Origin of the sequence: Tepidibacillus sp. HK-1, assembly GCF_001748485.2 — a bacterium.
Lineage (GTDB): Bacteria > Bacillota > Bacilli > Tepidibacillales > Tepidibacillaceae > Tepidibacillus_B > Tepidibacillus_B infernus.
The window spans coordinates 115,344-171,871 of sequence record NZ_BDGM02000003.1 but is presented as its reverse complement, the minus strand read 5'-3'; the positions used below and the strand labels follow the sequence as shown (position 1 = coordinate 171,871).

Genomic DNA, 56,528 nt, shown 5'->3' with positions numbered 1-56,528 from the left:
TCGCTATCGACGAATAAGCCATTCATGGAAAAATCTAATCCTTTCCGTTGACCACGTTGGTTGTGTAGGACTGTCTCGCCTTGCGGCTTTTGAACTTAGGAAATTCAACACGACCAGAGAAGAAGTTATGGTATGCCTTCTGCAAATTCAGTTGAGCGTTTGCCAACGCTAGGCTATCGACTTCTTTGAGCCATGCAAACTCCTTTTTGTACTTGGCAGGAGTCGGGAATTTTTCTATATATTTCTTTATCACTTCAATGGGCGCATCACCCGTTGTGAGTAAGCAAAAGCTTCTCAACATCGTGATTCCATTTTACTAAGGAAATATTGTAATTTTCACCCAGTCTAATTTCATTGATATATCAGCCTTTCATTTATATAAGACTAATTATATCATAGCAAAAAAAGACAACTTTAGGCTACGCCTAACCGAAATTCATCTCCTACTTTCACTGGTACTGGCACACCTTCACGTTTAGAAGTGGGAGACTTCTTTCGGAGGAAAGTTAAAGTTAAACGGCTGCTGCCTAAGGAATTCTTGGCTACAGCCGCCTAATAGATCAGTCTCAATTACATTGCATTTTTAAAGATTTGCATGATTTCCTCTAAGGTTGCTTTTCTTGGATTGGTAAGGTGTGTGGCATCTTTTTGCGCATTCGTTGCCATAATCTCGAAATCTTCTTCTTTTACACCTAACTCCGCTAATCCTGATGGAATTCCAATCGATGTAGATAATCTCTTAATTGCCTCAATCGCTTTTTGAGCTGCTTCATTTACTGAAAGTCCATCAATATTTTCACCCATTGCTACTGCTATATCACGGAAACGTTCAGGAGCAGCAATAAGGTTAAATTGCTCAACATGTGGGAGTAGAATTGCATTACATACACCATGTGGTAAATTATAATAACCACCCAATTGATGAGCCATTGCATGAACATAGCCTAGACTTGCATTGTTAAATGCCATTCCTGCTAAGAATTGAGCATATGCCATTTTTTCACGAGCTTCCATATTGGAACCATTTGCAACAGCTTTTGGTAAGTACTCAGAAATAATTTCAATCGCCATTAACGCAGCAGAATCTGTTAATGGATTCGCATCTGTTGATACATATGCTTCAATGGCATGGGTTAATGCATCCATTCCTGTTGCAGCTGTTAGTGATGGTGGCATTCCTACCATTAACTCTGGATCGTTAATCGATACGGCAGGAGTAACTCTCCAATCGACAATAGCCATTTTTACTTTACGGCTTGTGTCAGTAATAATGCAGAAACGTGTCATTTCAGATGCAGTACCAGCGGTTGTGTTCACAGCCACGAATGGTACAAACGGATTACTGGATTTATCTACTCCCTCATAATCGTGGATTTTTCCACCATTTGCGGCTACAAGTCCAATGCCTTTCGCACAGTCATGTGATGATCCACCACCTAAGGAAACCAGTGCATCACAACCATTTTCTTTCCATACTTTAAGACCGTCTTCTACATTACGGTCGGTTGGATTAGGTTCTGCGCCATCAAAGATCACAACATCTAAACCAGCCTCTTGAATCAAGCCTTTTACTTGATCAGCCATTCCTATTTTCGCTAAAAAAGCATCTGTAACGATTAAAACCTTTTTCCCTCCTAATGTGTTAATCCGCCCCCCCACTTCTTTCACAGTTCCTACACCAAATAAATTGACTGTTGGAATAAAATAACCGCTTACTCCCATCTTTTAACACTCCCTTATTTGTTTTTGAATCGTTCTTAAAAAAGAACGATTCCTGATAAAAGAATTGTACACAACTTAAAACTTTACTTTAACCTCATTATAATTCAGCCTATTTTAGTGATCAAGAAAATTTTGTTAACAATTCCAATAATTCATAATATATATAAAAATGTGATAACTTTAATATAAAATACTTAAAGGTTTAAAATGTTAGAGATTACAGAAATTTCCGATTAGATAAGAAGTTACTTGCATTTTTTTAAAAATTGATGCATAATTTATATTTGTGAAAATTGAATCCTTCGTTGTTTAGTGGGTAAACCAACGTAAAAAATACCACCAGTTGAGATATCAAGCCCTGGTGAAGGGCTTTTTTCTTTTTCGTCACTTTTGTGGACTATCTTGTTTTCTCCACTTTAACAACATTAGGATTTCAACATTTATTTAGAAATTCTACAAGAGTAAGCGGAAGGTAGTGGAATACACATCGAAGCTTGTTACTTTTGTGGGCTTTACTAGAAGGGAGAAATCTAAAATGAATCGTCAAGAAAAGTATTTTATTGTGTTGTCTGGTTTATTTACCGGATTATTGGTTTTAGCTAATATTATTGCAACAAAGATCATTACCATTCAATTTGGACAAAATGCTTTCTTTGTTCCTGCAGCAGTTCTAGCCTATGCTCTAACTTTTACGATTACGGATGCCATATCTGAGGTATGGGGCAAAGAACGAACCAATTGGCTTGTTTTCACAGGATTTATAACATCTGTGATTTCCGCTTTATTGGTTAAGTTAGCTATTCAAATGCCATCAGCCCCTTTTTGGACTGGGCAAGAAGCATTTCAAGAGATCCTTGGATCTAATCTAAGAATCACCTTAGCAGGGATGATCGCTTATTTAGTTAGTCAATATCATGATGTTTGGGCCTTCCATTTTCTTAAGGAGAAAACAAAGGGAAGAAAGTTATGGTTACGAAACAATGTATCTACTTCTGTGTCCCAATTACTTGATACCACGATTTTTATTACAATTGCTTTTTATGGTGTGATCCCAAACTTATTCACAATGATATTGACACAATATGCAATAAAATTGATGATTGCAGTTCTTGATACTCCAGTCGTTTATGGATTAGTCTATCTTATCCGAAATGAAAGAGGGAAAACAGTAGAAGAAAAAGTTTCAACACAATCGATTGCATAAGAAGGAAACACAATATCATACACTAAGGAAAAGAGGGAATAACATGGCACAAGTAGAAATGAATCATGAGAAGTACAAAAATATTCGTTTTGATATTGAGGATGAAAGTGTAATTTTAGTAGATATTTTGGAGACTATTCCTTATGAATATGTAGGAAAAGATACCTTAGTTACGATTCCAACCACTGAATTTACATCTGTTTGTCCGTGGTCCGGTTTGCCTGATTTTGCAGATGTAAAAATCACTTATATACCCAAGGAAGAATTGATTGAGATGAAATCTCTTAAATACTACTTAACTTCATACAGAAATGTAGGGATCTATCAAGAACATGCAACCAATCGTATTCTTGAAGATTTGGTTCGCCTATGTGACCCAAAATGGATGAAGATTGAAGCGGTATGGAATGCCCGTGGGGGTTTGGGTACCACCGTCATTGTGGAATACCCTGAAAAACGATCATAACAAGATAACATTTTTGACAAAAAGGCTCTTGTGATCATTCACAAGAGCTATCTTTTAATATATGGATTTTGATCTAATACATTGACTTCTACTGGCTTCCAGCCTTCATTTGTTACCCACTCAAGTTTTACCTCATAAGGCGTTTCTTTGGTCATACTTGTGCTCACTACTCCTCTAGCAAGATTTGGGGCTCCACCATTTTCAAGTCTCCAAATAATCATTTGTTCCTCTGATAGATTCGTAGCATAAGTGATTGCCTTCACCATTTCCTGCCAATCGATAGATTCCTTTGTAAAGGTTGTGATATGAGGTTCTTCTTGTTTAGTACCTATAGGCTGCCATTGTCCATTTTCCGTAAATTCGTTTGAATTGGATTCGCTATTTGAAGGTTGATCCGTTTGTTCTTCTCCTGTTTTTTCTTTTTTATCTATTGTTTTATTTTCATCAATATTTTGATCAAGGTTTTGGTCGTTATTAGTTTTCGTTTCATCAGTTGAATCGTTGCTATTATCATTATTCTCTGCACCATTTTTTATTTCTGAATTAACTTGTTGTTGGTCTGATTGATTGATAGCGTCCACAATCATTGCGATGAGTATTCCACTAACAAAGAGAATGCTAGCAATTAATACTAGTTTGATCAAAACTCTAGGAAAATGCCCCTTTTCCCTTGCTTTGCTCTTAGATGAACGTGATGGAAATGGTTTTTCAGTATCAAAGTGATTAGCCATAATATCCTCCTCCATATGCCTGTATTGTATCATGTAAAAGATCTTAAACCAAGTATGACAAACTATGTCATAAATGGATTGCTAGATGATTAAAATGATTATAGGTAATCAGGTTAACGTGAGAGGGGTAAAAAGGATGAAAATAGGGATCCCGAGAGCGTTACTCTACTATTATTACGTTCCATTTTGGAAAAAGTTTTTCGAGGAATTGAAGATGGAAGTGATTATTTCTGAAGAGACAAACAAAGTGATTGTTGATAAGGGTGTGAAAGAATCTGTTCCAGAAATTTGTGTACCCATTAAATTATTTGTTGGCCATGCAATTCAACTATTAAAACAGAATGTGGATTATATATTTGTACCACGAATGGTATCCATTACTAAAGGGGAATACTTTTGCCCTAAGTTTATGGGATTACCTGACATGATGAAGCATGGCGTAGAAAAAATGGAAGACAAAATTCTAACTTGTTATATACAATCAAACAGCGACGATATCTCTGACTATAAAAACTACCTATCTCTAGCAAAATCTTTAGGTGTGAATGAAGAACAAATACAAAACGCTGCAAAAGTAGCAAGTGAGGAATGGCTTACCTTTAGAATGTACAATAAATTAGGGTATACAGTTCCTAAAGCAATAGAACTGACCAAAAACACTTACACAGTAAAACCTGCTAAAGAATACAAAAGCAAATCTTCTCTACGCATTGGCTTATTAGGCTATGTCTACAATATTTATGATCCATTTATCAATATGGATGTCATCGAAAAATTACGAGAATTACAAGTGGAGTTTATTACCTTTGATATGATGGATGAACAAACATTGGTTGAATCGATAGAACAAATGGAAAAAGTACTATTCTGGACTTTTAGCAATAAAGTATTAGGGGCTGGATACCATTTATTTAACCGGTCTGATCTAGATGGTATCATCCAGATTACCGCTTTTGGATGCGGTCCGGATTCTTTTCTTAGTAAATTATTTGAAATAAAATCAGATGAAACAGGGATTCCCTTTATGATGGTTCGAGTAGATGAACATACAGGTGAGAATCATTTGCAGACAAGAATTGAAGCGTTTATAGATATGTTGAAAAGAAAGAAACAGTTGGGGTAGGGGGAGAAAGATGAGAGTTACTTTTCCATATATGGGGACTGTCATCATTTATAAAAAAATATTAGAGCTTTTAGGTCATGATGTGATTGTTCCTCCCAAACCTTCACAAAAAACATTAGACTTAGGGGTTAAAAATAGCCCAGAATTTGCTTGTTTTCCATTTAAAACAATCATGGGAAGTTATCTCGAAGCTTGTGAACAAGGTGTAGAGACAATTGTCACAAGTGGCGGGCATGGTCCATGCCGAGCAGGGTTTTATAGTGAAATACATAAAAGAATACTAAAAAATATGGGGTTTCATGTGGATGTAATCGTCTTTGATTCAATCTTTAGAGATAAAAACAAGTTTATGGAAAATGTAAAAAAGCTTAAGGGAAAAAATTCCTGGATCAAAGTGGCTTGGGCCATTAAATTAACCTATGATATGATTCAAGCCATTGACCGATTTGATAAAAAAATCCATCAAATGAAACCATATGAAGTCATCCCAGGTACGGTCAATAAAGCTTGGGAGTTGATTCAAATGGAATTCGATCAAGTCTATACGAGAAAGCAATTAAGGAAAGCGATCAAAAAGAGTGAGGAAATCGTTAAAGAGGTTCAAATCAAAGAGGTAGGGGATGAGAGACGAGTCCGAATCGGAGTTGTAGGTGAAATTTACGTTGTAATGGAGCCCTCTATCAACATGGAAATTGAAAATGTTCTAGGCGAATTAGGGTGTGAAGTGGAAAGATCCCATTACTTATCAGAATGGGTAAGATATAATATGGTTCCAAACTTTTTAGGAAAATCTCATGAAGAGGAGATACTAAAAAAAGGGGAACCATTTATTGAAATCGAGATAGGAGGGCATGCTAAGCAAACGGTTGGACAGATCATCGATTTTAAAGAGAAGGGATTTGATGGTATCATTCATCTCATGCCCTTTGGCTGTTTACCTGAGCTAATCTCACAAAGTATTATCCCTAAAATCTCTAAGCTACAAGATATTCCTGTGCTAACCCTATCCTTAGATGAACAAACAGGCCAGGCAAACAGTAGAACAAGATTAGAGGCCTTTATTGATTTGATAAAAAGTAAGAAGTTAAACAGGGTTTCAGCATAAGGGGGGATTAACGTGGGAAATGCTTATGTTGGTATCGATGTAGGCTCAGTAAGTACAAATGTCGTTGCAATAGACGATGAGAATCAAGTACTTTTTGATTATTATGTGCGAACAAATGGCCAACCGATTCAATCTGTAAAAAAAGGATTAGAAGCCCTAAGGACAATTCTAGATCGCAAGGACATCGTTAGTGCAATAGGAACAACTGGTAGTGGAAGACAACTTGCGGGTGTAATGGTAGGAGCAGATGTAGTAAAAAATGAAATAACTGCTCATGCAGTAGCAACGGTTTACTATGTACCAGAAGTAAGAACGATTTTCGAAATCGGAGGCCAGGATTCGAAAATCATCATGGTAAAAGACCAGATGATTGTTGATTTTGCCATGAATACGGTTTGCGCCGCTGGAACAGGTTCGTTTCTTGACCATCAGGCTGAACGTCTTGGAATTCCGATTGAAGAGTTTGGTGAGCTTGCATTAACGGCCAAGAACAATGTTAGAATTGCTGGACGTTGTACGGTTTTTGCCGAATCAGATATGATAGCTAAACAGCAATTTGGCTTTTCCAAGGCAGAAATTATTAATGGACTTTGTCAAGCATTGGTTAGAAATTATATGAACAATCTCGCACGTGGTAAAGCATTAGAACCGCCTTTTGTCTTTCAAGGTGGAGTTGCTGCCAATGTAGGAATTAAAGCTGCGTTTGAAAAGGAGATTGGTCATGAGGTGATTATTCCCAAATATCATCATGTGATGGGGGCTATTGGGGCAGCGATTTTAGCAAAAGAAGAAGTGGCAAGGACGGGAAGTATCACTCATTTTAGAGGATTTTCTTCTTTACAAACTGAATTTGTACCAAGTAGTTTCATCTGCTCAGGATGTTCCAATATGTGTGAAGTGATAAAAGTAAAAATGGGTGGCCAAACGGTGGCAATGTGGGGAGACCGCTGCGGAATGTGGCAAGAAAAATTAAAAAAGGTACAAATTATATAATGAAAGTATTAAAGTAGTAGGTTGATTCGCGCAATTAACTATATTATAATTTAAAAATAAACGCTAAATAATGGGCGATGGAGTTCGCCCTAAACTGCCTAATCATAGGCTAATGACTCCTACCAGAACATGATATTTATGTTTTGGTAGGAGTTTTTTGGTAAATTATACCATGTATTGATTATAATATGACTTAAAATTGTCAAGAAGGTGAAAAGGATGATTTATTTTGTCGTTGGTTTAGCTGGAGTAATAGGTTCTTTACTTCGCTATTATTTAGGCTTGTCGATTCATTCATGGTGGATCACTTCTTTTCCATTAGCGACTTTAATGATCAATTATCTTGGTTCATTTATTTTAGGATGGTTTAATGAGAGAATCACCCAATCGTATTCTGTCCCAGAATGGCTTCGCTTAGGATTTGGAACTGGATTGATCGGTTCGTTTACTACTTTCTCCACTTTTAGTGTTGAAACGATGACTTTAATGAATCAGGGATTGTGGGAGATGGCCTTCGTCTATGTATTACTTAGTATGGTTGGAGGACTCTTGTTTGCCTATTTCGGTTTTCGTGTGGCCTATTTCCAACTTAGGAAAAGTAAAGAAGGGATGGAGACAGCGTGATATTAAATGGAATTTATGTTGCGATAGGTGGCTTCTTTGGAGCGATTACTCGTTATAGTATGGGAAGATGGATTTCAAAACGAGTGCAATCTTCTTTTCCTTTTGGCACTTTTATCATTAACCTATTAGGTTCATTTTTGTTGGGGCTTTTGTTTGGAACCCGTCTTGTGGGACCTACAGCTTTATTGTTAGGTACTGGGTTTATGGGAGCATTTACTACCTTTTCCACATTTAAAGTAGAAAGTATCAAGCTGAGCACTTCAAAAGAGTGGAGAACAATGATTCTTTATGTGGGATTAAGTTATACTTTAGGTGTTCTTCTGGCATTCGTTGGATATTTGATTGGGTTGAGCCTCTAATTTTGAGATTTAAGATTAGAGGTTTTTTGTTCTCATTTTACTCTTAAAAGATTGAATCTTTTCTAACAATTTGTTTATCTCTCCCCCATTTACGGTTTTATGCTTTATAATGATGGTAACCTGTGAATGGAAGGAAGATGTTGATGCGAAAACTTTTCTTCTCCCTTATGACTATCTTGTTATTTTTTTCTACCGCATGTTCAAGCCAAGAGTCACTTCCCTATGTTTCCTTATCTAACCAAAATCAACAAGGTTCTATTCAAGATCGAGAACCAGAAAATGCAATTCGGGTTGGAATAGCATCTGTCATTTCTCCACAAGCGACAAGGGTTGGATACGATGCATTGGTTGACTATATGGAAGAAAATTTAAACTTACCAATTACTTTGATTCAAGGGAAAACTTATGCAGAAATGAATCAATTGATCAAAGAGGGTAAAGTAGATATTGCCTTTATCTGTACTTTATCCTATGTGATGGGGGAAGAGGATGAATATATGGATGGCATTGCTGCACCTATGGTGGATGGAAAACCATTATATCGTTCTTACACGATTGTAAGAAAAGATAGTGGTATTTCATCCTTAGAAGATTTAAAGGGAAAAAGCTTTGCCTTTACTGATCCAAATTCGTACTCAGGTCGACTTGCTATGCTATATTTATTGAAAATGAAAGGGGAGACAGCAGAATCCTTTTTTTCTAAAACTTATTATACCTATAGCCATGATTATTCTGTAAAAGCAGTAACTAATGGTCTTGTTGATGGTGCTGCAGTGGATAGTTTAGTTTATGACCAAATGAAAGCCCTTGATCTAGAAGAGACTAAAAACATTCAGATTATTGAAAATGGTGAGTGGGTTGGTACTCCCCCTATTGTTGTTTCTAAAAAGGTATCGACTAATCTGAAGAAACAAACACAAGATCTTTTGCTAAACATGAATCAAGAGGAAAAAGGGAAACAAATCTTAAAGAGTTTAAATATAGAGCAATTTGTTCCGATCGATTATAAAAATTACCAACCGATATTAGAGATGGCGAAGGCTGTAGGTGAACAGCCATGAAAATGATCAGTTGGTATCAAAGGATAATTAAACTTCTTAAAGAGATACCGATTCAAGTAAAAATCTATGGTATGGTTTTTTTTGTGATTATTACAATTACTGCCTTAAGTTTAATAGAAATTCGCTTATCTATGATTGAAACGCTTTCTACTCAATTAGAGGAAAGGGTTAAATCTGTAGGTAGGGATGTGGCAGTAAGAAGTGGCGATCTTTTGTTGACACAAAATGTATATCTTTTGCATGAGCTGGCACAGGAAACGGTAAAAAACAATCCAGATATAGAATATGTCTTTATGCAAGACGAGAAGGGCAAAGTCATTGTTCATACGTTTGGGGAAAAAGGAATAAGTCAAGATTTGGTCTTAGCGAACCAAGTCAATCCTGATGATGAGCTTCATTTACAAAAATTTATGACAGAGCGTGGAGTAATTCGTGATGTAGCCATTCCAATTATTCAAGGGGTTGGAGGAACTGTTCGTGTAGGGATCACTGAGGAATCTTTAAATCAAGCGCTGAGACAAATTACGGCTAATCTGATCTTTACGATGATAATTGTTTTACTCTTTGCTGGCATTATTTCATTTCTATTAACAAGATTGATCACAACACCTATTACCCAATTATTAAGAATGACAAAAGAGGTTTCTAAAGGTAATCTATCCATTCGTGTAAAGCCACAAGCAAATGATGAAATTGGGTTGTTGACAAATGCCTTTAACCAGATGTTATCTGACTTAGAAGAAGCAGAAAAAGAAAAGAGAGTATATGTTCAGAAGATTACCTTTCGTAACCGAGAACTCTCTTTATTAAACGAGTTATCTGGACATATTACTTCAGTTAAACAAATGAAAGCCATGTTAGAGCATTTTGTGATGAGATTAGTAGAGGAGCTAGATTTTAATTCTTGTGTCTTAAAAGTTGAAATTCTAGATAATTGGGAGTTTTTTAAGTATTTTCGACCTGAATGCTCATGTATGAAAGAAATCCCTCTGAAAGTAAATCACCTTACTTGTTATACTCTGGATAAGCAAAAACATCACTATGAATTCACGATTAAAATCAATGAAAAAATCATTGGAAGATTTGATATTTGTAGCTGTCGGGAACTTGATGAACAATCGATTAATATCTTAGAGTCATTATCTAATCAATTAGCTGTTTCTCTTGAAAATATGCAACTATGGCATGAGCTTAAGCAAAAAGAAGAAATACGCCAAAAACTATTAGAAAAGTCGATTAAAGCACAGGAAGAAGAACGAAAACGGATTGCAAGAGAACTACATGATGAAACAAGTCAATCTCTTACCTCGATACTGCTTGGTTTAAGTATGTTAAATGAGCAAAAGGACGAACAGGAACGGGTAAATTTATTACAAAACTTAAAAACAATGATTCAACATACATTAAAAGAAGTTCATGAAATGGCTTGGCAATTAAGACCAAGTGTATTGGATAAATTTGGGTTAACCGTGGCTTTAGAGCGATATATTGAAGAATATCAACATAAATATGCCATCGATGTAGATTTGTATATGGACGGGATTAAAGAAAATCGGATGCAAGCGGAAATCGAAATTGCCATTTACCGGATTATTCAAGAGGCATTAACCAATGTTGCTAGGTATGCGCAATCACAAAATGTGAGTGTAATCATTGACCAGATTGGGAATCTATTATCCGTTATTGTCGAGGATGATGGAATCGGATTTAACGTTGATCAAGTGTTAAAAAGAGATCCTTCAAAATATAATCTAGGGTTACATGGAATGCAAGAAAGAGCATCTTTAATTGGGGGCACGATTACCATCGAATCAAAACAAGGGAAAGGAACGACGATTTTTCTAAAAGTTCCCCTTTCAAAAGGAGGTGCACTAAGCATTGGAGAAAATCAAAGTACTGCTAGCTGATGACCACCCTATGTTTCGGTCAGGCTTAAAATCAGTTATTATTTCTGATCCGCAATTAGAAGTGGTGGGTGAAGTAAGTCGTGGAGATGAAGCTGTAACACAAGCAATCATAAAAAGGCCAAATATTATCATTATGGATATCAATATGCCTGGAATAGATGGCATCGAGGCAACAAAGCAGATCAAAGAAAAAAATCGGGACACCAAGGTGATTTTATTAACGATGTATTCAGATGAGGCATATTTAAAAGAGGGATTAAAAGCCGGGGCTTCTGGATACGTCTTAAAAAAGGCGGTAGATATGGAACTTTTATCTGCGATTCGTACCGTTTTAAATGGCGAAAACTATATTTATCCTACCTTGATTCCAAGCCTTTTTACCAAGTCAGTTAATCATGACCAAGAGGAAAAAAATGATGAAGGTGTATTAGAGGAGATCTTAAGTACCAGAGAGAAAGAGGTTTTAAAATATATTGCTTTAGGTTATACTCACCAAGAAATAGCCGACACATTATTTATTAGTGCAAAAACAGTAGATACGTATAAGTCAAGAATCATGGAAAAAATCAACGTAAAGAAAAGATCTGATTTAGTTCGTTATGCATTAAAACAGGGAATCATATCCCATGAATAAATGCATTTAGGATGCAACATATACATGTAGGGAATTCCGTGTAGGGGTTTTCCTTACATGTATTTTTTTTTGCTCTATTTTCCCGACAATTTATAGTAAATCACCTGATACATCGTCAAAAAAAAATATGAGAAGATATGCACAAGGAAAATAAACTTACAAAGTAAATATGTTGTCCCCGAGCTGCATTGTCCCCCTGGGAGAATGTAGCCGCTGGGTGTAAAAAGCAATTTTTACGCCTTCCGCTTTTGAAAAGGGGGCCTTCCTAATCCAAGGGAGGTCTCTATTTTTATGTAAAATTTATGTGATATTTCTCACAATAACGAGCTAAGAAAGGGGGAGTTAAAAAACCTAATTAATAGATAGTCTAACAATGAATGAAAAAGGAGGTAAATATGATGCAGGGATATATCCCATGGGATTATCGAATTACGATTGATTTGTTTCTTGGTGGATTAGGCATTGGTGTATTTCTACTATCTATCATTTTAAGCTTCTACAACAAAGAACAATATGAGAAATTAATAAGACAAACCGCTTATCTGGCTCCTATTCTCGTTGGAGGTGGTCTACTCTTTTTAATCAGTGAACTTGGTAGACCAGAACGATTCATTACCACGATGTATCGTTTTAATCCTCATTCTGTTACTTCTTGGGGTGGAGTTATTCAGGGGATTTTTGTTCTTCTCTCGTTAATTCATGCGTTCATAATCTTTAAGAAAAATACAAAGAACCCATTTTTTAAACCAGTACAAATCGCTGGTGCTATTTTTGCAATAGGCGTAGGAATCTATCATGGGCTCCTTTTAACCTCATTAGATCGTCCGTTATGGAATGGAGGCGTGGTAACACTATTATTTTTGGTTTCCTCATTACTAGGTGGAACAGCAATTGTGATCATCCTTAAGTCTTTTTATTTTTCAGTTGCAGTTCCGAAAGATGTACGTTCACAAGTAACCTTATCTAATGAAGGTTTTGGAAAGAATTTTAACTTTACTTATCCGCTTTTCTTCTTATCTGGACTACAGATTATTTTAGTAATCATTTGGCAAGTTACCATGTACAGATCGGGACAAACAAATATTGAAGCATTTAAAGCGATGATGGATGACTACAGCTTTTTATGGTGGGGAATTGCCATTGTTGTAGGTTTGATTATTCCCTTTATTGGAGGCATTTATCAATTGGCAAAGAATCATAAAGAAGAAATGGCGAATGGTTTAGCATTGACCCTTTCTATATTTATTCTCGTAGGTAGTGCAGTGCTAAAACATATTCTACTTCAAGCTGGGCAAATAAGCATTCCTTTCTTCTTATAAGCAAGATCATTGAACGATCATGGAGGTGGAAAAATATGCAATTATCAAGAAGAAGCTTTTTAAAAGCAACTGCTGCAACTGGATTATTAGCTGCAGGAATGAAGTCGGTACAACCATCCTTAACTGCATTTGCAGATGGCAATCAAAATAACGATACCTCTTTGAAAGGGGAATGGAAAGCATCAACATGTCAAGGTTGTACATCATGGTGTCCTGTTCAGGTTTATGTGGTGAATGGCAGAGCAATCAAGGTGAGAGGGAACCCTTTTTCAAAAGCAAACCATGGGAAGATCTGCCCAAGACCTCATTTAGCACTACAACAGTTGTACGATCCCGATCGTGTTAAAGTACCGATGAAAAGAACAAATCCCAAAAAGGGTAGAAATGAAGATCCACAATTTGTACCTATTTCATGGGAAGAAGCAATCGATACCATTACTAATAAAATGATCGAATTAAGAAAAACAGGGGAAACCCATAAATTTTTGGTATTACGTGGACGTTATTCTTATCTAAATGGAACGATTTATGATGCCATGCCAAAAATTTTTGGCTCACCAAATGGAATCTCTCACAGTGCAATTTGTGCCGAGGCAGAAAAATTTGGTCCATATTTTACTGAGGCATATTGGGATTATCGCGATTATGACTTAGCAGAAACGAGATATGTATTATTATGGGGAGGAGATCCGATTGCATCAAACCGCCAAGTTCCCCATGCGATGAATGTTTGGGGAGATGTTATGGACCGGGCAAAAGTAGCCGTTGTCGATCCAAGACTATCTGCCACAGCTTCGAAGGCTGATGAGTGGTTACCTGTCATTCCAGGTGAAGATGGGGCTTTAGCAGTAGCAATCGCTCATGTGATTCTTGTAGAGGGCTTATGGAATAAAGAATTTGTTGGGGATTTTGTAGATGGTGTTAATCAATTCAAAAAAGGAGTCACCATCGCCGAAGATTCATTTGTTGAAAATTACACATATGGGCTAATCAAGTGGTGGAACTTAGAATTAAAAGATCGTACACCAGAATGGGCTGCAGAAAGGTCAGGTATTCCTGCAGAACAAATTAGAAGAGTTGCCGTAGATTTTGCTAAAGCGGCTCCTCGGGCAATTTCTTGGTTATCACCTGGCGCTTCCATGCAGGTTCGTGGTGGATATATTGCAATGGCTACACATGCATTAAATGGATTAGTTGGTTCGGTTGAAAATGTTGGTGGAACATTACGATCTGCTAGTGTTCCTGTGGATGATAAACCGCCGGCCTATGATAATTACCAGGATGAAATCGCAAAAACCAATTCTCACAAACAGAAAATTGACCAAAGGGGTTACAAAGAATTCCCAGCATTAAAGAAAGGAAAATCAGGTGGTGGTGTAGTTACCAATCGAACTGCCGATGCTATCCTAAATGAAGATCCATATGACATAAAAGTAGCCATTGGTTATTGGAACAATTTTGCTTTTTCTGCTGCAGGGGCTGATCGTTGGGAAAAAGCATTCAGTAAAATCCCATTCTTTGCACATATTACCGTAAACCCAGCAGAGACGACCCAATTTGCAGATATCGTATTACCTGCTGCTCATCAATTATTTGAAAAATTAAGCTTTATTAAAAACAAACAAAATAAATATTCGTATGCCTCTTTAACCAATCGTGTAATTGAGCCGATGTGGGATGTAAAAATCGATGAAACAGAAATCCCATGGTTAATCGCAGAATCACTAGCAAAAAAAGGGTTCCCAAATCTATTTGATTATTATAAAAATGAATTTAAAGATCCGGAAACTGGAAAATCACCAACAAATGGTTGGGAATTCACTCTATATGCAACCAAAATGAAAACCAAAGATGTCTGGGATCCAACTGTTGAGAAAAAGGGTGATTTATTAAAAGGTTGGGATGATTTTGTTGCAAAAGGGGTTTGGAATTCTGTTGAAGCTCCATATAAAAAACATTGGGAAGATTTCGAAACGAAGACGAAGAAGTTTGAATTCTATAGTGAAACTTTAAAAGAGGCACTTCAACATCATGCAGAAAAACACCAAGCAGATATTGACGATATTATGAAAACGACAAAATATTTAGCTCGTGGTGAAATAGCTTTTATTCCCCATTATGAAGAGGCGTTTCGCTGGGGAGACGAAAAAGAATATCCATTTATTTTCTTTGAACATCGTTCAAGATTAAATCGGGAGGCTCGTTCGGCTAATACCTTATGGTATCAAGAATTTAAAGATGCAGATCCTGGTGATGAATCTTGGGATGATGTAGCAAAAATTAATCCAGTTGATGGAGTAAAATTAGGAATTAAAACAGGGGATAAGATTAAAATTACTTCTCCTACAGGTTCCGTTACATGTACGGCTAAATTGTGGGAAGGGGTAAGACCAGGGACTGTAGGCAAATGTTATGGACAAGGTCACTGGGCTTATGGCCGAATTGCTGCCTTAGACTACAATAAGAAGATTGCTAGAGGTGGCAATAACAACAAGATACTTCCTGCAGACTATGAGCGATTGAGTGGAAGCACAGCACGTCACGGTGGAACAACAAGAGTAAAAATTGAAAAAGCTTAATAGAAAAAACTTGCGGAGGTGATAATAAATGGCTCGATACGCAATGGTAATCGATTTGCATAAATGCGCTGGATGTAGTGCTTGCCAAATATCATGTAAGAATGAAAATAACGTATCTGAAGGAATGTTTTGGTCTTGGCATATCACAAGAACAACAGGAACCTTCCCTAATGTCAAATATGAATATGTTCCTACTTTATGTAACCACTGTGAAAATGCTGCATGTGTGAAGGCTTGCCCGACAGGAGCGATGTATAAAGATGAAAACGGGTTAACCCTTCATGATCCAGATAAATGTATTGGTTGTAAGAGTTGTATGCAAGCTTGTCCATATGGTGTTATTAACTTTAATAAAAAAGAACCTCATGAATATTGGCGGAATAATGAAGCACTTATTAAGGGTGGAACTGCTAGTGGAAAAGAAACAGCAGAAAAATCTGGAGAGAAAATTCCCTATTATAATCCCGATCGTGCGAAAACATATGAGGGGATTCGACCCAAGGGAATCGTTGAGAAATGTACATTCTGTGATCATCGTTTAAAAGAAGGGGAGCAACCATACTGTGTCACTTCTTGTCCAGCTGATGCTAGATTAGTAGGGGACTTGGATGATCCAAATGATCCAATCCATGCAATGATAGCAAAATACAAAGTCTCTACATTAAAGCCGGAAAAGGGAACGAAACCAAAGGTATTCTATTTAAGAGAATATTAAAATGAGGGGGATCACATCATGACAATGGTTTTAGGCCAAGAAGTGCATATTACTAGAGCAAATATTTATAAAGTACTCTCTCATTTATATTATCAACCTGTAAAAGAAACAAGAGAGTTACTTCATCAATTAAGAGAAATCATGATGCAATATAATCTCTCACTTATTGGCCAAGTGGAGGAAATGACTAAGGATTTCCAAGCAAATGAAGATAATTTAATTCCTTTACAGGTTGAGCATGCCAAACTATTTATCGGACCATTTGATGTCCTAGCTTCACCCTATAGTTCTGTGTATTTAGATGGCGAGCGTAGAGTAATGGGTGATTCAACAGAAATTGCACTACATTATTATAGGGAAGCTGGATTAAGTATGGATAATCATTTTCTTGAACTCCCAGACCATATTTCTGTAGAATTTGAGTTTATGTATTATCTCATCTTTAAAGCAATTGAAAACAGTGATCCCCTTTATGATGATCTTCAAAAGAGGTTTCTACTGTCCCATCTGGGAGTATGGATTCCTCAATTTACAGATCGTATTGTGGAACGAGCAACAACAACATTTTACAAAGTACTTGGAGAGATTACAAATATCTTTATAAATCATGAGTTGCAACGAATTTCGGAAAATTAAAAAGATAGAGTATATCTTGTTCTGTTGAACGGATATACTCTCTTTTTCTAAGAGGTGGTCATCATGTGGCAATTTTTACTTGGTAGAATGATAAAAAAAGCGACAATCAGAACTAATCCTTCTGTATGCTTGCAGGTTCGTTATACTCAATCCAATTGCAAGTCTTGCCAAAACGCTTGTCCATATCAAGCGATATCAATTGATCGATCTAAGGTTGAAATAGAAAGTGAAAGATGTGATCAATGTGGAATATGTTCACATGTTTGCCCAACCCAAACTTTTCACCTTGAATCGGAAATGCTATCTGGTTATGAAAAAAAGATTCATGATAAGGAAACAGCGTGCTTTACTTGTCAAAAACAAGGAGAGGATTCAGATATCATTTTACCTTGTTTAAATGTGTTTACACCTGAATGGATAATGATGGCCACATTAAAAAAAATATCGGTACAATTGTATTGGGATGAAAAAGTTTGTAAAGATTGTCAAGTGAAATGGGATTCACAGGTTTTAATGAATTGGATAGAAACTTGGAATCAACAATTTCAGGAGCAACCTAAATTCCAAGCACAGATCATCCATGAGAAAAGTCAGAAGAAAAGCAACTATAAATCGATTTCTCGCAGAGATTTTCTTATTGTCACAAAGAAACAAGTAAAACAACAGGTCGGCTCATTTATTTTTGATTCTTTTAAAGAAACATCGACCAAAGAGAAAATACCTTTTCAGCAAAAACGAGAGGTTTTGGTACAATTTATTCAAAAAATTACTCCTGATGATAAACAAGTAGATATTAAACTATTAGAACAGCTCAATATTGCTTATATTACTGTAGAGAATTCATGTACTTTATGTCAACGTTGCTCTATGATCTGTCCTACAGGAGCTCTACAGATTGAGAAAAATACCTACCAAAAATCGCTTCTTTTTAATCCGATAAAGTGTATAAACTGTGGTATTTGCACCACCCATTGTCAACATTTAAAACAACAGACTCATACTAAAATTTCCTATAGCGACTTAGAACAAATTCATACATTGATCACGAAAAAGCAAGATACCTGTCCATCATGTGGAGAATTAAAAAATGAAGATCAAGAATGTTGTGAGGATTGTCATTTAGTAAGAAAAAGTAGGGAAGGGTTGTTACAGACTTTATTTTAAAAAAACCACAAAAGTGACGCTTTCCTTCCAAGCGTATTCCGATTACTTTTGTGGGGTCCCATGAATATGGTAAAAGAAAACTTTGCTTTCTTGTGCTTATTGGTCCTTATTATCGCTTTAGTGATTTTTGGCCCGAGTAAACTACCAGAGATTGGACGAGCATTTGGACGTACATTATCTGAATTTAAGAAGTCAGCCAAAGAATTAACAAGTGATATAGATGAGACAATTGAAACGGAAAAAAACAAGGATTAGTACCTATGGAAAAGAGCTACCCTATAGTCATATTAAAGATTAGGTTAGCTTTTTTTGTTTTAAAAATAAAGTGTCTGATGATTTCCTTTCATTGCTCAACCAATTCTTATCATCTTAAGGAGCATTTTTTTATTGTAATCATTGACATAGTAAGTGAATATGATTATATTAGTATTTAGTTATATAATTATTTAATAATCAATTCGTTTGATGGGAATGGAGGGAGAGTATGATATACCGATTTGCGGAATGGTTGGTTGTGGATCTGTTTGGATTATCCATGGATTCAAGATTAGGTCAGTCTGTTCACTTTTTTATTTACGATACAACCAAAATTATATTATTATTGGCCACCATGGTTTTCGTCATATCATACATACGCAGTTTTTTTCCGCCAGAACGAACCAAGAGGTTTTTAACTGGGAAAAACGAGTATGTCGGGAATACTTTAGCAGCACTACTCGGGGTGGTTTCGCCGTTTTGTTCTTGCTCTACTGTACCGATTTTTATCGGCTTCTTAGAAGCAGGTGTGCCACTTGGAGTTACATTTTCTTTTTTAATCTCCTCCCCAATCGTGAATGAAGTGTCGTTAGTCATGCTATTTGGTTTGTTTGGATGGAAGATTGCTTTACTTTATATGTTTAGTGGAGTGGTTATTGCAATCTTTGCTGGAATATTCATTGGAAAATTAAAATTGGAGAATCAAGTAGAAGAGTACGTATATCATATTCAGTCTATTCCAGAAGAAGCAGCAACAATAGAAATGATCACTTGGAAAGAGAGAGCAAGGGATTCGTGGGATAATGTGAAAGACATATTAAGTCGAGTTTGGATTTATGTCATGATTGGAATTGGAATAGGAGCGGTCATTCATGGGTATGCGCCAGAAGATTTGTTAGTTCGTTATGCTGGAAAGGATAACTTTTTTGCCGCTCCCATTGCCACGTTAATCGGTGTACCCTTATATTCGAATGCTGTTGGTTCAATTCCTGTTATTGAGGCACTATTAGAAAAGGGGGTAGCGATCGGTACGGCATTATCTTTTATGATGGCGATGACAGCATTATCCTTGCCAGAAGTGATTCTTTTACGAAAGGTGATTAAGCCAAAACTGATCGGTTATTTCTTGGGAATTGTATCTCTTAGTATTGTCGGTATTGGTTACCTATTTAACGCTATTTTATAAAGAGAACTTTATCTGGATTATTTTTTGAAATAATTTGTATTTAGGTTAAAAATATCAAATATGGAGGGATTTAGATGTTAGAAATAAAAATCTTAGGAATGGGTTGCAAGAATTGTGTTCGGTTACAGAAAGAAGTAGAGGCAATTATGGAGGAAAATCAATTAAAAGCTAATATTCAAAAGATTCAGGATGTACCTGGAATCATGAAATACGGCATTATGAGTACGCCTGGTTTAGTAATCAATGAAAAGGTAAAATCCTTTGGTCGAATTCCGAAAAGGGAGGAAATTCTCCAATATATTAAAGAGGAATTGTAATACATGGGTATTCGCTAGCCTTATTCAAGGTTAATCTTGAATAAGGCAGTAATATTTGATATGCTACATTATGGATAATTGTAAATATATCAGATAATACTATTAACTATATAGAAACTTCTTCGAGCATATTAGCCTAAGGTTAATCTATGGCTGGTACGCCTGAGCAGTTAGCTCACAGGGTATATCTGGAAACGGATATGCCTTCCGTTATGAAAAGAAGGGGGGATTTTTATAGATTAAACTTAATCCTACTCTGAATAGAGTAGTTTTTTTATGCTTAGAGTTTAAGATATATAATAAATATGTTAAAGAAGGAGAGAGTCATTTTGAAACGATTTACATATCTATTAACTTTCTTACTATTATCTGTGATTATTTTTTCAGGATGTATGAATCCAGAAAATACTGGATTATCATCTGATCATTCAAACCATTCTCCAGAACTAACTGTTGCAGCAGCAGCTGATTTAAAGTTTGCATTTACAGAAATAGGGAAATTATTTGAAAAAGCAACCAACAGCAAGCTGATATTTTCTTTTGGCTCTACAGGTCAATTAACAGATCAGATTGAAAATGGCGCCCCCTTCGATGTGATTGCAGCAGCTAACATTGAATATGTTGACCGTTTAAGAAGTAAAAATATGATTATTGATGATACTCAACAAATTTACGGTGTTGGAAGAATCGGATTAGCAACATTAAAAACGAATCCTATCGAAGTTCAGACTTTAAACGATCTTCTAAAACCAGAAATCAAAAAAATAGCGATTGCCAATCCTGAACATGCTCCTTATGGTATAGCAGCTAGACAGGCTCTAGAATCAGCAGGCTTATGGGAAAAGGTAAAGGAGAAACTAGTATATGGTAAAAATATTTCCGATACCTTAATATTAATTGAAACAGGCAATGCAGATGCTGGGATTATCGCATTATCCATTTCAAAAAACGAAAAAATTAATTTTTATTTAATTGATGATACACTACATACACCGATTAAACAAGCCATTGCTGTGGTTAAAGGAACCAAACAAGAAGATCTGGCTCGTTCTTTTATCAATTACGTAAATAGCAAAGAAGGTAGGGCCATTATGAAAAAATATGGTTTTATTCTTCCAGAGGAGAATTAAAAATGGATGGCATCAGTCTATTTTCATTATACCTTTCATTAAAAGTTGCATTTACGGCAACATTCTTTAGTATGTTGATTGGTATACCAATTGCTTATTATTTGAGTAGATCAACAGGAAAATTAACGGATTTTGTTGATACAATCATTACACTTCCAGTGGTATTACCACCAACTGTCTTAGGTTATTATCTATTAGTTCTATTAGGAAGGCAGAGTTTTATCGGAAAATTTCTAGAAAGTAAATTTGATATGATGATTGTTTTTACCCCGACAGGAGCAATTATTGCAGCAATGGTTGTATCCATTCCCTATATGATTAAATCTGTACGAACAGCCTTTTTAGATATTAACCCTGATCTTATAAATGCTGCAAGAGTTCTTGGCAGGACAGAATTAAATATTTTTTTTGAAATTATGATTCCAATTTCATGGAGGGGAATCGCATCGGGCATAGCACTTAGCTTTTCCCGAGCTCTAGGTGACTTTGGTACAACTTTAATGGTTGCCGGTAATATTCCATATCAAACAACAACAATGCCGATCGCTATTTATGATGCTTTAATATCTGGAAATCATGAATTAGTTAATTTATTGGTTTTCATTATGACGATGATTTCTATTACAGTTTTATTTCTTATCAATCGTTTAGAAAAAAGAATGATTAAAGGACGATTATAAATGCTGGACATTTCTTGTAAAAAACAGATGGGTGATTTTCTTCTAGATATTACATTTCAATTCAAAAATGGTGTTCTTGGTATTCTTGGGCCATCAGGAAGTGGGAAAAGTTTAACTTTACAATGTATTGCTGGATTAATCACACCTGATTCAGGCCATATCACTTTAAATGGAAGAACTTTTTTTAGTTCTAGTGAAAAGATCAATATCCCTTCGCGATTGCGGAAAGTTGGTTATATGTTTCAGAATTATGCTCTTTTCCCTCATTTAACGGTTGAAGAAAATATAGCTTTTGGTATACATCAAATTGAAAAACATCAAAGAAAAGTGCTTGTTCATGACATGTTAAAAAAAATGAAATTGATCGGATACGAGCAACATTATCCATCCCAACTTTCAGGGGGACAACAACAGAGAGTAGCCCTTGCCCGAACACTGATTACTGAACCTGAAATTCTACTTTTAGATGAGCCTTTTTCTGCTTTAGATAGCCATATAAAACATTTACTTGAACAAGAACTTTTGGAAATAATTAGAAACAACTTTTCAGGAATCATTCTTCTTGTTACTCATAATATTGAAGAAGCTTATCGTTTGGCTGATCAGATTCTTATTTTATCCCATGGCCAAACCGTTCAATTAGCGAATAAAAAGGAAATTTTTTATCATCCCGCTTCGTTAACTGCTGCTGAATTAGTTGGTTGTAAGAATATACTTGATGTTGATCGTATTGAAATAGAAAATGAGAAGTATATGATTGGGTCAGGAACTCTTCGATTAAAGGTAGAAAATGACAAATCCTATTTTTCTTCTCGATTAATAGCGGGTATTCATGCTCATGATTTATCGATAAGCAGAGAAAAATTAGCTCCAAAAGGAAATTCATATCTTTGTAACATTATAGGTTCAGTAGAAGGAGTTATTTATAACACATTAGTTGTACAGTGTGAAGGACAGATTTTTCATGTTGATATCACAAAGAATGAATATAAAAGAATAATGAAAGAAAGAGAACAGACATATTATCTTCATTTTCCTTCTGATAAGATTTTTCTAATGAAAAAAGAATTGTAATAACATAAAACATCAAAGCTCATAAGATGTAAAAGGGGTGACTAAATCGTCACTCTTTTTTATTTTCATCTAAAATTGAAATCGGAATTGTTACTATTATATTGATAACCATTGACTAATTTGTATATAATTATATAATAATATTTAGACGATATCGTCTATAGCGAAGCGGAAGAAAGGAGGAGAAATAATGAGAGTCGGAATACCAAGAGCGCTTTTATACTATTACTACATTCCATTTTGGCAACCATTTTTCGAGTCTTTGGGAGTTGAAGTAGTGATATCGGATGAAACGAACAAAGGAATATTGAATCAGGGAGTGAAAGAATCTGTTTCGGAAATCTGTGTACCTATCAAAATCTTCGTTGGTCATGCTAGAAGCCTTTTGAAAAAAGGGGTCGATTATATTTTTGTACCACGAATGGTTTCTATTTATTCTGGAGAATATTTTTGTCCTAAGTTTATGGGACTTCCTGATTTAGTTCGCCACGGGGTAAAAGAAATAGATAAGAAACTGATTTCTGTGTCCATAGACGCAAAGGATGATGACATTAGTCATTACAAACAATACTTACCTTTGGCAAAACAACTAGGAGTTAGTGAATCGCAAGTAAAAGAAGCTGCAAAAATTGCAGGGGAAAAATGGCGAGTATTCCGTACGATTAACAAAATGGGGTACATCATTCCAGAGGCAATGAAGATGGTTGATACGAAGCAACGATTAAATCTCGTTCCGAAACATGATCGGAATAAGATAAGACTAGGCCTTATGGGATACGTTTATAATATTTACGACCCATTTGTCAACATGAATATCATAGAAAAATTAAAAGAGCTTGACATCGAGTTTATCACATTCGACATGATTGAAGAAAATGAATTAAGAGAGAATATCAAACATCTGAAAAAGCCTTTGTTTTGGACCTTTAGTATGACACCGAGATTCCTTTTTTAACGGTTCGGATCGATGAACATACGGGTGAAAATCATCTTCAAACTAGAATTGAGGCCTTTGTCGATATGTTAAAACGGAAAAAGTATCGATTAGAAAGGAGGAGAAAAGTTACATGAAGGTATCATTTCCATATATGGGAACCGTCATCATTTATAAAAAACTATTGGAATTATTAGGCCATGAAGTGATCGTCCCACCACGTCCCTATATTGAAATTGAAATTGGAGGACATGCAAAACAGAGTGTTGGAAGTATTGTTGACTTTAAAGATCGTGGTTTTGATGGAATCATACATTTGATGCCGTTTGGATGTTTGCCAGAACTGGTCACTCAAAGTGTTGTTCCAAAGGTAGCCAAAGAAAATAATATTCCAATATTAACATTATCTTTAGATGAACAAACAGGTCAGGCAAATAGCCGTACTAGAATAGAGGCCTTTATAGATTTAGTAAAAAATATGAAATCTTTGAAAGTGACCGCGTAAGGAGGAGGAAATGGTGAAGGCTTATTTGGGGATTGATGTAGGATCTGTGAGTACCAATGTGGTAGCGATAGATGAGAGTAATCAAGTCTTATTTCATAAGTATCTACGTACAAATGGGCAATCAATCGATTCAATAAAAAAAGGATTAGAATCACTAAAACAAAAATTAGATGCAAAGTATGTTATTAGCGGCGTTGGGACTACGGGAAGTGGTAGACAAATTGCTGGGGTCATGGTTGGGGCTGATGTTGTGAAGAACGAAATTTCGGCGCATGCTGTAGCAGCCATTCAATTGGTACCTAATGTATGAACCATTTTTGAGATTGGTGGGCAAGATTCTAAGATTATTTTTATAAAAGATAAAATGGTTTCTGATTTTGCTATGAACACGGTATGTGCAGCAGGCACAGGATCGTTTCTTGACCATCAAGCTGAACGACTAGGAATTGAAATTGAGCAATTTGGAGAAATTGCCTTAACTTCAAGTAATGATGTGAGAATTGCTGGGCGTTGTACCGTCTTTGCAGAATCGGATATGATTGCAAAACAACAATATGGATTTTCTAAAGCAGATATTATTCATGGTCTTGCGAATGCATTAGTACGTAATTATATTAACAATTTAGCAAGAGGTAAAAAATTAGAGCCGCCATTTGTATTTCAAGGAGGGGTAGCTGCAAACATTGCCATAAAAGCTGCTTTTGAAAAAGAAGTAGGGCATGAGGTAATTGTACCTAAGTATCATCATGTGATGGGTGCGATAGGTTCTGCGATTCTCGCAAGAGAAGAAGTAGAAAAAACCGGTAAACCTACTAACTTTAAAGGGTTCCATGCATTACAAACTGATTTTACTCCTTCAAGTTTTATTTGTCATAACTGTTCTAATCTATGTGAAGTCATAAAAGTAAAGATGAATGGTGAAACGGTGCCAATGTGGGGAGATCGCTGTGGGATGTGGCAGGAAAAAGTACAAAGAAGTGTCTCGTAAAAAAAAATTTAGCTTTTTATTCCATATATGAACATATGTTCATATATCTAAAATTAAAAAGAGGTATGAGAGGGGAAAACATAAAATGACAATTGAACAATTATTAGAACACATGAAACAGGAATCAGGTGCTAATCCAGTACCTATGGAATTATTAAGTAAAATAGATGAGAGCGCAGTATTTGAACATGTAAGTAATAAGAAGTGGTTAAATAGCAAAACAGCGATCCCGAATAAGTACAAACACTTGATGAGTATTGCTGTTGCGGCTGCATTAGGACAAGAACATTGTATTAAGACATATGTTAAAGGGGCGAAGCGTCAGGGATTTTCGAAAGAAGAGATTGCAGAGGCATTGTTTGTTGACCGTTTTGTAAAAGCGACATCCGTTATTTCCGCTTCTGTTCCTGCAATGGAAGCATTATTGAGTGAAGACTAGACTGATTTATTAGGGGGTTAATCACATTTATGTTAATGGAGGAGGAGTATTAATGTATTGGATTATTTTAATTATTGTTGCGGCTATCAGTCTTTTGATTGTAAATTATCTATTTTTTATGGGCAAAAAATTTAATTATGGTGGAGTGTGGTCCTCATCACTAGCAGCACTGATAGGTGCATGGTTAGGAGATATTCTCTTAGGAGATTGGGGATGGATGGCTTTAGGATATAACATTTTAGCAGGGTTTATTGGTTCTTTAGTGATTACTTATTTATGGGATTTAATTGCAGTAAAACGAAATAAGTAGGTTGGTAGAAATAGAGACATAAGAATTAGCTTAGGTTAACCCCCTTTTTAATTTTCAAGAAGGAGTTATCGAGATGGACAATTATCTGTTATATAGTCTTACCGTTCTCTTATTCATTTTATCCTTCTATAAGGATAAAACAAAAACAAAAAAAGCATTAAAAAAGGCATGGAAATCTTTTGAGGGGATTTTACCACAATTACTTACAATCAATTTATTCGTAGGAATTATTATTTCTGCATTAAATCCACAACTTATTTCACAATTGATTGGTGCGAAATCAGGGTGGTTAGGAGTAATTCTTTCAGCGGTGATTGGGTCCATCTCGTTAATTCCAGGATTCGTTGCGTTTCCAATGGCAGCTACTTTGTTGCAAAATGGTGCCGGTTATATGCAGATAGGAGCATTTATTTCTACCTTGATGATGGTGGGTATTATAACATTACCTGTTGAAATTCAATACTTTGGAAAAAAACTATCTTTTTTGCGAAACTCTTTTGCATTTCTATTTTCGTTTCTCGTAGCTTTTGTTCTTTCAAAGGTGGTGGGCTAGAATGACAAGTTTATGGAAAAGATATCGATTTTTTGTTCTCACAATCGTAGTTTTTGGGCTCATTCTCATTTTTTACCCGAACTATGGATATCGATCATTAAAAATCACAGGAAATGGCTTTAAGGAGATGGCCGTTTTATTGCCACCTATCTTTCTACTATTAGGGTTATTGGATGTTTGGGTTCCTAGAGAAACGATGATGAAATATATGGGGAATCGTTCTGGTATTGTTGGAGGCTTTCTATCATTCTTATTAGGTTCAGTGGCAGTTGGACCATTATATACAGCTTTCCCAATTGCTGGCATCTTCATGAAAAAGGGAGTTAAATACACAAATATATGTATCTTTATCGGTGCTTGGTCGACAACAAAAATTCCAATGTTAGTATTAGAATCAACATCTTTAGGATTAACTTTTACGGTAACAAGATTTATCGTCAATCTAGTTGGTATTGGAACGATAGCTTATTTATTAAACAAACTAGTTCCTGAAAACCAATTCGCTCAGATCTATCAAACTGAAATGAGAAAAGAAAGTATCCATTAAAAAGGAGAGATGGAAATGTCAAGAGAAGGAAATGCAATGGCACAACATAATCATGAGCAAGAGTCAGAGCATCAACATGAAGATAATCATGAACACGCCCATGGCCATGAACACAACCAAAATCAAGATACAAAAAGTTCTCATTCCCATGCTCATTCCCATGGTGCACATGTCCACGGGGGATCTAGTAAAGGGGAGATGAAAAAGGCGATTCTGCTTGCATCAACGATTCTCATTATTGAAGTTCTAGGCGGAATTATTTCAAATAGTTTGGCGTTAATTAGCGATGCGGGACATATGTTGACAGATGTCGCTTCACTATTAATCGCTTTTTATGCTATTCATAAATCGGAACAACAACCCAATGCACGAATGACATATGGATATCATCGTTCTGGTGTATTAGCTGCATTGATTAATGCATTATCCTTGTTGGTGATTACGGTTGTTATTGCATGGGAGGCATATGATCGTATTGTTCACCCAACAGCGATAGAGAATAGTAGCGTCTTATTTATTACTGCATCAATCGGTTTAGTTTTTAATCTATATATTGGTTGGAGTATGAAAGGGCATGAAAAGAATATAAACATAAAAAGTGCCATGTTGCATATCCTAGGAGATGCAGTCATCTCGGCTGGTGTGTTATTGAGTGGTATTATTATCTATTTCACAAACTGGTATCTATTAGATCCTATTATCAGTTTTCTCATTGCCATTGTTATTGGAATGAGTTCATGGAGAATTTTAAAGGAAACCTTTTTTATTCTTATGGAATCTACACCAGAACACTTATCTTTTGAACAAGTAGCAAGAGCAATGAAAATGCATGCACAAGTTCTGAATGTTCATGATTTGCATATTTGGAGTTTGACACCTGAACGCATTATGTTATCCGCACATGTTGTTATTCGAAATAATGTTGGAAGTGAAGTCAATCATGAGTTACAGGAAATACTTCGACACAAGTTTGGAATTAGTCATGTAACGTTACAAATAGAACATCAAAATGAAGTTAGACATTCTACGGATATGTTTTCTATGGATATAGGATAAAAAAAAGAAAGTGAGGAAGGATCAATGAAAATGAAGGAAGCAAACGTTTATGATCTTGTTTTTTTAGGTGGTGGTCCAGGAGGATATGTTGGTGCGATTCATGCAGCTCAATTAGGGTTAAAGGTTGCAGTAATTGAGAAGGATAAAGTAGGTGGTGTTTGCCTTCATCGAGGTTGTATCCCAACGAAAGCCCTGCTAAGAAGTGCAGAAATCTTTCGTAATACAATGGAGTCAATCCAATATGGTATTCTTACTGAAGGAACGCATTATGATTTTGCTAAAGTTCAAAGTCGAAAACAGAACGTTGTCGATCAATTGCATAAAGGGATAGAATTTTTATTTAAGAAAAATAATGTGAAACTGATCCATGGGTATGGTCAGATTTTAAGAAACCCTGGTGATTTAGATTTGCAGTATTTAGAAGTTAGAAAAGAAAATGGTGAAAAAGAAATTGCGACAACGAAAAAGATCATCATTGGCACAGGATCTCGCCCAAAAACATTGCCAGGATTAGCCATTGATGGTGAGTATATTATGACTAGTGATGAAGCTCTTGAAATGAGTTCCTTACCTAATTCAGCCATTATTATAGGTGGGGGAGTCATTGGAATGGAATGGGCTTCCATGTTACATGATTTTGGTGTAGAAGTAACAGTCATTGAATTCTTACCTCGAATTCTTCCGTTAGAAGATGAGGAAATCAGTAAAGAAATGACTCGAGTAATGAAGAAAAGGAAAATTAAAATTCATACCCAAACAGCTGTACTGCCTGAATCCATTCGAATAACTGATCGTCAAGTGGAATTAGACGCAAAAAATGGTGATCAAATCCTTCATTTTAAGGCAGAAAAAATACTTGTCTCTGTAGGACGACAGGCAAATATAGAAGGAATTGGGTTAGAAGATGTCAATGTAAAGGTGGAAAAAGGAGTCATTCAAGTCAATGAATATTTTCAAACAACCAATCCAGATATCTATGCGATTGGCGATGTAATTGGACGTCTTCAATTGGCTCACGTTGCTTCACATGAAGCAATGATTGCTGTTAATCATATCGCAGGGAAGAACCCTGAACCGATGGATTACCTTGCTATTCCTCGAGCAACATTTACAAATCCAGAGGTTGCTAGCTTGGGATTAACAGAACTTGAAGCAAAAGAGCAAGGCTATAATGTAAAGGTTGGGAAATTTCAATTACGAGGGAACGGTAAAGCCCTTATATATGGGGAAGTAGATGGTTTTATTAAGTTCGTGACCGATAAGACAACGGGCAAGATACTCGGTGTACACATGATGGGCCCTCATGTTACGGATATGATAACAGAGACAGCCGTAGCGAGAGTGATTGGAGCAACGGCTTCTCAAGTGGCACATACAGTTCATCCCCATCCTACATTATCTGAAGCAATCATGGAAGCAGGCTTGGATGTTCATGACGAAGCCATACATGCTTAATTAAAATGCAACAAAAAATCCCTTTTAAAGGGATTTTTTTTTGTTTTCATTTATAGGAAAGTTACAGCTTTCTCCTAAATCAAGGCATGTAAGCCATTCAGATAAATCAGGTAAATGTTCAATTAACGTTTGTAACATAGTCTCATCTTCATTTGGCTTTCTTAATGAATAATAAACCCATTGGCCCTGTTTCCGTTCTTTTACCAAATTTAACAATTTTAATTTTCGTAGGTGTTGGGAGATTGCTGGTTGAGAGACATCGAGTAATTCTGTTAGCTCACAAACACATAATTCTCTCACCTTTAACAAAGAAAATAGTGTGAGTCGTGTTTTATCTCCGAGTATCTTTAATAATTCTGCAATTTCTTCTAACTCATTGAGATGAGGATTATTCAATTATTACTCCTCCTTAGTGTTTTCCCTTGCTTCCTCAATAATATCATGAACGAGTTTATCAATAACATCTCTTGTTTTACGGAAGACGGACATAATCTCTTCTTCTGTACCGGTTGCCTTCGCAGGGTCTTCTAAAGGCCAGTGAATTCGTTTCACATGTGGTGGAGTATATGGACAACGTTCTTCTGCATCTCCACATAAAGTGATGGCATAAGAGGCTTTGTTCAAAAGCTCTGGATCGATAATTTCTGATTGATGCTGACTTATGTCTACACCAACTTCTTTCATGGACGCTACCGCTCTTGGATTGAGACCGTGCGCCTCTACTCCAGCACTGTAAATTTCAAAATCGCCATTTGCATATTTTTTTCCAAACCCTTCAGCCATTTGGCTACGGCAAGAGTTCCCTGTGCAAATAAAGTAGATGATTGGTTTATTTTTTGCCATGTTTGTATTCCTCGCATTCATCATTATTTCACTCGTGAATCGGTGATAAAAATATAAAGATATACTTATATATAAACAAAAAAAGGGGAAGAAAGCAAGTCCTTTACCCTGTTTTTACTTATTCTTTACATAAAATTAAATGCAAGAAAAAGTAAGCAACATATGAGATTAAGTTTTTAAAAATTAAAACGTTTTCCTCCTATAAACAACTGGATGATTCATACATGGGGATGGCCTATAGCTTGGAGAGTATGGGCTATATTATTAATATTTTTATTTGTACCACTAGCTTATTTTTTTATAAGAAATAAACCTGAGGATGTTCTATCTTAGATGAAAATGGGATTTCATCAACTGCTTCAGCCCTTATTTTAAGTCTTATGGCCATAATGGGTTTCCCCGTTGCGATGATTACAGGATTTATATTGGAAAGAGTTAAAAGTCATATGGTTTTAGCGGTAGTGTTTTTAGGTGAATTAATATTCTTATTTGTACTTCAGAATACTTATTCTATTAAATTTGCAATTTTATTTGGTTTTATTTGGGGTGTTGTAGGTGGATTTGAAAGGATCACTTTGAACATTATCTGGCCTAACTATTTTGGTCGAAAACATATAGGAAGTATCAAAGGTGTTGCAATGACAGCAACGGTTCTAGGTTCTGCCTTTGGGCCACTACCATTTGGGGTTGCCTATGATATGTTTGGAGATTACACTCAAATTATCTATATCATGATGATTTTTCCAGTTCTGGGAATTATAGCTTCATTAATTGCAACACCGCCCCAAAAATAGGTAAGTAAATTGAGACTATTCCTTATGTTATTAGCTATATTACATATTAAAAAGATTGAAAAATTTCTTTCTAGTAAATTGATGATAAAGCCAAAAGTATCCATTGCTTGAAAGTGTAGATTCTATATACTATGACGAAATAGAATGAATCTATTACTAACGAAAGAATAAGGGATGAGCCTATAAATCTCATAAGCTCATCCCTTAAATTATTGCTTATATTTTTTGAAATTGTTGAAAGTACTTTTTTTGAAACCACAATGCAACATTGACTAATCCAATCATTACTGGAACTTCTACTAAGGGACCGATTACAGCGGCAAAGGCTTCCCCAGAGTTGATTCCAAACACGCCAACTGCTACAGCGATCGCTAATTCAAAGTTGTTACTTGCAGATGTAAAGGACAACGTCGTAGAAATTGAATATCCTGCGCCTGTTTTCTTGCTGATATAGAAAGAAACAAGAAACATGACAACAAAATAAATTAATAACGGGATGGCAATCCGCACGACATCAAGAGGTAATTTAATGATCATATTTCCTTTTAATGAGAACATGACGATAATTGTAAAGAGTAAAGATATTAATGTAATCGGGCTGATTTTGGGAATGAAGTTTTTCTCATACCAATCTTTTCCCTTTGCTTTCACGAAGGAATAGCGAGTCACCATTCCGGCAATGAAAGGAACACCTAAGTAGATGAAGACGCTTTTGGCTACCTCTGCAATCGTGATATCAACTGCAAATCCTTTTAGACCAAACCAACTGGGTAATACGGTAATAAAGATGTACGTGTAAAGGGAATAGAATAAGACCTGAAAAATCGAGTTAAAGGCCACAAGTCCTGCTGCATACTCAGTATCCCCTTTGGCGAGATCATTCCATACGATGACCATCGCAATACAACGGGCTAATCCAATCATAATCAGACCAATCATGTACTCTGGATAGTCTCGTAAAAAGGTAATGGCTAAGAAAAACATCAGTAATGGACCGATAATCCAGTTTTGTACTAATGAAAGTCCTAAAACTTTTCCATTCCGAAATACTTGGCCCATTTCTTCGTAACGAACCTTTGCTAATGGAGGATACATCATTAAGATTAGACCAATAGCAATCGGGATGGAAGTCGTACCTACTTGTGCTTTGTTAAGTAAGGTTACCATTCCTGGGAACAAATATCCCGACCCAATTCCGATAATCATCGCCGCAAATATCCATACGGTAAGATATCGATCCAAGAATGATAATCTTTTTCCAACTTTCTCACTCAAGAACAAACACTCCTCACTTAAGAAATTTATGTAGTTAATATAATTACATACTTATATAATAAAATGAAAGTCCAAAAAAAACAAGATAGACCTTTATAAAGTTATGAAAGGTCTATCTCTACTTTGCTCTTAAAATAAGTCGAAAATAAGTTTTATTGCAATCAGTACAAGTGTAATGCCGTAAATTAATTTTACTGTTGAACCTTTTGCTTTTTTCACCATAAAATTGCTACCAATTTGCGAACCGATGATGACCGCGAGAATGGCTAAAAAGGTTAACCAACTTAACGGAAGACCTTTGCTTAGATGACCTAAATAGCCTGAAAATGAGGAAAAGGTAACGACGAAGGCTGTTGTTGCTGCTGCTTCTTTTGTTTTGTAACCTAGCATCATCAGGATTGGGGCAATAATAAATCCACCACCAACACCTAATAAACCGCCGATAAATCCAATTCCTGCTCCTGTGGATCCTCCGATGATTTGCTTCTGCCGAAGTGTGTATACCTTTGTTTCAGCTGTGGCCGCAATTTCACTTGAAGCGCCACTAGTGGCGACCAATTTTTGTTTTTTATTTGCCTTATTCAAGTCATAAAAAACTTTTAATGCAGCTATCAGTACAAGAATTGCAAATAATATGATTAATATAGGTTTTGAGATGTAAGGAGTAACCAATGCGCCAATTGGGGCAAAGATTACCGCTGTGACTCCCATGGGCCACATCCCTTTATAATCAACGAGTTTCGCTTTATGATAGGGGATAAGTGCTAATAAAGTGTTTAACCCGTTTAATAGTAATCCTAATGGAATGACGACTTCTTTGAAATCGAGTCCTGCCCATTTAAGGATTGGAATGTACACCATCCCCCCGCCAAGACCTAGCATGGCGAAGAGGAAGGAGGACAATAAAATGAGAATGAAGATAATTAAATTAAACATAGAATCACCTGATTAAACTTCCCAACCCGAACATGGAATACAAACTTTTTTATCCCCTTTAACTCGACCGTAAGCTTCAACCGTCATTTCCCCACATTCTTCACAGACGAAGGAATCGAAGGTATGTGCATGATTTTCTACTTGATAATCAAATACTTCGCCAATAATCAAAATCTTTTCATCTGGAGCATTCATTACCCCTTCTACCAATGGATCAGCAATTTCTGATGGAACGGAACTAGCTGGTAGGCCTTTCATCCGATAATCGCTAAAGAATTTCGACTTTTTATTGTTGGCCATGGCTTCCGCTTTTGGAGATACCCTTACTGCTTTTCCACTCTTGCGGTCAATAAGGGTAACACCCCATTTTCCGTAATTCAATTTTTGGATATTTCCTTTTCCTAATGTACAACCCGTAATCATCTGTACACCATCAGCAAAACAAGTAGCACAGTGGTCTTTTCCAATTTCGACCAAAGCGATAAGCTGCCCGTCTTGTGCGCGATTTACGCCTAATTTATTCATTGCAGCAGCTCCTACACGTAACCCCATTGGCATCGCTGGACATTTATGGCCGTGAAATTGTTGACCTGCTTCTAAATAATCTTTTGGATTTACCATTTTAATCTCTCCCATCCATCTTTTTAATATATTAGCAATTGCTAATCTATTTATATAGTAGACCGTTCAGTCTATAAATAGCAAGATGATTTTTTTGAACAGTTTGTGTCTGTTTATACTAATTCTAATAATAGTTGATTCATGTACTTCATCAATAAATTATGTAGTTTTAAACAAACTTTCAGAGTTAACAATTGTTGCGAAATCATGAAATATAATACTTTTAATAGTAGGTCAGAATGTTGTATGATATAAGTATATAGTAATATATAGAATAAATGGTCTATAAAAAATGTAGCAAGGAGAGAGGTGGTTAGGAATTACTTCTTAATAATTTTAAAAATAGGAGGCGATTGTAGGGGTTGTCACGCTTTACTTGAAAATTACGATTGACAGAATTTTTCTTGTTCTATTATTAATGTTTTGGTTGAAAATCGATATTCATCAAGCAATTATTATTAATGGTTTAGTCATGCTCTTAGCTTCCTTTCTATTCGTTCGTGGGAACAAGGAGTAAATTCTTCAAATTCCTAAAAATGTATTTTGGCCTGTTGCTATCTTTGCATTTATAGGGGGACTAGTAGGAAGAACGATTGGTAGTTTGCGGTCATTGGTTTATTAACGGGGCAAGTCCTTGTTGATTATTCCTTTTTTCAAGCCAAAATGTTTTCCTGGGCATGGATCTTTTATGTGGGAATCAGCCTGATCATGATTTTATTTGAGAAGAAATGGAGTCCAAAAGGCAAACAGATTATGTCTTATATTGTAGGTCCATTGTTAATCTTGGTTGTTTTCCGTTTATTCTTCTAACGGATCTTACGATAAATTAACGAAAACGGCAATTTTGTTAACTATTAATGGGGAAGCAAACGTCCGATGGTTCATTGTTACGTTTGCTTCTTTACTTCTTAGAATAAACTAGCTATTGATGAAGTGTCAGAGATATAATGATATCAAAAAACAAGGTGGAGCAAAATATGTTTTCTAATGAGGATAATAAGTCGAAAATTTTGCAGATCGCATTAGAGTTGTTTTCAAAAAAGGGTCTTGGGGAATCAACTGTTGATGAGATTGTAAAGATTTCTGGAACATCAAAGGGTACGTTTTATTATTACTTTAAAGGGAAAAACCAGTTGTTTTTAGAACTCTTGGAAACAGGAGTTGAATTTTTGATAAGTGAAATGAAAAAAAGAACAGAAAATGTTGAAAATAGTGGTTTTTTATATATTAAAAATAATGTAGATACCCAAGTAGATTTATTTATAGAATATCCCCATTTTTATAAATTGATGATGTCTGAGGTTTGGCATTTGGAAGAAATTTGGCATGAAGAAGTACAAAGAATTCGTAAACGTTATTTGTCGTATATAGAAGAAATTTTTGTTTGGGGACAACAACATCAATATATTCGTCAAGACATTGAGATTGAATTGATGGGACCAGCTCTTTTTGGAATGATTGGTCATATGAGCATGCATCAATTAATGACAGAGAAGATTTGCAATAAAGGGCATATCAAAAGGGCAGTTTATAGTGCATTTTTTAATGGGATTTTAACTAGACCTGATATAAATATAAAATTTTAAAGGTGAAATGAATCAAAAATAAATCCACCTAGTTTGGTGGATTTACTTTTTTGCTTCAGAAAAGTTACAGCTTTTTCCTTGATCTAGGATCATAATCATACTTGTCATATCGGGCAAATGGTCAATAATTGACTTGAGTAGTAGTTCATCTTCATTTGGTTTTCTAATAGAATAATGGACCCATTGTCCTACTTTACGTTCTTTTACAAGATTCAACAATTTGAGTTTCCTTAAATGTTGAGATATGGCTGGTTGCGAAACGTCTAATAGATCTGTTAATTCACACACACAAAGCTCTCTTACTTTTAGTAAAGAGAAAATCGTTAGCCTTGTTTTATCACCTAATATTTTAAGAATCTCAGCTTGTTTTTCAATCTCATTCATTTGTTCAGCTAGCTGTAAAGGTATAGTCAACAATCATTCCTCCTTTGCCGACTTCTTGGCCTCCTCAATCACATCATACACTAATTGGTCAATTTTGTCTCTTACTTCACGAAATACAGCCATGATTTCTTCTTCGGTTCCTGTTGCTTTGGCTGGGTCATGTAATGGCCAGTGAATTCGTTTTACATGTGGAGGTGAATATGGACAACGTTCTTCAGCATCCCCACAAAGTGTAATGGCATAAGCGGCGTTATTTAAGATTTCTGGATCAATAATATCTGAAGTATGGTTACTAATATCTACCCCAACTTCTTTCATCGCTTCAACCGCTCTTGGATTTAAGCCATGTGCTTCTACTCCAGCGCTATATACTTCTAACTCGCCATTTGCATATTTTTTCCCAAATCCCTCGGCCATTTGGCTACGACAAGAATTTCCTGTACAAATAAAATAAAGGATTGGTTTCTTTTTTGTCATGTTGTCATCCTCGCATTCTTTTTTATTTAAATTGTTCTATTCATTTGTAATAAAGATATAAGGATATACTTATATATAAGCAAAATAGAGGTGAAAAAGCAAGACCTCATCTTATTTTTCGTAAATTCTTTACAAAGAATTAATATTTTTATGAAGTAGAAGCGAAAAAATGAAGGTAGAAGGAGGAACGTAAAATACCTTGCGGGGTATTTTTAACTGTGTTAGAATTTACATGTTTGAATGAAAGGAGGTGAAATATATGGGTAAATTAAAAGCAAATCTTCGTATGTATAAAGATTTCTTTGGTGGATATATCAAATATCGTAAGAAGATTAATCAAGCTAGCCGATGGATTAACAAATATGCTGAAGTAAAAGGTTTATCTGTTAATCCACATAAAATGTATTTAACGAACTTAAAAATTTGGCTCGCTGAAAATGAAGAAATGTATGGTCAACGAATTTGTCCATGCTTTGAAGCGACAGGGGATAAAAAAATTGATCGTCAACTAGTGTGCCCATGTACATATGCAGCTCATGACATAGAAATACATGGAACCTGCCACTGTAATTTATTTGGAAGGAAAGATTTAACAGAGGAACAATGGAAAGAACAAGAATTGCGTATTATGAAGGAATACCGTATTCCTCTAAAGATTGAAGGTAAAACAGTGGATACTAGAAATGTTCCAATCGATCATTATCGAAATATGGATGTGCCTGACCCTGTTCATCAATTAAAACAAGCACTAAATCAATTGGATGGAACATTTAACATGATAGTAGAACGTGAGCAATCAGCAAAAAACATCATTCAATATTGTAAATTGAAAAATATAAAAGCTTCATATCAACAAAAAAATGATATATATCTCGTAACCATACAAAAATGATCGAAAAATAATATCCACCAGGCTGGTGGATATTTTTTGCTTCAAGATTAAGAAAGTATAACTTTCTTCCATTTGTCATTTAAGGGTTTGTATATTCCATAAGCTGCGACCTTCAGAAGTGCCCTTCTCTCCATAATCTTTATTCATAGAAGGGCACGGATGACGGAGTGCGATGGAATATACAAACCTTTTTTATAATGTCAAATGATTACTTACTTCCATCTTAATCCTTTTGGATAATGATTTTTTAACTGATGATTAGAAATTTTACCCCAGCCTAATGGGTAAGCATCGATCGTTACCAAAGTCCAGCCTGTCTGATTGGATTCTACTTGAAGTGTCTCTCCACGCAAATACTTTTCCGCCTGTTCTAAATTTAAAGGTAGGAACTGCCTTACATGATTTTTCGATAAAGCCATGGCTAAAGCATGACTAGGTTCAAATCTTTTTTTCTTTAATTCTCCTAAATGGAGACCTAATCGCTCCACTTTGATTCCTTTTAGATCTGGAAGACCATCAGGTACGAGATAAAGATGATCGCCAAAAGAGTGAAAAATCCCTTCATCAACCTCGTTCAAATGTTCCTTAGCAAATGAACGATAATATTGAACGGCTTCTGGTAAAGATTTAACTTGCATCGGCTTAAATGTGGCTTCTACTGTTGATTCTTTTTTATGTAGTTTCGCAATGAAATGACCTTCTCCCTGAATGTGATGTGGCCATAAGCGAAGGGTAAATTGAAGCTTAGATGAATCGTCATTTTCAACCCATTTTGGTTCACCACTTTTAAATAAACCTGCTAAAGTATCAGGGATTGGTTCAATTTCAAATTGAGGGTATTTATCAATAAACCTTGCAATCGTACCTTCGTTTTCTTCTGGAGCAAAGGTACAAGTTGAATATACCAATGTACCACCTGGTTTTAGCATTTTCTGTGCTTCATCTAAAATGTCTTGTTGACGAATAGCGCAATATTGGACGTGCGATTCAGACCATTCCGCAATCGCTTCAGGATTTTTACGAAACATTCCTTCGCCAGAGCATGGGGCATCTACTAGGATACGATCAAAGTATTCTGGAAAGATCTTGGCTAAATGTTTTGGAGATTCATTGGTAACGAGAATATGTTTTGCACCAAATCTCTCCAAGTTTTCTGATAAAGCCTTTACTCGTGTTGGATGAATTTCATTAGCTACTAGCAACCCTTTATCTTTCATTTTGGTGACAATATGTGTTGACTTCCCACCAGGAGCAGCACTTAGATCTAAGATTTTTTCACCAGGCTGTGGATCTAAAACCTCTGTAACAGCCATTGCACTAGGTTCTTGAATATAGTATAAACCAGCGGCATGGTATGGATGTTTACCAGGACGATCTTCTTCTTGATAATAAAAGCCTTCCGCTGTCCAAGGAACGACTTGAAGTTGGAAGGGTGAGAGAGATAAGAATTGGTCCGTGGTTAATTTTAAAGTATTTACTCTTAATCCCTGTGTATGTGATTGTTCGTAGGTTTTGATAAAAGATTCATAATCTTTATTTAAATACTGTTTCATTCTTGATTTAAATGTTTCTGGTAACTGATGCATAAAGAATTCTCCAATCTATATGAATAAACTATTTAATGGATGGATTTTTTTTGGAATCTACCACCCATGACATCGTTAACATGTTCAATCGCAACAAAGGCATTAGGATCTATTTCTTCAATGATCGATTTCAACTTTGCCACCTCTAGTCTTGTGACAATTACGTATAATAATTCCTTGTCCTCTTTAGTATAGCCACCTTTTCCATATATGTGTGTAACTCCACGGCCAAGTCTAGCAATTATCTTTTCGGCAATCAAATCAGGCTGATCGGAAATAATCGTAACAGACTTTGACTCATCAAGGCCAGCGATCACAATATCAATCGTTTTAAAGGCAATAAAATAAGCAACTAAAGAATACATCGCACTTTCCCAGGTAAAGACAATCCCAGCCCCAGTCATGATAAAAATATTAAAAAACATCACAATTTCACCAACAGAAAAACCAAAACGTTTATTTGCTAAAATTGCAATGATCTCTGTTCCATCTAAGGATCCTCCGTTTCTAATTATGAGACCTACACCAATACCTAGGATAATCCCACCAAAAATAGTAGCTAGAAACATATCTCCTGTTACCACATCAAATTGATGGACAAATGAGACAAAGATGGACAAAAAGCCAACTGAAATAAGTGTAGTGATTGCGAATGTTTTTCCAATCTGATTGTAGCCAACAAACAAAAAAGGAATATTTAATATGACAATAAAAAGACCAAGCGGATAATTTGTCAGTTCACTTAAGATAATCGATAATCCAATAATGCCACCATCAATTATTTGATTGGGAATGAGAAATGTTTCCAATCCTATAGCAACAAAAAAAGTACCCAAAATGATAAATAGATAGCGTTTGAACCATTTTCTTAAAACTTTTCCTTTCATGATCATCCCCCCTTAAAGTTCCTTTATTTGTTAAATTAAAGTAGAAATTCTCAACGTTACCAATAAACTCATATTGAATAAGCGTTAGATATTATGTAAACTTATCGACGAGTCTTCCCTATTACTTAGTGCCTAAAGACCAGAAAAAATGGCCCTAAAGCTTAAGTAAGAAAGGAGAATTTGTAACCATGTTGAAAAAATTACAGAAAATGATGATATCTATCTTTATTTTATCATTAGTCTTTTCAATCATTCCAATAAATGATGAGGCCAATGCCCAGACACCTACACTTTTAACGTATGGAAGTAGTAATGGGGATGTTTGGGATTTGCAATATCGTTTAAAGCAATTAAATTATTCAGTAGATATAGATGGAATCTATGGATATCAAACATTAAATGTGGTTAAAAAGTTTCAAAGTAATTATGGACTTATGATTGATGGAATTGTAGGTCCAATCACTTGGAAAACGCTGAAGAAATATAGTTTGTCACAAGATGAATTTAATCTATTGGCTCGATTGGTATATAGTGAAGCCAGAGGTGAACCCTATGAAGGTCAAGTAGCTGTTGCTGCTGTAGCTTTAAATCGCGTTCATTCTAAGAAATTCCCAAATGATCTTAAATCCGTGATCTTCCAAGATCGTGCCTTTACTGCAGTAGCTGATGGTCAATTTTGGCTCACTCCTAATGAGACAGTTAAATTGGCAGCACTTGATGCAATTAGAGGTTGGGATCCATCAAAAGGTGCGTTATATTACTTTAACCCAGACACTGCAACATCTGCTTGGATATGGTCAAGGCCGCAAATTTTAAAAATAGGGGATCATATTTTTACAAAATAATAAGACTCACATTAATCTCATCTCTTTCTTCCATCTGTCATTTAAGGGTTTGTATATTCCATAAGCTGCTACATAGCGTGACTAGCAGCTTTAGCTGTGTAGCACGACTTGTACACTTTGTGTGCCTTCAGAAGTGCCCTTCTCTCCGTAATCTTTATTCATAGAAGGGCACGGATGACGGAGCGCGATGGAATATACAAACCTTTTTTTTACTTAAATAAATAGATGTTTAAATTTTGTTATAATACAAAATTTAAATAGGTGTTGACTGTTATATAGTATATTGTTATAATACAGTTAACAAGAAGATTGGGGTGTTTGATATGATGAAGGTAAATGATAAAATCTATCAGATGAAATCTGGAAAACCCTTTGAACTTAGAGATATCGATCGTCTATTTTACGCATGTTGTTATTTAGACAGTAATCAAAGCTTTTTAATGGAAAAGGAAAAATTTGATGTAGCTATTGTAAAAGGAATCATTACAGAACAACGTGCTGCTGTTGGTCTTTAAACTTCAATTTAATCAATCATCCTCTCCCTAACATTTGTTAGGGTTTTTTTCTTTTATCAAAAACTAAGTCTTTAGGATTAGTTTTCCTTCTTAAGACTTCTTAATATGGGACCAAGGTATTAACTTCACGGCAACCGTTACTTTTGTAGGAAGATGAGGAAGGAATAATGAAAATAATGTCGAATAAGAGAATCTGAAGTAAATTTATGTTGTTTTAGAGGATGTGACTAGATGGACTTATCGACAATTATTGGACTTATTTTAGGATTTGCAGGACTTATTGGTGGTTTCATTTTAGAAGGAGGACATTTTACTTCTCTTCTACAAATAACAGCGTTTATGATTGTTTTTGGCGGAACGTTTGGAGCAGTTATTGTAAGTTTTCCGATGTCACAATTAAAGACTGTTCCAAAATTGTTAAATATAGCATTCACTGAAAGAAAGCTTCATGTTCATGAGTCAATCAGACAATTGGTGGATTTTTCTTCACTCGCTAGACGTGAAGGGATTCTTGCTTTAGAACAGCGTTATGAAGATTTAAAAGGTAATCCTTTTTTAAGTGAAGGATTAATGATGGTCGTTGATGGAGTTGACCCTCAACTGATTAGAGAAATCCTTGAAATTGAAATTTCAAATATAGAAGCTAGACATGAAAAAGGAATTAAAATCTTTGAATCTGCAGGTGGATTTGCGCCTACGATGGGAATCATCGGAACGGTTATGGGGCTTGTCCATGTGTTAGGGAACCTATCGAATCCAGATGAATTAGGCCCCTCTATTGCTGTAGCCTTTATTGCAACCTTGTATGGTGTTGCTAGTGCCAATGTCATTTATCTTCCTATTGCTGCAAAATTAAAAGCAAGAAGTCAGATGGAGGTCTTAATTAAAGAAATTGAAGTAGAGGGGATTTTATCGATTCAGGCAGGTGAAAATCCGCAGATGCTCAAGAAAAAATTATTGGCATTCTTGCCACCTGCAGAACGTATAGATGATGAAGAGAATCCAATAGGTGACAACAATGAGTAATCGTCGTAAGAAAAAAGGAGAAGCCCCTGAAAATCACGAACGCTGGCTAATTACATATGCTGATTTAATCACCTTGTTAATGATCTTTTTTGTTGTGATGTATTCAATGAGTAAATTAGAAGTTCAAAAATTCGACCAAATTGCTGCTTCCCTTTCTGATGCATTTTATTATAGTTCCTTTGTTGAAGGGACTGGAAAGAATGGAATTACTGGAACCGGTGACGGGCAACAAAATAAATTAAAGGAAAACATTATTAAAAATCTAGAGGATGAGCATCAAAAGCAACTCGAAAAAGGATTAAAAGACCTACGAAAAAAAGTAGAACAATATATTAAAGCCAATCATTTAGAAGATAGTATTGAAATGATTGAACTCCCACGCGGTATACAAATTTCATTAAAAGAAAAGATTTTCTTTGATTTGGGAAAAGCAGAGATAAAACCTGAAGCTAGGGGAATTTTAGACAGTTTGGCAGCGATGTTTAAAGAAATTCAAAATCCATTAAGTATTGAAGGTCATACCGATAATCTTCCCATTAGACCGGGATCGACTTATAAATCTAATTTTGACTTATCTGCAGCTAGATCTTCATCTGTATTACATTACCTGATAGAAAAACACCAAATTAAGCCTGAAAGGTTAAGGATCGTTGGTTATGGTGAATACCAACCTGTTTATAAAAATGACACACAAGAGCATAGACAAGCGAATCGCAGGGTAAACATAGTAATACTAAGATATGAATATGAAACAAATGAACAACTGGGTATCAATTGAGGAGATGACAGCCTTGGCTATATCTGTATTATTGATTTTTATGGTCTCCATTGTAGCTGGAGTCTTCGGTTCTCTTTTAGGACTAGGTGGTGGGATCATCGTGATTCCAGCACTTACTTTATTGTTTAAAATCCCTATTCATTATGCAATCGGTGCTAGTATTGTTTCTGTGATCGCTACATCAAGTGGGGCAGCTGTCGTCTATGTCAGAGATAAATTAACCAATATTCGTGTTGGGATGTTTTTAGAATTAGCTACTACAACAGGAGCTTTAACAGGAGCATTCATTGCTGGCTTGATTAGGCCTCATATTCTTTATATTTTATTTGGCTTATTGTTATTATTCTCAGCCATCACCATGCTACAAAAAAGGAATCAGGAATTGCCGGTTGGGGGTGTCCCACACCCTATTGCTAATAAATTAGGGCTACATGGAGAATATTATGATAAGGCATTAGAGCAACAAGTAAGGTATAAGGTAACTGGCGTATATGGTGGATTTGGAATGATGTATGTTGCAGGCGTTATTTCTGGCCTATTAGGAATTGGTAGTGGAAGTTTTAAAGTGATGGCGATGGATATGTTTATGAAACTTCCTATGAAAGTCTCAAGTGCAACAAGTAATTTTATGATCGGTGTGACAGCAGCAGCAAGTGCAGGGGTTTACTTGATGAGGGGAGATATAGATCCCAAAATTGCAGGTCCTGTAGCTGTAGGGGTTTTAATCGGTGCAGTATTTGGCACAAAATTGATGCAGAATTTGAGAAGTGTAACAATAAGAAAAATTTTTATTCCTGTCTTAGTTTATGTTGCCATTGAAATGCTTCTTAAAGGTTGGGGGGTTATTTCATGAGTCAAACATTAAGTAGAGAAGAGCAAAAGCAGGATGAAAATATCCGCAAAATGGAAGTTACAATAAGCAAGCTGCTAAGAATAGGGGTCTTCATTAGCGCCATCACCATTTTTATCGGCTTATTATTATTTGTCATTAGTGGGAACACAGGGTATCCCAATCAATCTTATCCCACTCATACCATTGAAATTTTGAAGGGATTTCTTGAACTAAAACCCTATGCAGTGATATTAACAGGTTTACTTTTGTTAATTCTTACCCCCATATTTAGAGTAGCCATTTCGATTATTGTCTTTATTCAAGAAAAGGATTTTCTTTTTGTTGTGATCACAACGATCGTTTTTGTGATTTTAATCGTTAGTTTGTTTTTAGGGAAAGCTGGGTAAGAAATTGAGTCTCTATTCTTGGAAGAAGATCATTTTTCTTGAGCTGTATTTCTTTTTGATATATAATGATGATGACAATTAAAATACAGGTCGGAGAATTGGAGAGACCGTAACATCCTTATTAGGTATTCTAGTAGGGTTTTGTTGCGGTCTCTTTTTTCTGTATTTGTTGGGTTTTGCAAAAGTTTATGGAATGCTTCAAAGAAATTCGTCACTTTTGTGGGTACTCTTAATAGAAAGGGTGAATTGAAATGGAATTTTCTAGTATTAATCGAAGCAAATTTTTAAAGCAAATGAGTAAAGAACCACTAGATCTTTTGATTATTGGTGGTGGGATTACAGGTGCAGGTATTGCATTAGATGCTGCATTAAGAGGTATGAAGGTTGGATTAGTCGAAATGCAAGACTTCGCGGCTGGAACCTCTAGTCGTTCAACAAAGCTCGTACACGGAGGGTTAAGATATTTAAAACAATTTGAAGTAGGTGTTGTAGCAGAAGTGGGAAAAGAAAGAGCAATTGTTTATGAAAATGCTCCTCATGTGACCACTCCTGAGTGGATGATTCTTCCTATTTATCAAGGAGGAACCTTTGGCAAATTTTCCACTTCAATTGGATTAAAGGTCTATGATTTTCTTGCTAATGTGAAAAAAGATGAAAGAAGAACAATGCTTAATGTAGAGGAAACCTTAAAAAAAGAACCTCTATTGAAGAAAAATGGACTTAAAGGTAGTGGGGTCTATGTTGAATATCGGACAGATGATGCCAGGTTAACGATAGAAACGATGAAAGAAGCACAGAAACATGGAGCATTAGTTAGCAATTATGCTAAAGTAGAAGAGTTGATCTATCGCGACCATAAACTGATTGGTGCACAAGTAAAAGACCTGATTTCTAATCAGGTGTATGAAATTTTTGCTAAAAAAATTGTCAATGCCACTGGCCCTTGGGTTGATCATGTAAGGGAAATGGATGGATCTAAACAAGGCAAACATTTATTATTGACCAAAGGAGTTCATCTTGTCTTTGATCAAAAAAAATTTCCTCTACAACATGCGATTTATTTTGACGTTCCAGATGGGCGAATGGTTTTTGTCATTCCAAGGGAAGGAAAAACTTATTTAGGAACAACAGATACGGTTTACCAAGGAGATATTCAAAACCCAAGAATGACAGAAGAAGATCGGTCTTATCTTTTAGCAGCAGCAAATAACATGTTTCCTGATTTAAAACTAACGGATCGTGATGTCGAATCTAGTTGGGCAGGACTAAGACCACTCATTCATGAGGAAGGAAAATCACCTTCTGAAGTATCAAGAAAAGATGAGATTTTTGTATCTGACACAGGCTTAATTTCCATTGCTGGTGGTAAATTAACCGGTTATCGTAAAATGGCCGAACGGATTGTGGATTTGGTAACAGAGAAGTTACAGAAAGAAGAGCAATTACGATTCCCTCCATCAAGTACAAAGAATAAAACATTATCTGGAGGAGACGTTGGTGGTTCAAAAGGATTTATCGATTTTATCCAAAGAAAAGTTGCAGAAGGAATGACTTTCGGTTTGTCTAAGGAAGAGGCCACTAACCTTGTAAAAAGGTATGGTTCTAATGTGAGTGAAATCTATCGTTATATTGGTCAGAGCAGCGACTCTAAAATTGGGTTGCCTAAGTCTGTATATGGGGCATTAGTATATGGGATTGAACAAGAGATGGTTGTGTCTCCATTAGATTTTTTCCTAAGAAGAACAGGGGCAATTCTTTTTAATCGGGAGTGGGTTATAAACTGGAAAGAATCGGTTATACAGTTCATGGCAGAATATTTAAAATGGACAGAGCGAGAAAAAGAACAGTATAGGAGTGAGCTAGAGACAGAATTGAAATATAGCGTGGAAACTGTTTAGGTTATATTCAAGGGAACTTGGTACAAACCAAGTTCCTAAATCATGTTAGCTTATGGTACCTAGCAGTTAGTGTTATTAAACACTACTGCTTAGGTGTATCCCGTAGGCTAGAATTTCAGAAGGAGTAGATAATTTGTAACCCTGAAGCTCAGAATAATCTAACTTTAGAGGTTCATCGAATGTTTTTGCAGTAAAAGAGTCAAATATAAACATCTGGTTATTGATAAGAACTGTTTGATCACTTTCTTTTGGTTCATCCAGAACCAATTCTACCTCAAGGGTGAAACCTCAGCCAGCAGCCAACTCTGCTTTAATACGTACCCCAATATTGGAAGGTAATTGTAATGCTTCAATTTGCTTTAAAGCTTGATCAGTTATAGAAAAATCCATATTCATTCCTCCATTAAAAAGCAATATGATTATTGTAACATATCACACTTTTTTCACAAAATAATAATTTAATTAATTTTTTTGTGGGAAACGTATTCACATTATCGCTATAGAATGGTATGATTAATTCACCAAACATGTTTTGGTTGAGAGATTATTTGGAGTGCCGTTGGCCATTAGGGCTTGCGGCCATTTTTTTTACTAAATACTATATTATATATTATAAGAGAACTGTCCTGATTATTTTTAGAGGGAGTGACCTGTTTTGGATTTTAACGGTCAAAGAATTTTACCAGCAATACGTAATATGAAGGATTTTGAAAAAATACTGAAGAGTGATATAGAGTACTTTATTTTACTTAACAGTCATATTGGGCAGCTAAAAAGTATTTCTGAATATAGCAAAAAAGCAAATAAGAAATTGCTATTGCACATAGATTTAATTCATGGATTAAAAAATGATGAATATGCTACACAATTTGTGATTCAAAACATTCAACCATTTGGCCTAATCTCAACTCGTTCACAAGTGATAACCACTGCCAAAAAGAAGGGGTTACTTGCTATACAACGTCTATTCTTACTGGATTCAACGGCATTAGAAACAAGTTATAAGTTGTTTGAGAAAACCCAACCTGATTTTATTGAAGTATTACCAGGCCTTATTCCACATATGATTAAAGAAGTAAAAGAAACAACTAGAATTCCTGTTCTAGCAGGTGGCCTGATTCGTACAAAGGATGATATAGAAAATGCACTTAATGCTGGTGCTACAGCCGTTACGACTTCAAATTATGAATTATGGGAATAATGATAAAATTTTTGAACTTTTAATCATATTTTATATTGACACCGCTTTCATTCCATGACACAATATAGACACAAGTTAATAGTTAATGAGGAGATCTGGAGATCCATTATATAAACCTTTTATGTAAAGGTGTATTTAATATGGATCTCTTAATTTTTATAGTAAGATCAAGAAATCAAGGGAGGGGTTGCATGAATAGAGTTAAATCGATGAAAAATTTTGGTGCTGGAATGCTTTATGTTGGCCCAGCATTATTACTCATGATTATTTTTATTTTTTATCCAATGGTAAAAACGCTTTATTATAGTTTTTTTATGACCAACGCAAGAGGAACTCCAGTTTTATTTGTTGGGTTAGAAAACTACACGGAACTGCTCCAATCAGATAGTTTTTTACTAAGTATAAAGGCTACTTTATTATTTGTCTTAAACACAGTTCCTACAGGAATTATCCTAGCATTATTTCTAGCAATAATTGCCAATGAAAAATTAAAAGGAATTGATTTTTTTAGAGTGATCTTTTCTTCAACCATTGGTGTTTCTGTTGCAGCTGGCTCAACCATTTGGTTATTTATCTTTCATCCTAGTATTGGTTTTTTAAATAATATATTAACTACTATAGGTTTACCAGCTATACAGTGGTTAACGGATCCTAAATGGGCATTGTTTTCCATTGCATTGACTACGGTCTGGATGAGTGTCGGTTTTAACTTTATCATTTTATTAGGTGGACTACAAAATATTTCAGAAGAATTATATGAAAGTGCGTTAATAGATGGAGCTGGATATTGGGTTCGATTATTTAAGATAACCATACCAATGTTAACTCCAAGTCTCTTTTTTGTCACTGTTGTTTCTGTGATTAATTCTTTTCAAACATTCGGACAGATTGATATCTTAACAAAGGGTGGGCCAGCAGAATCGACTAATTTGATCGTTTACTCTATATTCCAAGATGCATTTATTCATTATAAATTTGGAATAGCTAGTGCTCAAGCAATGATCTTATTTGTTTTTGTACTCATTATTACAATATTCCAATTTAAAGTAGGAGAAAAGAAGGTGCATTACCAGTGATCAATCAAACAAAAAAAATATTTATTTATATCATTTTGGTTATGGCAGCCCTTCTGATGTTTTTTCCTATTGTTTATGCGGTTTCAGTTAGTTTTATGAGTTCCTCTGAACTATATGATGGGCATTTTCTTCCATCAAGCTTTTCATTTGAAAATTATATAACTGCTTTCAATAGTGTTCCACTCATGAAGTTTATGGTTAATAGTTTTATCATTTCTTTTACAGTTATGTTTGGTCAACTCATTGTAAGTAGTTTAGCCGCTTTTGCTTTTGTGTTTATTGATTTTAAAGGTAGAAATTTAATCTTCTTTTTGTTCATTTCAACCATGCTCATTCCTTGGGAGGCAACGATGATACCTAATTATTTAACAATTATGAATCTAAACTGGATCAATACCTATCAAGGATTATCAGTTCCATTTTTTGCATTAGCCTTTGGAACTTTTCTACTTCGCCAGCATTTTAAAACAATTCCAAAAGAATTATATGAATCAGCACAAATTGATGGATGTGGACGCTTTAGATTTTTTGTATCCTTTGTTTTACCTCTATCCAAACCAATGTTAAGTGCATTAGCTATCTACGGCTTCTTGACTACGTGGAACATGTATTTGTGGCCATTGTTAACCACAACGAATAATAATGTTCGTACGGTTCAAATTGGCCTAAAAATGATGATCTCTCAAGAAGCATCAACAAATTGGAATGTTGTTATGGCTGGAGTTGTTATGGTGTTATTACCGACGCTTCTATTACTATTCGTTGGTATTAAACAATTAAGGAGAGGCTTATTGGCTGGTGCAGTTAAAGGATAAAAAAGGGAGGAAAATTCATGAAAAAATTTGTAATCATAATGTTAATTCTTGCATTGATGGTTTCCGTATTTGGTTGTACGAATACTGCCAAAGTAGGAAAAGATGCAAGAACAACGAATGATGGAAAGACGAAAGTTGTCTTTTGGCATTCAATGGGAGGGCTACCAGGGGAAACATTACAGAGACTTGTAGATCAGTATAACAAACAGCAGGATAAAGTTTTCGTTGAAGCTATTTTCCAAGGTTCCTATGAAGAAGCTTTGACTAAATTAAAAACAGTTGGGGGTACTGCTGAAGCTCCAACATTAATGCAAGTGTATGAAATTGGTACAAAATACATGAGTGAAAGTGGCTTTATCCAACCCATTCAGGATCTAATTGATAAGGATAAATATGATTTATCTCAATTGGAAGAAAATATTTTAGGATACTACCAAATTGATGGAAAACTTTATTCCATGCCTTTTAATACTTCAAACGCAATTATGTTCTATAATAAAGACAAATTCAGAGAGGCTAATCTAGATCCTGAAAATCCACCACAAACATTTAGTGAGATAAAGGAAGCTGCAAAGAAATTAACCAATAAGTCGAAAGATGAATATGGTTTTGCAATCCTAATCTATGGCTGGTTTATTGAACAATTAATGGCTAACCAAGGTGCATTATATATTGATGCTAATAATGGCCGTGGTGGTGAACCAACAAAAAGTCTTCTTAACAGCCCTGAAGGATTAAGAATCTATGAATGGTTAGATGAAATGAACAAAGAAGGTATCTTAGGTAACTATGGGCGGAATTGGGACGATATTCGTGCTGCATTCCAAGCTGGTAAAGTTGCTATGTACTTAGATTCTACAGCTAACACAGCTGCTGCAGTAAAAAATTCTTCTTTTGAAGTAGGTACTGCGTTCTTACCATCACCTGATGGGGTTTCACCTAATGGTGTAATTGTTGGAGGTGGATCTATTTGGATGATGAATAGCGTAGCTGAAGCTGAAAAAGATGCTGCATGGGATTTCTTAAAATTCTTAGCACAACCTTCAACACAAGCAGATTGGGCAGCAACAACAGGATATTTTCCAATTACCAAAGCTGCTTATGAAGAAAAGGTATTAAAAGATACCTATGAAAAATATCCGCAATTCTTGACAGCAGTAAAACAATTACAAAATACAAAGCTAACTTCTGCAACGAAAGGTGCACTAATGGGTGTGTTCCCAGAAGCTAGACTCGAAGTTGAAACCTCAATTGAGAAATTATATCAAGGAGAAGCACCACAAAAAGTATTAGATGATGTGACCAATAAAATTAACAAATTACTAGATGATTATAAACGAGTGAATAAAAAGTAGAGACTAATCATATGAAAATGAGCTGAAGCAATTGCTTCGGCTCATTTTAAAAAGGAAAGAAAGCATAACTTTCTTTCTAATTATCTATTTTGGCCACACAAAAGTAATCGGTGTTTGCTTAGAAGGAAGCCGGCACTTTTTTGGTTTTCTTAAAACACGGAAGTTTTCTGTGAGTAATTGGAGGGAAATGAAAATGATTTTTGCCCATCGTGGTGCTTCAGGATATGCACCTGAAAATACAATGGCTGCATTTCGACTTGCTGAAAAAATGAATAGTGATGGTATTGAATTAGATATTCAATTGACAAAAGATGGGGAAGTTATCATTTGTCACGATGAAAAAGTGAACCGCACAACAAATGGAATGGGATATTTAAAAGATTATACGTTGAAGGAATTGCAAAAATTAGATGCAGGATCTTGGTTTTCAAATGAATTTAGAGGAGAGAGAATACCTACTTTAGATGAATTTCTAACATTTGCTTCAAAAACAAATTTAGTAGTCAATATTGAAATAAAAAATATCCCTTTCTTTTATCAAGGAATTGAAAAGAAAATGCTTGATCTTATCAGCAAATATAAGATGCTTGATCGTGTACTTATTTCTTCATTTGATCATTATACTTTAGCAAAAGTTGCAAAATTAAATCCACAAATCAAATTGGGTGTTCTTTTCTCTACAAGGATCATTGACCCTGTAAATTACGTACGTCATCTACCGTTTAAAGTTTATAGTGTCCATCCTCACGTCTCTTTTGTAGATAAGAAGTATATTCAAGCATTTCATGAGTATGATTATAAAATATATCCATACACTGTAGATAGTTTATCTTTATTTAAGAAATTGACTAGTTATTGTCTTGATGGATGTTTTACTAATTTTCCTGATAAAATGAAGGGTTTGAGGTGATAGGATGACAGAAGTCTGGTCTATTGATTATCTTCATATTCTTCTAAGATTATCCTTAGCAGTACTGTTAGGTGGGGTAATTGGTTTTGAAAGAGAACAGCATAATCATCCTGCTGGTTTCCGTACACATATATTAGTCAGCTTAGGTTCTACCTTAATCATGCTTATTTCGATTTATGGCTTTGAACCTTTTTTACATGAAGAAAATGTAAGATTTGATCCCTCCCGTATTGCAGCTCAAGTGGTTGCTGGAATTGGATTCTTAGGTGCGGGGACGATTTTAAGACATGGTTTTACAGTCACTGGTTTAACTACGGCAGCATCACTTTGGGTAGTTGCAGCTATTGGCTTGGGTATTGGAGCTGGCTTTTATTTTGGGGCAGTAGTCACAACTTTTTTTGTTTTAGTTAGTTTAGCCGTATTAGCAAAATTTGATCAGTTTATTATCCGCAAAAGACATTTAACGCAAATCAGAGTGTGTGTCGTTGATCAACCCGGAAAACTTGGGGAAATTGCTATGAAATTAGGAGAAAGAAAGATTAACGTCAAAAGCGTAAGTATTCATGATGAAGAAAAAGATGATAATGAAGTAAGCTATGTGACCATTGATTTAACGTTAAGGATGCAAAAACCAAATTCTTTACCATTTGTAGTGGATGATATTAAGCAGATTAAAGGTGTGAAAGAAGTTCAGTATGGGAATAGCCTTGAGTCATAAAAGGGAGAAAACAAATCTAGGGGGGTCAGATATGTCTGAAAAATACATTCTATCTTTAGACCAAGGAACAACCAGTTCAAGAGCCATTCTATTTAATAAAAATGGGGAAATTGTGGCAATGACACAAAAAGAATTTCCTCAATATTATCCACAACCTGGGTGGGTAGAACATAACGCTAATGAAATTTGGGGATCCGTTTTAGCTGTTTTAGGAGAATTATTTGGAAATTATAATGTAGAACCAAGTCAAATTGAAGGAATTGGGATTACCAATCAGCGTGAAACGACTGTGGTATGGAATAAGAATTCTGGCATTCCTGTTTACAATGCAATTGTATGGCAAAGCCGCCAAACAGCTGACATTTGTGACGATCTAAAAGCAAAAGGTTATGAGCAAATGGTGCGTGAGAAAACTGGATTAGTAATTGATGCATATTTCTCAGGTACCAAAGTCAAATGGATTTTGGATCACGTAGAAGGGGCTAGAGAAAAGGCTGAAAAAGGTGAATTGTTATTTGGTACAATCGATACATGGCTCATTTGGAAGTTAACGGGTGGAAAAGCCCATGTTACGGACTATACAAACGCTTCAAGAACCATGCTATTTAATATCCATACTCTGGAATGGGATGAAGAATTATTAAATATCTTAGATATACCAAAGGCGATGTTACCGGAAGTAAGGCCATCATCTGAGATTTATGGAACTACTGTTCCTTATCATTTCTTTGGTCAAGAAGTACCGATTGCCGGTGCAGCGGGAGACCAACAGGCTGCATTATTTGGTCAAGCATGTTTTGAAGCAGGAATGGCAAAGAATACTTATGGAACTGGTTGCTTCATGTTAATGAATACAGGTGCAAAAGCTGTTCCATCGAAACATGGTCTATTAACCACCATTGCATGGGGGGTTGATGGAAAAGTTGAATATGCTTTAGAAGGTAGTATCTTCGTAGCAGGTGCTGCTGTTCAGTGGTTACGTGATGGATTACGCGTAGTAGACAATGCACCACAATCAGAAGAACTCGCAACAAAAGTTGACTCAACTGACGGTGTGTATGTTGTTCCTGCATTTACTGGTTTAGGAGCTCCTTATTGGGATATGGATGCACGTGGAGCTATCTTTGGTTTAACACGTGGAACAACTCGTGAACATTTGGTACGTGCCACTTTAGAATCATTAGCATATCAAACAAAAGATGTGCTTTCTGCTATGGAAGCGGATTCTGGAATAACCTTAAACACTTTACGTGTGGATGGTGGAGCCGTTAAAAATAATTTCTTAATGCAATTCCAATCTGATTTATTGGCTGTTCCAGTAGAGCGCCCAGTTGTGAATGAAACAACTGCATTAGGCGCAGCTTATCTTGCAGGTTTAGCAACAGGTTTTTGGAAGGATAAAGAAGAGATTGCAAAGAAATGGGCAATTGATAAGACATTTGAACCTGTTTTAGATGAAGAAAAGCGCGAAGAATTGTATTCTGGCTGGAAACGTGCAGTAAACAGCACCATGCATTGGAGTAAGAATTAATTTAAAGGGTGGATGATCTCCACCCTTCTTATGTTTTTTAGATTACTACTTTAACCCTGAATGAAAGCGTGTTATAATTTATATAGACAATTTTATCGGTTATTTTGGTTGGAGATTCGGAGAGACCAAACAAATCAAGCCTTTGACAAACTAGTGCAAAGGATGATTTGTGCTGGTCTCTTTCTGTATATATAAGATCTTTTGGGGGAAATGGCGATGAGAAAACTGGAAACTGAAGTTGTAGTGATTGGTGGAGGGGCGACTGGTGCTGGCGTATTGAGAGACTTGGCACTTCGTGGCATCAAGGCGATTCTTGTTGAACAACAGGATTTAGTTCATGGTACTTCCTCTCGCTATCATGGACTACTCCATTCAGGTGCGAGATATGCGGTTGGGGATGCAGAGACCGCGCGTGAAAGCTATGAAGAAAATTTAATTGTGAAACGGACTGTTCCGGGTTCGGTCGAAGATACAGGGGGTTTTTTTGTAAAGGTTCCTCAAGATGACGATGCTTTTGTTAAAAAATGGCTTGAAGGATGTAAGAAAGCGGGGATTCCGATACAAGAGGTTCCGCTAGAGCAAGCCTTTTTAGAAGAACCTTCTTTATCGAAGAATATCCAAGCCGCTTATCATGTACCAGATGGTGCAGTAGATGGTTTTACATTAGTTGTTGATGTGACAGCAGATGCAGTACGTAGAGGAAGTAAAGTATTGACCTATCATCAGGTAGAACAGATGATCATGCGAGAAAACCGTGTGGTTGGAGTCATTGTTCGTAACGTCAATACGGGTGAACAAATTGAGATTCATGCAAACATAGTCGTCAATGCGACAGGGCCTTGGGCTGCTAGAATTGCTGCTTTGGCTGGTAGCGAAGTTCATATGATCAATAATCGTGGAATGTTAGTGGTGTTTCATCACCGTTTTAATAAAAAAGTGATTAATCGTTTACGTAAGCCAGGAGATGCTGATATATTTGTGCCTGCACATAACGTTACGATCTTTGGAACGACTGGAGTAAATGTCCCTGAACCTGACGATTTTTCGTTATTCCGAGAAGAAGTAGACAAGATGCTTCGAGATGGTAAGGCAATGATCTCTGATGTTGAGCAGATGCGAATTATTCGCGCGTTTGCGGGGATAAGACCCCTTTACCAAGAAAAAGGTGCTATCGGAGACAGTGGGCGGAATGTGAGTCGAGGAATGGCACTACTTGATCATAAAACTCGTGATGGTATAGAGGGGATTATTACCATTACTGGCGGTAAATTCACTACTTTCCGTTACATGGCAGAAAAAACAGTCGATTTAGTTTGTCAAAAGTTAGGTGTTTCCACTAAATGTACTACGGCGGAAGAGATTGTTCCACACCGTGAAGCAAAGGAATTTTTTAAAGAAGTGAATATGGCACCAGCCGCAAAACAAAAGCTTTCTCATTGGGCAGGAAATCGAGCTGAAAAAATCAAGAAAAACTTACAAGAACATGATTTATTAAATATCGTTGTCTGTGAATGTGAACAGGTCACTTTAGGGGAAATTGAGTCTGTTTTACCGGATGGCAAGTTTCATTTAGGAGATATTCGTAGGAGAACACGTTTAGGGATGGGAACATGTCAGGGGACATTCTGTAATTTCCGTACAGCAGCAATAGCTGTGGAAAGAAGTATCACAACATCAGAAGAAGCAAATAAAGCACTACTTGATGCGGTAGCAGAGAGACAAAAAGGGATGAAAGTCGTAGCGACAGGTGAAACAGCCAAGCAGTTAGATTTGATGAACACCATTTATCATGTTTCTTTGGGAATGGGTAAAAAGGGGGAGAAAGCTCATGTATAATGTGGTTGTAATCGGTCAAGGCTTAACTGGAATGTTGTCAGCAATCTGGGCTAAGGAAGAAGGAGCTTCAGTTGCACTTGTGAGCCAAGGAACAGGAAAGATCATTCAATCAACAGGGGTGATGGATATTTTTCCGGGATCAGATGCTGGAATGAGCGAGCTGATTCGAGAATACCAGATCAAAGACTGGAATCCATTACTTGTTGAGAGTGGAATCGACCGTTTTAAGGAGTTAATGATTCGATTAGGAAATCCCTATCAAGGCAAGATTGAGCAACCCGTAGAGATCGTAACGGGTTCAGGTTTTCTAAAATCAACCGCCTTATACCCGATAACAGTTGCTCCCATTCCTCATAGAGGTCATGTGGTTGTGGTTGGATTCCAAGAAATTACGGATTTTCAACCCACATATGTTGCAGAAAATTTAGCAAGTGAACGTTCTGAATTGACCATTGACCATTTCTCGATTTCATTAGGTCAGCGTTCGCTTCGAACCATGACACAGCTTGATGCCGCTAGATTATTGGAACAAGAGGTAGTTCGAAAACAAGTCATTTCCAAAATAAAAGCGAAGATGAAAGAGTTATTGATTCGTAAGCCAGATTTGATTATTCTGCCTTCTGTATTAGGCGTGATGAATTGGAAAACTGTTTGGAATGATTTTAAGACAGAATTGGACACAATCATTACTGAAGCGGTGGGTATGCCACCGAATGCAACAGCCATTCGTTTG

At 35.8% G+C, this 56,528-nt stretch carries 62 protein-coding genes, 1 pseudogene and 3 riboswitches (1 of these 66 only partly in view); of the genes and pseudogenes, 50 read left to right on the top strand and 13 right to left on the bottom strand.

The features are described from left to right. Positions 1-43 precede the first annotated feature (43 nt). A pseudogene (locus BEN26_RS02605) lies at positions 44-253 on the bottom strand (RNA-guided endonuclease TnpB family protein); the annotation flags it as partial. 317 nt (positions 254-570) lie between these two features. Further along, complete coding sequence (locus BEN26_RS02600) at positions 571-1,722, bottom strand: iron-containing alcohol dehydrogenase (RefSeq protein ID WP_069799415.1); 1,152 nt, start codon at positions 1,720-1,722, stop codon at positions 571-573. A gap of 535 nt (positions 1,723-2,257) precedes the next feature. Between BEN26_RS02600 and BEN26_RS02595 the strand changes: the two genes are divergently transcribed. Further along, positions 2,258-2,926 carry a queuosine precursor transporter gene (locus tag BEN26_RS02595; RefSeq protein ID WP_069799413.1) on the top strand — a complete coding sequence of 223 codons (669 nt, stop codon included), beginning with the start codon at positions 2,258-2,260 and terminating at the stop codon, positions 2,924-2,926. Between the two features lie 43 nt (positions 2,927-2,969). Next, a complete protein-coding gene (gene queF / locus BEN26_RS02590; RefSeq protein WP_069799410.1) occupies positions 2,970-3,392 on the top strand; it encodes a preQ(1) synthase in 423 nt (140 codons plus the stop codon). A 47-nt stretch (positions 3,393-3,439) separates the two neighbouring features. Here the strand turns inward: queF and BEN26_RS02585 are convergent, their stop codons facing one another. After that, positions 3,440-4,123, bottom strand: a complete 684-nt coding sequence (locus BEN26_RS02585) for a YrrS family protein (protein WP_069799408.1) — start codon at positions 4,121-4,123, stop codon at positions 3,440-3,442. A 136-nt stretch (positions 4,124-4,259) separates the two neighbouring features. Here BEN26_RS02585 and BEN26_RS02580 point away from each other — a divergent pair, with 136 nt between their 5' ends. The 29 genes from BEN26_RS02580 to lpdA all read left to right on the top strand — a co-directional run bounded on the left by BEN26_RS02580 (position 4,260) and on the right by lpdA (position 29,771). Then, complete coding sequence (locus BEN26_RS02580; RefSeq protein WP_069799406.1) at positions 4,260-5,246, top strand: acyl-CoA dehydratase activase-related protein; 987 nt, start codon at positions 4,260-4,262, stop codon at positions 5,244-5,246. Between the two features lie 10 nt (positions 5,247-5,256). Beyond that, positions 5,257-6,351, top strand: coding sequence for a 2-hydroxyacyl-CoA dehydratase (locus BEN26_RS02575; RefSeq protein WP_069799404.1), 1,095 nt, complete (start codon positions 5,257-5,259; stop codon positions 6,349-6,351). Positions 6,352-6,363: 12 nt separating this feature from the next. Continuing rightward, entirely contained in the window at positions 6,364-7,344 is a 981-nt protein-coding gene (locus BEN26_RS02570; RefSeq protein WP_069799401.1) for an acyl-CoA dehydratase activase, read from the top strand. A 64-nt stretch (positions 7,345-7,408) separates the two neighbouring features. Beyond that, positions 7,409-7,473, top strand: a riboswitch (Fluoride riboswitch). A gap of 90 nt (positions 7,474-7,563) precedes the next feature. Beyond that, on the top strand, positions 7,564-7,968 hold the full coding sequence (crcB, locus tag BEN26_RS02565; RefSeq protein ID WP_069799399.1) for a fluoride efflux transporter CrcB: 405 nt from the start codon (positions 7,564-7,566) through the stop codon (positions 7,966-7,968). Continuing rightward, complete coding sequence (crcB, locus tag BEN26_RS02560; RefSeq protein ID WP_181482168.1) at positions 7,968-8,327, top strand: fluoride efflux transporter CrcB; 360 nt, start codon at positions 7,968-7,970, stop codon at positions 8,325-8,327. Before crcB (BEN26_RS02565) ends, crcB (BEN26_RS02560) begins: the two co-directional genes overlap by 1 nt. A 143-nt stretch (positions 8,328-8,470) precedes the next feature. Then, positions 8,471-9,388: a substrate-binding domain-containing protein gene (locus tag BEN26_RS02555; RefSeq protein WP_161937315.1), complete on the top strand. Its 918-nt coding sequence runs from the start codon at positions 8,471-8,473 to the stop codon at positions 9,386-9,388. After that, the gene (locus tag BEN26_RS02550; RefSeq protein ID WP_069799397.1) at positions 9,385-11,295 is read left to right on the top strand and encodes a sensor histidine kinase; all 1,911 of its coding nucleotides are present in this window, start codon (positions 9,385-9,387) and stop codon (positions 11,293-11,295) included. The genes BEN26_RS02555 and BEN26_RS02550 overlap by 4 nt, the downstream gene beginning before the upstream one ends. After that, a complete protein-coding gene (locus BEN26_RS02545) occupies positions 11,267-11,929 on the top strand; it encodes a response regulator transcription factor (protein WP_069799395.1) in 663 nt (220 codons plus the stop codon). Before BEN26_RS02550 ends, BEN26_RS02545 begins: the two co-directional genes overlap by 29 nt. Before the next feature lie 164 nt (positions 11,930-12,093). Then, positions 12,094-12,204, top strand: a riboswitch (molybdenum cofactor riboswitch). A 123-nt stretch (positions 12,205-12,327) separates the two neighbouring features. After that, a complete protein-coding gene (gene nrfD / locus BEN26_RS02540) occupies positions 12,328-13,248 on the top strand; it encodes an NrfD/PsrC family molybdoenzyme membrane anchor subunit (protein ID WP_069799393.1) in 921 nt (306 codons plus the stop codon). 35 nt (positions 13,249-13,283) lie between these two features. Further along, positions 13,284-15,827, top strand: coding sequence for a molybdopterin-dependent oxidoreductase (locus tag BEN26_RS02535; protein ID WP_069799391.1), 2,544 nt, complete (start codon positions 13,284-13,286; stop codon positions 15,825-15,827). Positions 15,828-15,855: 28 nt separating this feature from the next. Next, on the top strand, positions 15,856-16,542 hold the full coding sequence (locus BEN26_RS02530; protein ID WP_069799389.1) for a 4Fe-4S dicluster domain-containing protein: 687 nt from the start codon (positions 15,856-15,858) through the stop codon (positions 16,540-16,542). Between the two features lie 18 nt (positions 16,543-16,560). Continuing rightward, positions 16,561-17,178: a TorD/DmsD family molecular chaperone gene (locus BEN26_RS02525; protein ID WP_069799387.1), complete on the top strand. Its 618-nt coding sequence runs from the start codon at positions 16,561-16,563 to the stop codon at positions 17,176-17,178. A 63-nt stretch (positions 17,179-17,241) separates the two neighbouring features. Further along, positions 17,242-18,342 (top strand): 4Fe-4S dicluster domain-containing protein, encoded by a 1,101-nt coding sequence (locus tag BEN26_RS02520; RefSeq protein WP_069799385.1) that lies wholly within the window; start codon positions 17,242-17,244, stop codon positions 18,340-18,342. Positions 18,343-18,408: 66 nt separating this feature from the next. After that, a complete protein-coding gene (locus tag BEN26_RS02515; protein ID WP_069799383.1) occupies positions 18,409-18,597 on the top strand; it encodes a twin-arginine translocase TatA/TatE family subunit in 189 nt (62 codons plus the stop codon). Between the two features lie 229 nt (positions 18,598-18,826). Continuing rightward, positions 18,827-19,783: a permease gene (locus BEN26_RS02510; RefSeq protein ID WP_069799381.1), complete on the top strand. Its 957-nt coding sequence runs from the start codon at positions 18,827-18,829 to the stop codon at positions 19,781-19,783. A gap of 74 nt (positions 19,784-19,857) precedes the next feature. Beyond that, the gene (locus tag BEN26_RS02505) at positions 19,858-20,100 is read left to right on the top strand and encodes a thioredoxin family protein (RefSeq protein WP_068725389.1); all 243 of its coding nucleotides are present in this window, start codon (positions 19,858-19,860) and stop codon (positions 20,098-20,100) included. A gap of 108 nt (positions 20,101-20,208) precedes the next feature. Beyond that, a riboswitch (molybdenum cofactor riboswitch) is annotated at positions 20,209-20,339 on the top strand. A gap of 90 nt (positions 20,340-20,429) precedes the next feature. Further along, positions 20,430-21,230, top strand: coding sequence for a molybdate ABC transporter substrate-binding protein (gene modA, locus BEN26_RS02500; protein WP_255421841.1), 801 nt, complete (start codon positions 20,430-20,432; stop codon positions 21,228-21,230). Positions 21,231-21,232: 2 nt separating this feature from the next. Next, complete coding sequence (gene modB, locus BEN26_RS02495) at positions 21,233-21,910, top strand: molybdate ABC transporter permease subunit (RefSeq protein WP_069799378.1); 678 nt, start codon at positions 21,233-21,235, stop codon at positions 21,908-21,910. Next, entirely contained in the window at positions 21,911-22,984 is a 1,074-nt protein-coding gene (locus BEN26_RS02490) for a sulfate/molybdate ABC transporter ATP-binding protein (protein ID WP_069799376.1), read from the top strand. Between the two features lie 190 nt (positions 22,985-23,174). Continuing rightward, a complete protein-coding gene (locus BEN26_RS02485) occupies positions 23,175-23,939 on the top strand; it encodes an acyl-CoA dehydratase activase-related protein (protein ID WP_220126398.1) in 765 nt (254 codons plus the stop codon). A gap of 112 nt (positions 23,940-24,051) precedes the next feature. Further along, on the top strand, positions 24,052-24,423 hold the full coding sequence (locus BEN26_RS02480) for a 2-hydroxyacyl-CoA dehydratase (protein ID WP_069799374.1): 372 nt from the start codon (positions 24,052-24,054) through the stop codon (positions 24,421-24,423). A gap of 10 nt (positions 24,424-24,433) precedes the next feature. Next, positions 24,434-24,733 (top strand): BadF/BadG/BcrA/BcrD ATPase family protein, encoded by a 300-nt coding sequence (locus tag BEN26_RS14020; protein WP_255421840.1) that lies wholly within the window; start codon positions 24,434-24,436, stop codon positions 24,731-24,733. A 3-nt stretch (positions 24,734-24,736) separates the two neighbouring features. Beyond that, positions 24,737-25,411: an acyl-CoA dehydratase activase gene (locus BEN26_RS02475; protein WP_308789513.1), complete on the top strand. Its 675-nt coding sequence runs from the start codon at positions 24,737-24,739 to the stop codon at positions 25,409-25,411. 85 nt (positions 25,412-25,496) lie between these two features. Further along, on the top strand, positions 25,497-25,850 hold the full coding sequence (locus BEN26_RS02470; protein WP_069799372.1) for a carboxymuconolactone decarboxylase family protein: 354 nt from the start codon (positions 25,497-25,499) through the stop codon (positions 25,848-25,850). A gap of 52 nt (positions 25,851-25,902) precedes the next feature. Then, entirely contained in the window at positions 25,903-26,160 is a 258-nt protein-coding gene (locus BEN26_RS02465) for a hypothetical protein (RefSeq protein ID WP_069799370.1), read from the top strand. Positions 26,161-26,233: 73 nt separating this feature from the next. Beyond that, positions 26,234-26,713, top strand: a complete 480-nt coding sequence (locus tag BEN26_RS02460; protein WP_069799367.1) for a permease — start codon at positions 26,234-26,236, stop codon at positions 26,711-26,713. Position 26,714: 1 nt separating this feature from the next. Then, positions 26,715-27,260, top strand: a complete 546-nt coding sequence (locus tag BEN26_RS02455) for a permease (protein WP_069799365.1) — start codon at positions 26,715-26,717, stop codon at positions 27,258-27,260. A 15-nt stretch (positions 27,261-27,275) separates the two neighbouring features. Further along, positions 27,276-28,316: a cation diffusion facilitator family transporter gene (locus BEN26_RS02450; protein WP_181482162.1), complete on the top strand. Its 1,041-nt coding sequence runs from the start codon at positions 27,276-27,278 to the stop codon at positions 28,314-28,316. Positions 28,317-28,340: 24 nt separating this feature from the next. Continuing rightward, positions 28,341-29,771: a dihydrolipoyl dehydrogenase gene (lpdA, locus tag BEN26_RS02445; protein WP_069799363.1), complete on the top strand. Its 1,431-nt coding sequence runs from the start codon at positions 28,341-28,343 to the stop codon at positions 29,769-29,771. A 24-nt stretch (positions 29,772-29,795) separates the two neighbouring features. Here lpdA and BEN26_RS02440 read toward each other — a convergent pair whose 3' ends face one another. Next, the gene (locus tag BEN26_RS02440; RefSeq protein WP_069799361.1) at positions 29,796-30,167 is read right to left on the bottom strand and encodes an ArsR/SmtB family transcription factor; all 372 of its coding nucleotides are present in this window, start codon (positions 30,165-30,167) and stop codon (positions 29,796-29,798) included. Between the two features lie 3 nt (positions 30,168-30,170). Further along, on the bottom strand, positions 30,171-30,614 hold the full coding sequence (gene arsC / locus BEN26_RS02435; protein WP_069799359.1) for an arsenate reductase (thioredoxin): 444 nt from the start codon (positions 30,612-30,614) through the stop codon (positions 30,171-30,173). 380 nt (positions 30,615-30,994) lie between these two features. On the opposite strand from arsC (BEN26_RS02435), the gene BEN26_RS02430 reads away from it, so the two are divergent. After that, positions 30,995-31,408 carry an MFS transporter gene (locus BEN26_RS02430; RefSeq protein WP_255421839.1) on the top strand — a complete coding sequence of 138 codons (414 nt, stop codon included), beginning with the start codon at positions 30,995-30,997 and terminating at the stop codon, positions 31,406-31,408. Between the two features lie 216 nt (positions 31,409-31,624). Here BEN26_RS02430 and arsB read toward each other — a convergent pair whose 3' ends face one another. The 3 genes from arsB to BEN26_RS02415 all read right to left on the bottom strand — a co-directional run bounded on the left by arsB (position 31,625) and on the right by BEN26_RS02415 (position 34,240). Further along, positions 31,625-32,683, bottom strand: a complete 1,059-nt coding sequence (gene arsB, locus BEN26_RS02425; RefSeq protein ID WP_069799355.1) for an ACR3 family arsenite efflux transporter — start codon at positions 32,681-32,683, stop codon at positions 31,625-31,627. Positions 32,684-32,812: 129 nt separating this feature from the next. Next, on the bottom strand, positions 32,813-33,619 hold the full coding sequence (locus tag BEN26_RS02420) for a sulfite exporter TauE/SafE family protein (protein WP_069799353.1): 807 nt from the start codon (positions 33,617-33,619) through the stop codon (positions 32,813-32,815). A 12-nt stretch (positions 33,620-33,631) separates the two neighbouring features. Next, the gene (locus BEN26_RS02415) at positions 33,632-34,240 is read right to left on the bottom strand and encodes an FmdE family protein (RefSeq protein ID WP_069799351.1); all 609 of its coding nucleotides are present in this window, start codon (positions 34,238-34,240) and stop codon (positions 33,632-33,634) included. A 977-nt stretch (positions 34,241-35,217) separates the two neighbouring features. Here BEN26_RS02415 and BEN26_RS02410 point away from each other — a divergent pair. Continuing rightward, on the top strand, positions 35,218-35,826 hold the full coding sequence (locus BEN26_RS02410) for a TetR/AcrR family transcriptional regulator (RefSeq protein WP_069799350.1): 609 nt from the start codon (positions 35,218-35,220) through the stop codon (positions 35,824-35,826). Between the two features lie 42 nt (positions 35,827-35,868). On the opposite strand, the gene BEN26_RS02405 is transcribed toward BEN26_RS02410, so the two are convergent. Together BEN26_RS02405 and arsC (BEN26_RS02400) are read right to left on the bottom strand one after the other, a co-directional pair. Then, positions 35,869-36,210, bottom strand: coding sequence for an ArsR/SmtB family transcription factor (locus BEN26_RS02405; protein WP_068727576.1), 342 nt, complete (start codon positions 36,208-36,210; stop codon positions 35,869-35,871). 33 nt (positions 36,211-36,243) lie between these two features. Further along, the gene (arsC, locus tag BEN26_RS02400) at positions 36,244-36,687 is read right to left on the bottom strand and encodes an arsenate reductase (thioredoxin) (RefSeq protein WP_069799348.1); all 444 of its coding nucleotides are present in this window, start codon (positions 36,685-36,687) and stop codon (positions 36,244-36,246) included. Between the two features lie 259 nt (positions 36,688-36,946). On the opposite strand from arsC (BEN26_RS02400), the gene BEN26_RS02395 reads away from it, so the two are divergent. After that, positions 36,947-37,579 (top strand): ferredoxin-thioredoxin reductase catalytic domain-containing protein, encoded by a 633-nt coding sequence (locus tag BEN26_RS02395; RefSeq protein WP_069799346.1) that lies wholly within the window; start codon positions 36,947-36,949, stop codon positions 37,577-37,579. 212 nt (positions 37,580-37,791) lie between these two features. On the opposite strand, the gene BEN26_RS02390 is transcribed toward BEN26_RS02395, so the two are convergent. Next, complete coding sequence (locus BEN26_RS02390) at positions 37,792-39,165, bottom strand: RsmF rRNA methyltransferase first C-terminal domain-containing protein (protein WP_069799344.1); 1,374 nt, start codon at positions 39,163-39,165, stop codon at positions 37,792-37,794. 32 nt (positions 39,166-39,197) lie between these two features. After that, positions 39,198-40,052, bottom strand: a complete 855-nt coding sequence (locus BEN26_RS02385; RefSeq protein ID WP_069799342.1) for a YitT family protein — start codon at positions 40,050-40,052, stop codon at positions 39,198-39,200. 188 nt (positions 40,053-40,240) lie between these two features. Here BEN26_RS02385 and sleB point away from each other — a divergent pair, with 188 nt between their 5' ends. From sleB to BEN26_RS02350, 7 genes are all read left to right on the top strand, one after another. After that, positions 40,241-40,897, top strand: coding sequence for a spore cortex-lytic enzyme (gene sleB, locus BEN26_RS02380; protein ID WP_069799341.1), 657 nt, complete (start codon positions 40,241-40,243; stop codon positions 40,895-40,897). A gap of 323 nt (positions 40,898-41,220) precedes the next feature. Further along, positions 41,221-41,412: a hypothetical protein gene (locus BEN26_RS02375; protein WP_068725350.1), complete on the top strand. Its 192-nt coding sequence runs from the start codon at positions 41,221-41,223 to the stop codon at positions 41,410-41,412. Positions 41,413-41,643: 231 nt separating this feature from the next. Then, complete coding sequence (locus tag BEN26_RS02370; protein WP_069799339.1) at positions 41,644-42,438, top strand: flagellar motor protein; 795 nt, start codon at positions 41,644-41,646, stop codon at positions 42,436-42,438. Next, positions 42,431-43,216 carry an OmpA/MotB family protein gene (locus BEN26_RS02365; protein ID WP_068725346.1) on the top strand — a complete coding sequence of 262 codons (786 nt, stop codon included), beginning with the start codon at positions 42,431-42,433 and terminating at the stop codon, positions 43,214-43,216. The genes BEN26_RS02370 and BEN26_RS02365 overlap by 8 nt, the downstream gene beginning before the upstream one ends. A 4-nt stretch (positions 43,217-43,220) precedes the next feature. Then, positions 43,221-44,069: a sulfite exporter TauE/SafE family protein gene (locus BEN26_RS02360; RefSeq protein ID WP_181482165.1), complete on the top strand. Its 849-nt coding sequence runs from the start codon at positions 43,221-43,223 to the stop codon at positions 44,067-44,069. Beyond that, positions 44,066-44,455 (top strand): DUF1634 domain-containing protein, encoded by a 390-nt coding sequence (locus BEN26_RS02355; RefSeq protein WP_069799335.1) that lies wholly within the window; start codon positions 44,066-44,068, stop codon positions 44,453-44,455. The genes BEN26_RS02360 and BEN26_RS02355 overlap by 4 nt, the downstream gene beginning before the upstream one ends. A 251-nt stretch (positions 44,456-44,706) precedes the next feature. Beyond that, entirely contained in the window at positions 44,707-46,353 is a 1,647-nt protein-coding gene (locus BEN26_RS02350; protein WP_069799334.1) for a glycerol-3-phosphate dehydrogenase/oxidase, read from the top strand. Positions 46,354-46,428: 75 nt separating this feature from the next. On the opposite strand, the gene BEN26_RS02345 is transcribed toward BEN26_RS02350, so the two are convergent. Further along, positions 46,429-46,620: a hypothetical protein gene (locus BEN26_RS02345; protein ID WP_068725338.1), complete on the bottom strand. Its 192-nt coding sequence runs from the start codon at positions 46,618-46,620 to the stop codon at positions 46,429-46,431. A 388-nt stretch (positions 46,621-47,008) separates the two neighbouring features. On the opposite strand from BEN26_RS02345, the gene BEN26_RS02340 reads away from it, so the two are divergent. From BEN26_RS02340 to BEN26_RS02300, 9 genes are all read left to right on the top strand, one after another. Continuing rightward, positions 47,009-47,554, top strand: a complete 546-nt coding sequence (locus tag BEN26_RS02340; RefSeq protein ID WP_069799332.1) for a glycerol-3-phosphate responsive antiterminator — start codon at positions 47,009-47,011, stop codon at positions 47,552-47,554. 191 nt (positions 47,555-47,745) lie between these two features. After that, positions 47,746-48,630, top strand: coding sequence for a carbohydrate ABC transporter permease (locus tag BEN26_RS02335; RefSeq protein ID WP_069799330.1), 885 nt, complete (start codon positions 47,746-47,748; stop codon positions 48,628-48,630). Next, positions 48,630-49,445: a carbohydrate ABC transporter permease gene (locus tag BEN26_RS02330; RefSeq protein ID WP_069799517.1), complete on the top strand. Its 816-nt coding sequence runs from the start codon at positions 48,630-48,632 to the stop codon at positions 49,443-49,445. The genes BEN26_RS02335 and BEN26_RS02330 overlap by 1 nt, the downstream gene beginning before the upstream one ends. A 17-nt stretch (positions 49,446-49,462) precedes the next feature. Continuing rightward, positions 49,463-50,800 (top strand): ABC transporter substrate-binding protein, encoded by a 1,338-nt coding sequence (locus tag BEN26_RS02325; protein WP_069799328.1) that lies wholly within the window; start codon positions 49,463-49,465, stop codon positions 50,798-50,800. A 193-nt stretch (positions 50,801-50,993) separates the two neighbouring features. Further along, positions 50,994-51,710, top strand: coding sequence for a glycerophosphodiester phosphodiesterase (locus tag BEN26_RS02320; RefSeq protein WP_255421838.1), 717 nt, complete (start codon positions 50,994-50,996; stop codon positions 51,708-51,710). A 4-nt stretch (positions 51,711-51,714) separates the two neighbouring features. Then, the gene (locus BEN26_RS02315) at positions 51,715-52,428 is read left to right on the top strand and encodes an MgtC/SapB family protein (protein WP_069799324.1); all 714 of its coding nucleotides are present in this window, start codon (positions 51,715-51,717) and stop codon (positions 52,426-52,428) included. Between the two features lie 31 nt (positions 52,429-52,459). Beyond that, positions 52,460-53,959, top strand: coding sequence for a glycerol kinase GlpK (gene glpK, locus BEN26_RS02310; RefSeq protein ID WP_069799322.1), 1,500 nt, complete (start codon positions 52,460-52,462; stop codon positions 53,957-53,959). A gap of 216 nt (positions 53,960-54,175) precedes the next feature. Continuing rightward, a complete protein-coding gene (glpA, locus tag BEN26_RS02305; protein ID WP_069799321.1) occupies positions 54,176-55,795 on the top strand; it encodes an anaerobic glycerol-3-phosphate dehydrogenase subunit GlpA in 1,620 nt (539 codons plus the stop codon). Beyond that, on the top strand, positions 55,788-56,528 hold the 5' portion of the coding sequence (locus tag BEN26_RS02300) for an FAD-binding protein (protein WP_069799319.1). The gene runs 432 nt beyond the window's last position; 741 of the gene's 1,173 nt are visible here — the first part of the coding sequence; it begins with the start codon at positions 55,788-55,790; the stop codon falls past the right edge of the window. The genes glpA and BEN26_RS02300 overlap by 8 nt, the downstream gene beginning before the upstream one ends.

What these genes read in the sequence shown, in the direction of transcription:
- BEN26_RS02510 (WP_069799381.1), top strand. Translation starts at nt 18,827, where the DNA reads ATGATATACCGATTTGCGGAATGGTTGGTTGTGGATCTGTTTGGATTA.
- queF (WP_069799410.1), top strand. Translation starts at nt 2,970, where the DNA reads ATGGCACAAGTAGAAATGAATCATGAGAAGTACAAAAATATTCGTTTT.
- BEN26_RS02575 (WP_069799404.1), top strand. Translation starts at nt 5,257, where the DNA reads ATGAGAGTTACTTTTCCATATATGGGGACTGTCATCATTTATAAAAAA.
- BEN26_RS02515 (WP_069799383.1), top strand. Translation starts at nt 18,409, where the DNA reads ATGGTAAAAGAAAACTTTGCTTTCTTGTGCTTATTGGTCCTTATTATC.
- BEN26_RS02460 (WP_069799367.1), top strand. Translation starts at nt 26,234, where the DNA reads ATGGACAATTATCTGTTATATAGTCTTACCGTTCTCTTATTCATTTTA.
- BEN26_RS02325 (WP_069799328.1), top strand. Translation starts at nt 49,463, where the DNA reads ATGAAAAAATTTGTAATCATAATGTTAATTCTTGCATTGATGGTTTCC.
- sleB (WP_069799341.1), top strand. Translation starts at nt 40,241, where the DNA reads ATGTTGAAAAAATTACAGAAAATGATGATATCTATCTTTATTTTATCA.
- BEN26_RS02355 (WP_069799335.1), top strand. Translation starts at nt 44,066, where the DNA reads ATGAGTCAAACATTAAGTAGAGAAGAGCAAAAGCAGGATGAAAATATC.
- BEN26_RS02320 (WP_255421838.1), top strand. Translation starts at nt 50,994, where the DNA reads ATGATTTTTGCCCATCGTGGTGCTTCAGGATATGCACCTGAAAATACA.
- BEN26_RS02490 (WP_069799376.1), top strand. Translation starts at nt 21,911, where the DNA reads ATGCTGGACATTTCTTGTAAAAAACAGATGGGTGATTTTCTTCTAGAT.
- BEN26_RS02600 (WP_069799415.1), bottom strand. Translation starts at nt 1,722, where the DNA reads ATGGGAGTAAGCGGTTATTTTATTCCAACAGTCAATTTATTTGGTGTA.
- BEN26_RS02580 (WP_069799406.1), top strand. Translation starts at nt 4,260, where the DNA reads ATGAAAATAGGGATCCCGAGAGCGTTACTCTACTATTATTACGTTCCA.
- arsC (WP_069799348.1), bottom strand. Translation starts at nt 36,687, where the DNA reads ATGACAAAAAAGAAACCAATCCTTTATTTTATTTGTACAGGAAATTCT.
- BEN26_RS02430 (WP_255421839.1), top strand. Translation starts at nt 30,995, where the DNA reads ATGGCCATAATGGGTTTCCCCGTTGCGATGATTACAGGATTTATATTG.
- BEN26_RS14020 (WP_255421840.1), top strand. Translation starts at nt 24,434, where the DNA reads ATGGTGAAGGCTTATTTGGGGATTGATGTAGGATCTGTGAGTACCAAT.
- glpK (WP_069799322.1), top strand. Translation starts at nt 52,460, where the DNA reads ATGTCTGAAAAATACATTCTATCTTTAGACCAAGGAACAACCAGTTCA.
- BEN26_RS02530 (WP_069799389.1), top strand. Translation starts at nt 15,856, where the DNA reads ATGGCTCGATACGCAATGGTAATCGATTTGCATAAATGCGCTGGATGT.
- BEN26_RS02420 (WP_069799353.1), bottom strand. Translation starts at nt 33,619, where the DNA reads ATGTTTAATTTAATTATCTTCATTCTCATTTTATTGTCCTCCTTCCTC.
- BEN26_RS02470 (WP_069799372.1), top strand. Translation starts at nt 25,497, where the DNA reads ATGACAATTGAACAATTATTAGAACACATGAAACAGGAATCAGGTGCT.
- modB (WP_069799378.1), top strand. Translation starts at nt 21,233, where the DNA reads ATGGATGGCATCAGTCTATTTTCATTATACCTTTCATTAAAAGTTGCA.
- BEN26_RS02315 (WP_069799324.1), top strand. Translation starts at nt 51,715, where the DNA reads ATGACAGAAGTCTGGTCTATTGATTATCTTCATATTCTTCTAAGATTA.
- BEN26_RS02555 (WP_161937315.1), top strand. Translation starts at nt 8,471, where the DNA reads ATGCGAAAACTTTTCTTCTCCCTTATGACTATCTTGTTATTTTTTTCT.
- BEN26_RS02360 (WP_181482165.1), top strand. Translation starts at nt 43,221, where the DNA reads ATGACAGCCTTGGCTATATCTGTATTATTGATTTTTATGGTCTCCATT.
- BEN26_RS02450 (WP_181482162.1), top strand. Translation starts at nt 27,276, where the DNA reads ATGTCAAGAGAAGGAAATGCAATGGCACAACATAATCATGAGCAAGAG.
- BEN26_RS02385 (WP_069799342.1), bottom strand. Translation starts at nt 40,052, where the DNA reads ATGAAAGGAAAAGTTTTAAGAAAATGGTTCAAACGCTATCTATTTATC.
- BEN26_RS02375 (WP_068725350.1), top strand. Translation starts at nt 41,221, where the DNA reads ATGATGAAGGTAAATGATAAAATCTATCAGATGAAATCTGGAAAACCC.
- BEN26_RS02465 (WP_069799370.1), top strand. Translation starts at nt 25,903, where the DNA reads ATGTATTGGATTATTTTAATTATTGTTGCGGCTATCAGTCTTTTGATT.
- BEN26_RS02550 (WP_069799397.1), top strand. Translation starts at nt 9,385, where the DNA reads ATGAAAATGATCAGTTGGTATCAAAGGATAATTAAACTTCTTAAAGAG.
- BEN26_RS02390 (WP_069799344.1), bottom strand. Translation starts at nt 39,165, where the DNA reads ATGCATCAGTTACCAGAAACATTTAAATCAAGAATGAAACAGTATTTA.
- BEN26_RS02410 (WP_069799350.1), top strand. Translation starts at nt 35,218, where the DNA reads ATGTTTTCTAATGAGGATAATAAGTCGAAAATTTTGCAGATCGCATTA.
- BEN26_RS02595 (WP_069799413.1), top strand. Translation starts at nt 2,258, where the DNA reads ATGAATCGTCAAGAAAAGTATTTTATTGTGTTGTCTGGTTTATTTACC.
- BEN26_RS02535 (WP_069799391.1), top strand. Translation starts at nt 13,284, where the DNA reads ATGCAATTATCAAGAAGAAGCTTTTTAAAAGCAACTGCTGCAACTGGA.
- BEN26_RS02525 (WP_069799387.1), top strand. Translation starts at nt 16,561, where the DNA reads ATGACAATGGTTTTAGGCCAAGAAGTGCATATTACTAGAGCAAATATT.
- BEN26_RS02585 (WP_069799408.1), bottom strand. Translation starts at nt 4,123, where the DNA reads ATGGCTAATCACTTTGATACTGAAAAACCATTTCCATCACGTTCATCT.
- BEN26_RS02395 (WP_069799346.1), top strand. Translation starts at nt 36,947, where the DNA reads ATGGGTAAATTAAAAGCAAATCTTCGTATGTATAAAGATTTCTTTGGT.
- BEN26_RS02455 (WP_069799365.1), top strand. Translation starts at nt 26,715, where the DNA reads ATGACAAGTTTATGGAAAAGATATCGATTTTTTGTTCTCACAATCGTA.
- BEN26_RS02415 (WP_069799351.1), bottom strand. Translation starts at nt 34,240, where the DNA reads ATGGTAAATCCAAAAGATTATTTAGAAGCAGGTCAACAATTTCACGGC.
- BEN26_RS02480 (WP_069799374.1), top strand. Translation starts at nt 24,052, where the DNA reads ATGAAGGTATCATTTCCATATATGGGAACCGTCATCATTTATAAAAAA.
- BEN26_RS02520 (WP_069799385.1), top strand. Translation starts at nt 17,242, where the DNA reads ATGTGGCAATTTTTACTTGGTAGAATGATAAAAAAAGCGACAATCAGA.
- glpA (WP_069799321.1), top strand. Translation starts at nt 54,176, where the DNA reads ATGAGAAAACTGGAAACTGAAGTTGTAGTGATTGGTGGAGGGGCGACT.
- arsC (WP_069799359.1), bottom strand. Translation starts at nt 30,614, where the DNA reads ATGGCAAAAAATAAACCAATCATCTACTTTATTTGCACAGGGAACTCT.
- BEN26_RS02405 (WP_068727576.1), bottom strand. Translation starts at nt 36,210, where the DNA reads ATGAATGAGATTGAAAAACAAGCTGAGATTCTTAAAATATTAGGTGAT.
- BEN26_RS02485 (WP_220126398.1), top strand. Translation starts at nt 23,175, where the DNA reads ATGAGAGTCGGAATACCAAGAGCGCTTTTATACTATTACTACATTCCA.
- BEN26_RS02335 (WP_069799330.1), top strand. Translation starts at nt 47,746, where the DNA reads ATGAATAGAGTTAAATCGATGAAAAATTTTGGTGCTGGAATGCTTTAT.
- BEN26_RS02370 (WP_069799339.1), top strand. Translation starts at nt 41,644, where the DNA reads ATGGACTTATCGACAATTATTGGACTTATTTTAGGATTTGCAGGACTT.
- BEN26_RS02350 (WP_069799334.1), top strand. Translation starts at nt 44,707, where the DNA reads ATGGAATTTTCTAGTATTAATCGAAGCAAATTTTTAAAGCAAATGAGT.
- BEN26_RS02365 (WP_068725346.1), top strand. Translation starts at nt 42,431, where the DNA reads ATGAGTAATCGTCGTAAGAAAAAAGGAGAAGCCCCTGAAAATCACGAA.
- crcB (WP_069799399.1), top strand. Translation starts at nt 7,564, where the DNA reads ATGATTTATTTTGTCGTTGGTTTAGCTGGAGTAATAGGTTCTTTACTT.
- lpdA (WP_069799363.1), top strand. Translation starts at nt 28,341, where the DNA reads ATGAAAATGAAGGAAGCAAACGTTTATGATCTTGTTTTTTTAGGTGGT.
- nrfD (WP_069799393.1), top strand. Translation starts at nt 12,328, where the DNA reads ATGCAGGGATATATCCCATGGGATTATCGAATTACGATTGATTTGTTT.
- BEN26_RS02505 (WP_068725389.1), top strand. Translation starts at nt 19,858, where the DNA reads ATGTTAGAAATAAAAATCTTAGGAATGGGTTGCAAGAATTGTGTTCGG.